58 protein-coding genes and 3 pseudogenes (2 of these 61 only partly in view) are annotated in these 57,071 nt (G+C 55.6%); 22 read left to right on the top strand and 39 right to left on the bottom strand.

The features are described from left to right. From RBB80_RS22900 to RBB80_RS22870, 7 genes are all read right to left on the bottom strand, one after another. A protein-coding gene (locus RBB80_RS22900) for a hypothetical protein (RefSeq protein ID WP_433964651.1) crosses the window boundary here: on the bottom strand, window positions 1-476 show its 5' portion. 244 nt of this gene lie to the left of the window's left edge; only the first 476 of its 720 coding nucleotides appear in the window; it begins with the start codon at window positions 474-476; its stop codon lies off the left edge, out of view. Between the two features lie 442 nt (window positions 477-918). Next, on the bottom strand, window positions 919-1,329 hold the full coding sequence (locus RBB80_RS22895; protein ID WP_433964650.1) for a hypothetical protein: 411 nt from the start codon (window positions 1,327-1,329) through the stop codon (window positions 919-921). Between the two features lie 7 nt (window positions 1,330-1,336). Continuing rightward, window positions 1,337-1,681 (bottom strand): hypothetical protein, encoded by a 345-nt coding sequence (locus RBB80_RS22890; protein WP_433964649.1) that lies wholly within the window; start codon window positions 1,679-1,681, stop codon window positions 1,337-1,339. Between the two features lie 1,012 nt (window positions 1,682-2,693). After that, window positions 2,694-3,116, bottom strand: coding sequence for an RNA polymerase sigma factor (locus tag RBB80_RS22885; RefSeq protein ID WP_433964648.1), 423 nt, complete (start codon window positions 3,114-3,116; stop codon window positions 2,694-2,696). Next, on the bottom strand, window positions 3,026-3,694 hold the full coding sequence (locus tag RBB80_RS22880; RefSeq protein ID WP_433964647.1) for an alcohol dehydrogenase catalytic domain-containing protein: 669 nt from the start codon (window positions 3,692-3,694) through the stop codon (window positions 3,026-3,028). Before RBB80_RS22880 ends, RBB80_RS22885 begins: the two co-directional genes overlap by 91 nt. Next, on the bottom strand, window positions 3,691-4,188 hold the full coding sequence (locus tag RBB80_RS22875; RefSeq protein ID WP_433964646.1) for an acetoacetate decarboxylase family protein: 498 nt from the start codon (window positions 4,186-4,188) through the stop codon (window positions 3,691-3,693). Before RBB80_RS22875 ends, RBB80_RS22880 begins: the two co-directional genes overlap by 4 nt. An 854-nt stretch (window positions 4,189-5,042) precedes the next feature. Next, entirely contained in the window at window positions 5,043-5,297 is a 255-nt protein-coding gene (locus RBB80_RS22870; protein ID WP_433964645.1) for a hypothetical protein, read from the bottom strand. Between RBB80_RS22870 and RBB80_RS22865 the strand changes: the two genes are divergently transcribed. Together RBB80_RS22865 and RBB80_RS22860 are read left to right on the top strand one after the other, a co-directional pair. Then, complete coding sequence (locus RBB80_RS22865) at window positions 5,298-5,558, top strand: hypothetical protein (protein WP_433964644.1); 261 nt, start codon at window positions 5,298-5,300, stop codon at window positions 5,556-5,558. It begins immediately after the preceding gene. Window positions 5,559-5,585: 27 nt separating this feature from the next. Beyond that, window positions 5,586-5,816 (top strand): Npt1/Npt2 family nucleotide transporter, encoded by a 231-nt coding sequence (locus RBB80_RS22860; protein WP_433964643.1) that lies wholly within the window; start codon window positions 5,586-5,588, stop codon window positions 5,814-5,816. Window positions 5,817-6,564: 748 nt separating this feature from the next. Here RBB80_RS22860 and RBB80_RS22855 read toward each other — a convergent pair. The 4 genes from RBB80_RS22855 to RBB80_RS22840 are packed head-to-tail and all read right to left on the bottom strand — an operon-like array spanning window position 6,565 to window position 10,015. Beyond that, the gene (locus tag RBB80_RS22855; protein WP_433964642.1) at window positions 6,565-7,929 is read right to left on the bottom strand and encodes an MlaD family protein; all 1,365 of its coding nucleotides are present in this window, start codon (window positions 7,927-7,929) and stop codon (window positions 6,565-6,567) included. 4 nt (window positions 7,930-7,933) lie between these two features. Continuing rightward, the gene (locus RBB80_RS22850) at window positions 7,934-8,674 is read right to left on the bottom strand and encodes an ABC transporter ATP-binding protein (protein WP_433964641.1); all 741 of its coding nucleotides are present in this window, start codon (window positions 8,672-8,674) and stop codon (window positions 7,934-7,936) included. Then, window positions 8,671-9,441 (bottom strand): MlaE family ABC transporter permease, encoded by a 771-nt coding sequence (locus tag RBB80_RS22845; protein ID WP_433964640.1) that lies wholly within the window; start codon window positions 9,439-9,441, stop codon window positions 8,671-8,673. The genes RBB80_RS22850 and RBB80_RS22845 overlap by 4 nt, the downstream gene beginning before the upstream one ends. Then, window positions 9,425-10,015: a cytochrome c oxidase assembly protein gene (locus RBB80_RS22840; RefSeq protein ID WP_433964639.1), complete on the bottom strand. Its 591-nt coding sequence runs from the start codon at window positions 10,013-10,015 to the stop codon at window positions 9,425-9,427. The genes RBB80_RS22845 and RBB80_RS22840 overlap by 17 nt, the downstream gene beginning before the upstream one ends. Before the next feature lie 239 nt (window positions 10,016-10,254). On the opposite strand from RBB80_RS22840, the pseudogene RBB80_RS22835 reads away from it, so the two are divergent. From RBB80_RS22835 to RBB80_RS22820, 4 genes and pseudogenes are all read left to right on the top strand, one after another. Further along, window positions 10,255-10,455: pseudogene (locus tag RBB80_RS22835) on the top strand (PAS domain S-box protein); the annotation flags it as partial. A gap of 72 nt (window positions 10,456-10,527) precedes the next feature. Beyond that, complete coding sequence (locus tag RBB80_RS22830; RefSeq protein ID WP_433969826.1) at window positions 10,528-11,697, top strand: PAS domain-containing protein; 1,170 nt, start codon at window positions 10,528-10,530, stop codon at window positions 11,695-11,697. Between the two features lie 647 nt (window positions 11,698-12,344). Beyond that, on the top strand, window positions 12,345-12,968 hold the full coding sequence (locus RBB80_RS22825) for a response regulator transcription factor (RefSeq protein ID WP_433964638.1): 624 nt from the start codon (window positions 12,345-12,347) through the stop codon (window positions 12,966-12,968). A gap of 49 nt (window positions 12,969-13,017) precedes the next feature. After that, window positions 13,018-13,428, top strand: coding sequence for a response regulator (locus tag RBB80_RS22820; protein ID WP_433964637.1), 411 nt, complete (start codon window positions 13,018-13,020; stop codon window positions 13,426-13,428). Here the strand turns inward: RBB80_RS22820 and RBB80_RS22815 are convergent. The 8 genes from RBB80_RS22815 to RBB80_RS22780 all read right to left on the bottom strand — a co-directional run bounded on the left by RBB80_RS22815 (window position 13,398) and on the right by RBB80_RS22780 (window position 20,409). Then, window positions 13,398-13,868 carry a hypothetical protein gene (locus tag RBB80_RS22815; protein ID WP_433964636.1) on the bottom strand — a complete coding sequence of 157 codons (471 nt, stop codon included), beginning with the start codon at window positions 13,866-13,868 and terminating at the stop codon, window positions 13,398-13,400. The genes RBB80_RS22820 and RBB80_RS22815 overlap by 31 nt on opposite strands. 42 nt (window positions 13,869-13,910) lie before the next feature. Then, window positions 13,911-14,123: a hypothetical protein gene (locus tag RBB80_RS22810; protein WP_433964635.1), complete on the bottom strand. Its 213-nt coding sequence runs from the start codon at window positions 14,121-14,123 to the stop codon at window positions 13,911-13,913. Between the two features lie 68 nt (window positions 14,124-14,191). Beyond that, window positions 14,192-14,863: a TolC family protein gene (locus RBB80_RS22805; RefSeq protein WP_433969825.1), complete on the bottom strand. Its 672-nt coding sequence runs from the start codon at window positions 14,861-14,863 to the stop codon at window positions 14,192-14,194. A gap of 32 nt (window positions 14,864-14,895) precedes the next feature. Next, the gene (locus tag RBB80_RS22800) at window positions 14,896-15,177 is read right to left on the bottom strand and encodes a hypothetical protein (protein ID WP_433964634.1); all 282 of its coding nucleotides are present in this window, start codon (window positions 15,175-15,177) and stop codon (window positions 14,896-14,898) included. A 472-nt stretch (window positions 15,178-15,649) separates the two neighbouring features. Beyond that, on the bottom strand, window positions 15,650-16,804 hold the full coding sequence (locus RBB80_RS22795) for an HlyD family secretion protein (protein WP_433964633.1): 1,155 nt from the start codon (window positions 16,802-16,804) through the stop codon (window positions 15,650-15,652). A gap of 66 nt (window positions 16,805-16,870) precedes the next feature. Further along, a complete protein-coding gene (locus RBB80_RS22790) occupies window positions 16,871-17,305 on the bottom strand; it encodes a universal stress protein (protein WP_433964632.1) in 435 nt (144 codons plus the stop codon). Window positions 17,306-17,761: 456 nt separating this feature from the next. After that, the gene (locus RBB80_RS22785; RefSeq protein ID WP_433964631.1) at window positions 17,762-19,372 is read right to left on the bottom strand and encodes an MFS transporter; all 1,611 of its coding nucleotides are present in this window, start codon (window positions 19,370-19,372) and stop codon (window positions 17,762-17,764) included. Between the two features lie 422 nt (window positions 19,373-19,794). Beyond that, window positions 19,795-20,409: a tyrosine-type recombinase/integrase gene (locus RBB80_RS22780; RefSeq protein ID WP_433969823.1), complete on the bottom strand. Its 615-nt coding sequence runs from the start codon at window positions 20,407-20,409 to the stop codon at window positions 19,795-19,797. 572 nt (window positions 20,410-20,981) lie between these two features. On the opposite strand from RBB80_RS22780, the gene RBB80_RS22775 reads away from it, so the two are divergent. Beyond that, complete coding sequence (locus RBB80_RS22775; protein WP_433969822.1) at window positions 20,982-21,203, top strand: hypothetical protein; 222 nt, start codon at window positions 20,982-20,984, stop codon at window positions 21,201-21,203. Between the two features lie 251 nt (window positions 21,204-21,454). Next, window positions 21,455-23,269 carry an FG-GAP repeat domain-containing protein gene (locus RBB80_RS22770; protein WP_433964630.1) on the top strand — a complete coding sequence of 605 codons (1,815 nt, stop codon included), beginning with the start codon at window positions 21,455-21,457 and terminating at the stop codon, window positions 23,267-23,269. Here the strand turns inward: RBB80_RS22770 and RBB80_RS22765 are convergent. The 6 genes and pseudogenes from RBB80_RS22765 to RBB80_RS22740 all read right to left on the bottom strand — a co-directional run bounded on the left by RBB80_RS22765 (window position 23,183) and on the right by RBB80_RS22740 (window position 26,572). After that, on the bottom strand, window positions 23,183-23,494 hold the full coding sequence (locus RBB80_RS22765; RefSeq protein WP_433964629.1) for a S8 family serine peptidase: 312 nt from the start codon (window positions 23,492-23,494) through the stop codon (window positions 23,183-23,185). The genes RBB80_RS22770 and RBB80_RS22765 overlap by 87 nt on opposite strands. Next, window positions 23,395-24,285 (bottom strand): hypothetical protein, encoded by an 891-nt coding sequence (locus tag RBB80_RS22760; RefSeq protein ID WP_433970092.1) that lies wholly within the window; start codon window positions 24,283-24,285, stop codon window positions 23,395-23,397. Before RBB80_RS22760 ends, RBB80_RS22765 begins: the two co-directional genes overlap by 100 nt. Before the next feature lie 41 nt (window positions 24,286-24,326). Further along, window positions 24,327-25,079: an AAA family ATPase gene (locus tag RBB80_RS22755; RefSeq protein WP_433964628.1), complete on the bottom strand. Its 753-nt coding sequence runs from the start codon at window positions 25,077-25,079 to the stop codon at window positions 24,327-24,329. A gap of 439 nt (window positions 25,080-25,518) precedes the next feature. Beyond that, window positions 25,519-25,749 carry a hypothetical protein gene (locus RBB80_RS22750; RefSeq protein ID WP_433964627.1) on the bottom strand — a complete coding sequence of 77 codons (231 nt, stop codon included), beginning with the start codon at window positions 25,747-25,749 and terminating at the stop codon, window positions 25,519-25,521. Between the two features lie 312 nt (window positions 25,750-26,061). After that, window positions 26,062-26,232 (bottom strand): annotated as a pseudogene (locus RBB80_RS22745) (integrase core domain-containing protein); the annotation flags it as partial. Further along, a complete protein-coding gene (locus tag RBB80_RS22740) occupies window positions 26,213-26,572 on the bottom strand; it encodes a transposase (protein ID WP_433964626.1) in 360 nt (119 codons plus the stop codon). The gene RBB80_RS22740 and the pseudogene RBB80_RS22745, both read right to left, overlap by 20 nt. A gap of 359 nt (window positions 26,573-26,931) precedes the next feature. Between RBB80_RS22740 and RBB80_RS22735 the strand changes: the two genes are divergently transcribed. Then, window positions 26,932-28,164 (top strand): IS110 family transposase, encoded by a 1,233-nt coding sequence (locus tag RBB80_RS22735; protein WP_433964625.1) that lies wholly within the window; start codon window positions 26,932-26,934, stop codon window positions 28,162-28,164. 199 nt (window positions 28,165-28,363) lie between these two features. Here RBB80_RS22735 and RBB80_RS22730 read toward each other — a convergent pair whose 3' ends face one another. The 8 genes from RBB80_RS22730 to RBB80_RS22695 form a co-directional block, all read right to left on the bottom strand. Continuing rightward, window positions 28,364-29,281 carry an ATP-grasp domain-containing protein gene (locus RBB80_RS22730; RefSeq protein ID WP_433964624.1) on the bottom strand — a complete coding sequence of 306 codons (918 nt, stop codon included), beginning with the start codon at window positions 29,279-29,281 and terminating at the stop codon, window positions 28,364-28,366. After that, window positions 29,278-29,985, bottom strand: coding sequence for a hypothetical protein (locus RBB80_RS22725; protein ID WP_433964623.1), 708 nt, complete (start codon window positions 29,983-29,985; stop codon window positions 29,278-29,280). The genes RBB80_RS22730 and RBB80_RS22725 overlap by 4 nt, the downstream gene beginning before the upstream one ends. 12 nt (window positions 29,986-29,997) lie before the next feature. Next, on the bottom strand, window positions 29,998-31,245 hold the full coding sequence (locus RBB80_RS22720) for a hypothetical protein (protein ID WP_433964622.1): 1,248 nt from the start codon (window positions 31,243-31,245) through the stop codon (window positions 29,998-30,000). After that, complete coding sequence (locus RBB80_RS22715; protein ID WP_433964621.1) at window positions 31,158-32,144, bottom strand: hypothetical protein; 987 nt, start codon at window positions 32,142-32,144, stop codon at window positions 31,158-31,160. The genes RBB80_RS22720 and RBB80_RS22715 overlap by 88 nt, the downstream gene beginning before the upstream one ends. Window positions 32,145-32,993: 849 nt before the next feature. After that, window positions 32,994-33,170: a peptidoglycan-binding domain-containing protein gene (locus RBB80_RS22710; protein WP_433964620.1), complete on the bottom strand. Its 177-nt coding sequence runs from the start codon at window positions 33,168-33,170 to the stop codon at window positions 32,994-32,996. A 2-nt stretch (window positions 33,171-33,172) separates the two neighbouring features. After that, window positions 33,173-33,955 carry a chitosanase gene (locus RBB80_RS22705; protein WP_433964619.1) on the bottom strand — a complete coding sequence of 261 codons (783 nt, stop codon included), beginning with the start codon at window positions 33,953-33,955 and terminating at the stop codon, window positions 33,173-33,175. Further along, window positions 33,906-36,233, bottom strand: a complete 2,328-nt coding sequence (locus tag RBB80_RS22700) for a hypothetical protein (RefSeq protein WP_433964618.1) — start codon at window positions 36,231-36,233, stop codon at window positions 33,906-33,908. Before RBB80_RS22700 ends, RBB80_RS22705 begins: the two co-directional genes overlap by 50 nt. A 317-nt stretch (window positions 36,234-36,550) precedes the next feature. Then, complete coding sequence (locus RBB80_RS22695) at window positions 36,551-38,002, bottom strand: hypothetical protein (protein WP_433964617.1); 1,452 nt, start codon at window positions 38,000-38,002, stop codon at window positions 36,551-36,553. Here RBB80_RS22695 and RBB80_RS22690 point away from each other — a divergent pair. After that, window positions 37,984-38,232, top strand: coding sequence for a hypothetical protein (locus RBB80_RS22690; protein WP_433964616.1), 249 nt, complete (start codon window positions 37,984-37,986; stop codon window positions 38,230-38,232). The two genes, RBB80_RS22695 and RBB80_RS22690, sit on opposite strands and share 19 nt — an antisense overlap. Window positions 38,233-38,444: 212 nt before the next feature. Here RBB80_RS22690 and RBB80_RS22685 read toward each other — a convergent pair whose 3' ends face one another. Continuing rightward, a complete protein-coding gene (locus RBB80_RS22685; RefSeq protein ID WP_433964615.1) occupies window positions 38,445-39,668 on the bottom strand; it encodes an alkaline phosphatase family protein in 1,224 nt (407 codons plus the stop codon). Between the two features lie 997 nt (window positions 39,669-40,665). Further along, complete coding sequence (locus RBB80_RS22680) at window positions 40,666-44,589, bottom strand: hypothetical protein (protein WP_433964614.1); 3,924 nt, start codon at window positions 44,587-44,589, stop codon at window positions 40,666-40,668. Window positions 44,590-45,049: 460 nt separating this feature from the next. On the opposite strand from RBB80_RS22680, the gene RBB80_RS22675 reads away from it, so the two are divergent. The 5 genes from RBB80_RS22675 to RBB80_RS22655 all read left to right on the top strand — a co-directional run bounded on the left by RBB80_RS22675 (window position 45,050) and on the right by RBB80_RS22655 (window position 47,619). Continuing rightward, complete coding sequence (locus RBB80_RS22675) at window positions 45,050-45,478, top strand: hypothetical protein (protein ID WP_433964613.1); 429 nt, start codon at window positions 45,050-45,052, stop codon at window positions 45,476-45,478. An 86-nt stretch (window positions 45,479-45,564) separates the two neighbouring features. Next, window positions 45,565-46,566, top strand: a complete 1,002-nt coding sequence (locus RBB80_RS22670; protein WP_433964612.1) for a T6SS phospholipase effector Tle1-like catalytic domain-containing protein — start codon at window positions 45,565-45,567, stop codon at window positions 46,564-46,566. A gap of 2 nt (window positions 46,567-46,568) precedes the next feature. Continuing rightward, a complete protein-coding gene (locus tag RBB80_RS22665) occupies window positions 46,569-46,988 on the top strand; it encodes a hypothetical protein (protein WP_433964611.1) in 420 nt (139 codons plus the stop codon). Between the two features lie 93 nt (window positions 46,989-47,081). Beyond that, window positions 47,082-47,360, top strand: coding sequence for a hypothetical protein (locus RBB80_RS22660; protein ID WP_433964610.1), 279 nt, complete (start codon window positions 47,082-47,084; stop codon window positions 47,358-47,360). Continuing rightward, window positions 47,347-47,619: a protein NO VEIN domain-containing protein gene (locus tag RBB80_RS22655; protein WP_433969820.1), complete on the top strand. Its 273-nt coding sequence runs from the start codon at window positions 47,347-47,349 to the stop codon at window positions 47,617-47,619. The genes RBB80_RS22660 and RBB80_RS22655 overlap by 14 nt, the downstream gene beginning before the upstream one ends. 104 nt (window positions 47,620-47,723) lie before the next feature. On the opposite strand, the gene RBB80_RS22650 is transcribed toward RBB80_RS22655, so the two are convergent. From RBB80_RS22650 to RBB80_RS22640, 3 genes are all read right to left on the bottom strand, one after another. After that, window positions 47,724-48,029, bottom strand: coding sequence for a hypothetical protein (locus RBB80_RS22650; protein WP_433964609.1), 306 nt, complete (start codon window positions 48,027-48,029; stop codon window positions 47,724-47,726). Between the two features lie 736 nt (window positions 48,030-48,765). Further along, a complete protein-coding gene (locus RBB80_RS22645; RefSeq protein WP_433964608.1) occupies window positions 48,766-49,941 on the bottom strand; it encodes a hypothetical protein in 1,176 nt (391 codons plus the stop codon). Beyond that, window positions 49,896-50,588 carry a hypothetical protein gene (locus tag RBB80_RS22640; RefSeq protein WP_433964607.1) on the bottom strand — a complete coding sequence of 231 codons (693 nt, stop codon included), beginning with the start codon at window positions 50,586-50,588 and terminating at the stop codon, window positions 49,896-49,898. Before RBB80_RS22640 ends, RBB80_RS22645 begins: the two co-directional genes overlap by 46 nt. Window positions 50,589-51,116: 528 nt before the next feature. On the opposite strand from RBB80_RS22640, the pseudogene RBB80_RS22635 reads away from it, so the two are divergent. The 5 genes and pseudogenes from RBB80_RS22635 to RBB80_RS22615 all read left to right on the top strand — a co-directional run. Next, window positions 51,117-51,260, top strand: a pseudogene (locus RBB80_RS22635) (transposase); the annotation flags it as partial. 44 nt (window positions 51,261-51,304) lie between these two features. Then, entirely contained in the window at window positions 51,305-51,439 is a 135-nt protein-coding gene (locus RBB80_RS22630) for a hypothetical protein (RefSeq protein ID WP_433970090.1), read from the top strand. A gap of 274 nt (window positions 51,440-51,713) precedes the next feature. Beyond that, entirely contained in the window at window positions 51,714-51,851 is a 138-nt protein-coding gene (locus RBB80_RS22625; protein ID WP_433964606.1) for a hypothetical protein, read from the top strand. Window positions 51,852-51,860: 9 nt separating this feature from the next. Further along, window positions 51,861-52,256: an IS110 family transposase gene (locus tag RBB80_RS22620; RefSeq protein ID WP_433964605.1), complete on the top strand. Its 396-nt coding sequence runs from the start codon at window positions 51,861-51,863 to the stop codon at window positions 52,254-52,256. Window positions 52,257-52,312: 56 nt separating this feature from the next. After that, window positions 52,313-52,777: a transposase gene (locus RBB80_RS22615; protein ID WP_433964604.1), complete on the top strand. Its 465-nt coding sequence runs from the start codon at window positions 52,313-52,315 to the stop codon at window positions 52,775-52,777. A 1,796-nt stretch (window positions 52,778-54,573) separates the two neighbouring features. Here RBB80_RS22615 and RBB80_RS22610 read toward each other — a convergent pair. Then, the gene (locus RBB80_RS22610) at window positions 54,574-55,320 is read right to left on the bottom strand and encodes a lipase family protein (protein WP_433964603.1); all 747 of its coding nucleotides are present in this window, start codon (window positions 55,318-55,320) and stop codon (window positions 54,574-54,576) included. A gap of 435 nt (window positions 55,321-55,755) precedes the next feature. On the opposite strand from RBB80_RS22610, the gene RBB80_RS22605 reads away from it, so the two are divergent. After that, window positions 55,756-56,670, top strand: a complete 915-nt coding sequence (locus tag RBB80_RS22605; RefSeq protein ID WP_433964602.1) for a bifunctional DNA primase/polymerase — start codon at window positions 55,756-55,758, stop codon at window positions 56,668-56,670. Between the two features lie 203 nt (window positions 56,671-56,873). Beyond that, window positions 56,874-57,071, top strand: the 5' portion of a protein-coding gene (locus RBB80_RS22600; protein WP_433964601.1) for a hypothetical protein. It continues 27 nt past the right edge of the window; 198 of the gene's 225 nt are visible here — the first part of the coding sequence; its start codon is at window positions 56,874-56,876; the stop codon falls past the right edge of the window.

Below are 57,071 nucleotides of genomic sequence, written 5' to 3'. Positions count from 1 at the left end.
TCCGCTTTATCGATATGGAAGATTCCTGATATCGCATTGAGCCACAAATCTCCCTCGGGTGTTTCCACAATCCCAGAGATGCCGCGCAGCCATTGGTCATCCACAGCGGCGATCCTGTGGAAGCGTCCTTCGTCAAACTGCTCCAGCCCAAATTCGCCCCCAATCCAAATCTTTGGTCCTCGCCCATAAATCGCCGTGACGTTGCCCACCTGAAGACCATCGCCCGGACCGAATACGCGGGCCCGATCGCCATCCAAAACCGCCAGTGGGCTCTTCGAATAGCCGAACCACACGCGGCCAAGGCTGTCGGTGAATGCAAACATCATGATCCCTGTTTTTGGGAGGTCGTCGCGGCCGCCGTAAGGTGTCCAACTGCCATTGGCTAACCGGTATAAACCGTGGCGGCCGAAGGAGACCCATACTCCTCCTTGTTGGTCCTCTGTAATCGTCTGCAGTAATTCAAATTGGTTTGCCATCCGGGGGAAGGTTCACGCGAAGGAAATCGTCTCCAACAAGATGCCAGAGACAACGTTCCCCAGAGAACCAGAACGTCTTGTCGGGTGCGCGGTAGACGAATGAAGTTGTCACCTGCGGGAGACGGCGCTCGCCTTTGCCGTACAGAACATGATAAAGGTCGGCTTTTGTGCCAGCGCCGCCACTTGTGAAACTGGTCCATACCGCCCCTTTGTCATCAGCAACCAAGGCGAAATCCCCACTCTCCGATGTTTCTTTCGGGAACTCCTGTCTGATCAACGGGGTGTAAAAGAATCGATGTATACCCCTGGTGTCTCCAAACCAGATATTTCCTTCACGATCCACCAACTGTGCCATCTGAAAAAGGGTTCACGTTATATGTTTCAGAAATAGCTGTGGACGCTTTGTTCTGGACACCACGTAGGCTGTCTTTTGGAAGACGCATCACAATGGGCTTATCCTAGGGTGACATCCAAACACCGTTGTCTCGATCAACAAGTTGAAGGTTTTTTTGGTGACCGGGAGAGCAGACAGCCTCTCATCAGGACCTTCGCGGGAGCCGGACACACGTGAGGCCGAGGGCGCGATCAGGATGGTTCGATCCGGCTCCCACGTGAACGCCTCGGCTGATAAATTGCTGCCAGCTGTTTTGAACTGTCCGGTCCCCGGTATTAGGTAGATGAGGTCTTTCGTGGTTTCAAGACCACCCACCAAAGCCCAAAGTGTCCCCTCTGAATCAAATCCAACCTGCGTAACGCGTCCGGCCGGGAGCGTTCCACTCAACCCCGATATGCTGCCACCCCGAATGATCGAATCTCCAAAGACCACTGGATGTGCCTGCCCATACAATTTCATTTCGATCCTAGGCAAAACCGTAAACACTTCCAATCTCGCTCGCATAGTTGGTCACGCGGCCCTTATCCAGGAAACTGAAGCCTCCTAACGTATAGCCTATCCAGAGGCCATCAAACGGCGGCGCGAACAAGGAGTACAAGTTGTTCGACGGGAGCCGATCGCCAAACGGCGAGGCGAATGGTTCGAATCGCGTTCCATCAAAGCGGAATAATCCGTTGGGGCCGCCCAGCCACAGGAACCCGTCATTGGTCTGTGCTGAACACGTGACGTCTGCGGGCGCTCCCTGTTGGAAGGTCCAGGAGTCGTGACCCACCCGCAGGTTCGCCGATTCCGGCGGTTGCCCGAGCGACAACGGACACCGAAAACAGGTAACGATCATTAAGACAACGAGCCAGCATAGCTGTGAGGCTGTGACACGGATTGAGTGTGCTGAGCGGTCGCAATCTTCGACTGGAACAAAAGACCGCGCTCGTTGGTGTATTTCCCATAAAGGACCCATATGTACTTATAACCCCAATACAATGAACACGATATAACACGGGAGAACAAAACCTACGCCAGGTTTGCAAGTTAGTGGGAGTTGGCCCTCAATCGCAAAATCCGGAACGCTTACGTCACGACGCGGATCCGCAATCTGCGTTTCGGTGTCCGAGATGGAGCTTGCGAAGTAGGAGGCATCAAATGCATTCATACCTCCCGATCACTGTGGCAATGATGGTCACTGCCAACCGTTGGCCGCCTTCGTTACGCTCAATTGAACCGTTACGGCAAACGGGCAGAAGCAAGAAGGAATGCCGATTACGATCTGCGTCGATGGCGCGAGATGGCTGACTCGTGAGAAGCCATTCGCCTGGCCCTCGGTGCTCGCCAGTGAGCGTTAGCTTTAAGTTCCCGGCAACTTGCCCGCTCGATGGACAACGCGATCGAAAAATTCGTGGAACATCTCGCGCAAGAGTTGCTTCCTGATCCACAGTTTTGATCTAGGCATGATGACGCGAGTGTCCTCGTGACGTCCTACTAAATTAGCGATCAAGGTTCAATTGACGTCGTCTGATTTGGCGCTTCCAACGTGTCCGCCCATTGCTTTTGCCCTGGCTGTGTAGATTACCTTCTCTATCGACGTAGGAAGCTCCCTTGATTGGTAGTACAACTTAACTGCCCGACCGCTGGGGGATGATTAGCCGAGCACCACGCTTACCACTCCGATAGGTCCATACGAAACGTCAAGCCAGAGAGCAGCAATCGCATCACGCCGAAACATCACATATTCCTGTAATACGGCGGGGAAATACCTATATGGATTGCTATCCCATGAGGATAAAAGGGGTGAGACTTTGGATGGCACTCGGCCCCATTGCAGCTCATTAGACGTGTGAGTCAAGAAGGCCCTTTCGTTCAAGAGACAACCTTAAGCTGCGCCGTCCACGCAAGATGCGAGACTTAGCTGCTGCGACCGAAATTCCTAACGCGTCAGCAGCTTCCTGCAAGGAATAATCATGGCCATAATAGCTGGTCACTGCTTCCTGCATTTTTGGTGAGAGGCCATGAAGTTCCTTCCGTAGGAGGAGAGTAATCTGTGCCTTCGCTACCCGGCACTCAGGATCTGGCGCTTGGTCGGCGATGTCCCAGGCTGGTTCGTCAGGGCTATACCGTTCGATATCTGATTCTCGCCGAGACTTCTTCTTTCGAATCACTGTCAACGCAGCATTGATCCCGATAGCTGTGATCCACGTGGAGAACTTGCAGGACTGACGAAATCTGCCCAGATTCGCATATGCACTGAGCAAGGTCTCCTGCAGAGCGTCTTCGGCATCTTCTCGATGACGAACGATGGAGAGAATCTTTTTCCGGCAACCTGAGCGTGCCGCCGGCAGAGCTCAGCAAAGGCTTCGTGGTCTCCTGATTGAGCCGCCTGGACCAGATCATTATCCGTGCGCAGGACGCGGATCGCTGGATTCTCAGGACCCATCCCGAGTGAGACTGTTTCGAATCGCCGGGATTCGTTGCGAGTACGCATTCCGGTTCTCTTTATCTCCATGTCAGCAGGAACCCGCATAATCCTGTCCACCGGGATTACAGCCCGCTGTGCGTAGCTGCCAAGAGGAGCAAGCCATGCCACAGCATCACCCACCTCGAATGCCGAGACATCTTCTCCGACTGCTGCGATGTATCCCGACCCCTCGGCACCAGGAATCAGAGGCCGAGGAGCCTTGCAATGACCATTACGGAAACACCCGTCAATGAAGTTGACGTCCGAGGTGTGGACGAGGACGAGGACTTCGCCGCGGCTCGGAACTAGATCGGGTCCTGTACGATACTCAAGAACCTCGGGACCGTCAGTCGATGTGACTTGAATCGCATTCATGGAGCACTATCCTTTCGCCCGTGACTGGGACTATGGTCACTCGCAGTGAGTGAGCCGGCGAACTTCGATCCTGGTGCCAGCGCCGGGCCGGCCTTACCCGTTGCAGCATGGTACCGAGTATGAAAGACCTGGCCGGGGCGCTTCGGGTAACCCTGAGTCCATCCGCGAGCGATGGCTGCGTCATTGTCGACGAGGATGTATGGGAAATATGCCACCGGCTTGCCTTCAAAGAGGGCGTCGACCAGAAAGAACTCACGATACTGGTAGCGAGCCGAGTCCAGATAATCCTCATTGGCTCCCGTGAACTGCCAGCCATAGAAGAACGCATTCCCGTGTCCTTCAGCCTTCGGATCCGGAGACAGTACAGCAGCGGCCGCGGCAGGATCAGACTGAAACTCAATGTTGAGGAAATCGGCAGAATAGTACCAGTGTGGCGATGGGCTAAGTGTCGGCTTTCCTTTCGGTGTAAGCGGATAGTTAAAACCCTTGAGCATCGATCTTCTCCTTTGCACCGGGATTGATTCAGGGTTTGATCACGATCGCTATGAGATTCAGTGAGGTTCCCTTAGGAGTACCACCGAAGGACATTGTGCGGACCTGATACCTCGCACAGCGCAAATACTATCGCCGGCATGTTTTCCGGTAAATTACATGTTCCTAGTACCATCAACGTCTCATTCTCTTAAGCTTCTCCCGCAAGAGAATCGTCTCGGAGGTGCCAGGCTACTAGGAAGATGTAATGGGAATCAGGCAATGACGTCGTTACGATGCATCAATACGTGAGATCACGATGCTGCATGAATGTTGATGGGAGCGTTCGATATAAAGCCTGACCTGGTTGAATTCGCCGCGTCGGCTACGAATGCGGCATCAATTCCAGCTGATTTGCAACCCGGGAAGAACCTTTTGGATCCTTATTGATCGACCTCTTCACGCTGCTCGGGGCGTATTACCTTCTGAAGACTGTCAGAGAGTCGCTCATACTCGCCGAAGGTGGAGCAGAGGTCAAAGCGTACTCGTCCGCAGCACAGGCGATCATTTTGCTCGGATTCGTGCCTCTATATGGGTGGATCGCAACTCACCTAAATCGTAATCGGCTCTTGCGTTGGACAACGCTGTTCTTCGCGTCTTACTTCGTTGGCCAGGCCGGTACTTGAATCGGTATCGTGTACTACATCTGGGTTGGGATCTTCAATGTCTTCACCGTGGCTCAACTTTGGGCTTTTGCGACCGACCTCTTTTCTCTGGAGCAAGGCAAAAGGCTCTTCCCGTTACTCGGCTCTGGAGCGTCGTCTGGAGCAGTCGCAGGGGCCTGGATTGCAGGACGACTGATCAAACCACTTGGCACTTACAAGACCATGCTCATCGCGTTGCGTTGTGCATTTGCGCCGCTCTGACGCGGTTGGCGGGCTATATCATTACGAGGCGTGGCGCAGAGATCGAGAAGAAGAAAGGCGATCCTCAGCAGTGAAGGCGGTTTTTCAACTTCTGATGCGCGATCGCTAACAGATGCTGATCGCGATTTCTCACAGTTCTGCTCAATATCGTGTGCCTTTCCGGTGATTTCATCTTCGGCAAACTGCTCGTGGACCAGACGAACCACGTGGTCGGCACCGCGGCCACACTGATGAAGGCACGCAAGGCTTACATCGGGTTTTACTATGCCTCCTACTACGAGTGGACGAACGCTGTGAGCTTAATCATCCAGACATTCCTTGTCTCCCGCATCTACAAGAGGTTTGGCGTGCGAGGGTCGATGTTTGTCCTTCCGGTAATCTCACTTGCTACCTTCGTGACGGTTCTCGCAAACCCCACTCTGCAGGTCGTGCGTGTCCTGAAGATCGCTGAAAACTCCACCAACTAGTCACTTCAGAACACTGTTCGGGCGGCCATGTTGCTCCCGACATCAAGAGAAGCGAAATACAAAGCGAAAGCGGCGATTGAGACTTTCTGCGTCCGCTTGGGCGATGTGCTGCAGGCAGGGGTCATCTTTATCGGAACCTCACTCCACTTCGGAGTACAGGCATTTGCGGGAACGACATTAGTGATCACACTGTTGTGGATCTTCGTGGCATTGAGGCTTTACCACGAGCATAAGCGAAGGGTGCCGGAGTTCCACTAATCACTGCACAAGCCTACTTGTGATCAAGAATTTCACAAGTCGTCTCAGCGACAGCTCGTTTCCTATTCTTGTCCTGTCCTACTCGATCCTCATGATGCGCTGCGTCTTCAGTAGAGCATTCAGGGACTCATTGATGGGATCTCGACTGCCGGGGTCTGAGCTCCCGCTCTTACGTTCATAGGTACATTTCTCGCAATCACCCTGCGCCTGATCTGTTCATTGTTCCTGCGATCAAATGCCTGTATTCATGTGATTCGGGTCTTCTACCTGATAACGCTGTTGCTGAAACCATCATCGCGTTCCAGTACCAAACACGCAGTTGGATGCTGAGGGCATACTACATTGCAATGTCTGCCTCAACGGCAATAGGTTTGTCGTTGATCTGGGTACTAATTGGGGATTGGACTTTGTCTCGGAGCATTACTGTCGCAGTTTGCGGTCAAGCGACTTAGGGCAGATCCATGGGCGAACCGCTGTCTCAGTGTTTACCCCGGCATCCTGACTGCGACTGCACTCGCTTGCGCAGCTGCACCTATTTTTCGGGTGATTGAGTATCTCCGCATCGGTGAATATTCACTGCGGAACTCAGCATCGCGCTGCGGCATGGAAATCGTCTATGCGGCGGCGTTGCCTGAAAAATTCGAGTGAGGTATGTCCACTCGTGGATATGGTCGGTGGAATTGTCCTTTACGAGTCCAGAAAGCCGGTCGACATTATGGAACGCTCGCAATTCGCGCAGTCTAACGGACTACTTCTTCTTAGCGACCAGAATGCATATACCGGACCAACGATCATGCTCCAATCCCGGCGGGGGAGTCGCGCTCAGTGGCATAACGCCCACATTCTTTGTGGTGAATGGGTACCTCGCCTCGAGGTAATTTCGAACGAGCTGTGCGCGTGCGTAGGACCAGGAAAGAGCATCGGCTGAGGTCGCGGCGTCTGAATATCCCTCGATCACAATAGGATGCGTGAAGATCACATCTCCGAATGACACAACAGCGGCATCGATCGCATGCTTCCCGTCCGGGCTCAATTCCTCCGCGCCGTGCGGCCCGTGCTGAAATAGTGTGTCAGCCTGCAGCCAGGCGCGTGGGCTCGGTGTACTACCGAAGAGCTTACTGTGTCTATATTCTTCTGGGGATAGACTGCCAAGTGTGTAGTAGCCGCGATGATTGAAGTAGCCCTTAAAGAAGAAGTTGTGTTTGAGCGCCTCGGTATCCTCTGCCATGTTCCCTGTCGCAACGTTGACATTGCTCAGCGCTTCACTGACGTTCTGACCTGCAGTGACACCATTTGCATCGGGCCCTAAAGCCTGGGTCACGTTTTGCTGGACTTGTCGGATGGTCGCATCGGCCCGAGTTGATGCGGAACGAATCTGTGTCATTGTGTCGTCAAGCTTCTGAGGTAGCTGACGCTGCTGAACATCTGCAACAAGAATGTTCACTCGGCCCGAGGCCTGCTTGAGGTTCGAGGTTGTCGACTGTACGTTCGACATGGTCTCTCGAATCTGGCCTGCCATCTTCTCATCTCGGAGAAGCATCCCGGCAGGTCCGTGGCCCTCTTTCAGACCTACGAGCAGATCATTGGCGTTACCCACGGCTCCGTTCACGCCGTCAAGTGCAACGTTGATTTTTCCTCCCACCTGCTTTATCGTTGCGTCCGCGTCATTCATGATCCCGAGACCATGGCTGAGCAGGTCGGACATGGTTACGGGAGGTTTGCTTTGCAGTACCGAGTCGGCTTGCGCGATCGCCGCATTCGGGGAACCAGAATGGATCGTCAGGAACGTGTCACCTACCACGCCTTCTGTATCGATCGTTACGAAGGAGTCGGTTCGCACCAGGCCATGAAGCTGCTCGTCGACCTTCATCTGGATGCGAAAATGACCACTGGGCGAACGAGGTACTTCGATACCGGTCACCTGGCCCGCGTCCATGCCTGCAACCTGCACTTTCGAGCCTTTGGTGACGCCATCAAGATCGGCGAACTCGGTATACAGCAGCACGTGGCGCGAGAAGGCCTCATGACGACTCCCAACGAAGAAGATCCCGAGAGCGAATAATGTCACGCCGGCTATGATGAAGATTCCTACAGCAAGATATCGTCTAGACATTCCTTCACTCCGTAATGAGTTTGCGAGCGACTTCGTTTTCGCTCTGGCTTACCTCGTCTACCGAGCCGAAGGCGACAAGATTTCCTTTATCAAGCACGCCGACCCGGTCAGCTATCCTGCGGGCCCCGTGCACATCATGTGTCACGATGATCAGAGCTGTCCCGCGTTCGGTCTTGTACCGCATGAGAAGCTCGTCGATCTCAGAGGCGGTGATACGATCCAGCCCGCTGCTCGGCTCATCAGCTAGTAGAATCTTCGGTTCAAGCACCAACGCTCTGGCGAGGCCGGCCCTCTTCTTCATACCTCCCGAGAGTGCGGATGGATATTTCGCATCATCTGCACCCAGGCCGACATCGGTAAGAACACGGTGGACCACGTCGTCAATCTCGTCCTTGGATTTACTGGTAAGTCTGCTGAGTGGTAATGCAAGGTTTTCGTAGAGGGTTAGGGAGTCAAAGAGAGCTGCATCCTGAAAGAGGTATCCCATCTTTTTGCGAACGAGAGACAGTCGTTTCTCGCCCATACCGACAACGTTGTCCTGATCAACCCAGACCTCTCCCGAGTCGGGGCGCATGAGGGCCATGATCAGTTTGAGGGTAACGCTCTTACCAGTACCGCTGCGACCGAGCAGACACAGGGCCTGACCTTGATCGATATGAAAAGACACGTCATTCAGTACGTGTTTTGTACTGAACGACTTCATCACACGCTTAAACTCCACCGCGATGGTCTGGGGCCCGCTCATATGGCTGTTTCCGGGAAGAGGAAGAAGATGCACTTGATTAGCAATACGTCAGCAACAATGATCAGTAGAGAAGACAGAACAACACTGTTGGTAGCAGCTTCGCCGACGCCCTGCGCGCCCTTGTCCGTCGTATAGCCAAAATAGGAGGAGACGGAGCCGATAATGAAACCGAATACGGCGGTTTTCAGAGTAGGCGCGATGAAGTTCGCCCACTGAAGATAGTCAAAGGCGCGATTGATGTAGAGTGTCGGCGCTATGTGAGAGGAGAGCTCTTCTGAGAGGAAGCCTCCCAGCAGGCCTGCGAAATCCATGAAAAGTGTCAGGAAGGGAAGAGCGATCACACAGGCCAGAACTCGAGGCACGACCAGGTATTTGAAAGAGTCAATCGATAGCGACTCGATAGCGTCAATCTGCTCAGAGGCCCTCATGTTTGCAAGGACCGCACCGATTCCTGAGCCGACTCTACCAGCAAGCAGCAGTCCCGCTACCAATGGCCCAATTTCGACGAAGAAGGATACTGCCTGCACGGCCGGTATCATCGCCGTGGCGCCAAACAGCACCAGGGTGCTTCTTGTGTGGAGAGTCATGACGGCTCCCAGGGCGAAGCCGGACACGACGATGAGAACGAGTGATTTGTTTCCCACTTCGGCGAGCTGACGGAAAAATTGGGCAAATTCGAACGGAGGTCTGAGAGAATCAACGACGACCCGCAGGCTAAATAACCCCACCTTTCCGACGAACTCAAATAATTTACTGAGCCAGCGCACGTGCCCTCTCCAGTCCCGTCTTCTCGCTCACGAGTCGGCCGTTCGCCAAGATTCGAGTAGTCGGGTAGATGGCGGGAACAAGAAACACCAAAGACCCGAATACCCAGATGAAGGCACCTGCAGCGATCTGGTCCTCTAAGGCGTCGATGCCAAAGGGCCGTTCGACAACTCCATTGCTCGGATAAAGCAACCACCCTGAAAAACACGGGAATGCTGACAAACCGGTGTTTACAAAATCCCATGTCAACAGGTATGGAATGATCATCCAGGAATTCAATTGACGTCGTGTCGGCCAGGGCTGCACGATGGGCCACCAAAAGATGAGGCTCGTCGCGAAGAAGCAGAAATGTTCGAAGTTGTGCCAACTTTCCGGTTGCGAAGGTTCATAAAAAACTTTACCGGCTTGGACCGACTGAAGCTGGGCGACGGACCGAATTCGGTCTATCTGCTCCGGATTCAAATTGGGATCATCTCGCATCGTACCCGCTCCTTTACCTTGTGCGCGAGGAGAAACAAAAATTTCGACCGCAGAGCGCAGGGTCTGTGAAGTGTAGAGACATGCATGCGAATGCAACTTTTCATTGGTGCTTATCTGCGAGTTGCATCGCCTGCCAACAGTACGATACCCAAAGGGCTCCAAACCACGCCATTACATCTTTATGTGGATTGTCGGCGTGCTCAAAGTAGAACTCCGTCCGTTACCATAAACATGTACTGCCCTTTTGTTCCAATCAGTAATACGCTCAACAGAACGACAAAAACGGCTAATCCATTTGCAAACCTTCCTGTGGATTAGCCCGACGCGTGGCGAAAATGATGGATACGACTGTTCTGGCTGCCTTCCTTGAGTACTCTCCGAATCCCACTTGGTTGGCAGATTCCGACGGCCGGTGTATCTACGCAAATCAAGAGTTGAGAGAAATCACAGCCCTGGGCGCGGCTCGGCTTGGGGACTGGAATTGGCTGGAACTTGTAGCGGAAGAAGACAGACAGATGTCTTCCACTCTATGGCAGGAAGCGCGGATTCATCATCAGTGCTATCGCGCTCGTTTCTTTCTCGGTGCCAAGGATCCTGGAAGAGGAAGTGTGGTAGATGCTGTCGGAACGGGGCATATTGCCCCAGACGGCTCTGAAGCGTGGCTCTTTACCGCTGTCGCCTCAACACCGTCGGGCAAAGCGCTTCCGCCTGCCGAGGCGAATCTTCAGGTGACCCTTAACGCTCTTCCGGCTCAGGCGTGGTATGCCCGAGCGTCGGGGGCTCTGGCGTTCGTCAATAGGGCTAAGGCGGATTACCTAGGCCTTTCACCAGATCACCCGCTTCGGTTTGCTACAGATTTCGAAGCTCCATGGGACGCCCATTTGGTCTTCCTGCATCCCGAGGACCGGCCCACCTCGAGCAGGAAGTGGGCAGAGCAAATTCAAACGGGGCGCACGAGAGATGACGAGTTCCGCGTATTGGGAGCCGATGGAAAATATCGTTGGTTTCTCTCGCGAGCAGAGCCTCTCGGGTATTCAGATGGTCAAGCTAGGTATTGGGTTGGCGTGAACATCGATATCGATGACAAGAAACGAGCCAGCGAGGCTCTCGACGCAGCGCGGGAGCGAATTGGCCGTGCTACACAGTCCGCAGCGATTGCCGAACTCTCTGCGTCCCTCTCAGACAGGATTGTGCAGCCATTAGCGGCTGTCGTAGCCAACGCCCGAGCAGCGCTCAACTGGCTTTCCTCTGACAACCTCAACATCTCACGGGCAAATGCGGCACTCGAAGGAGTGGTTCGAGATGGAATGTCTGCTGGCAATATCGTTCACGAGATGCGCCAACTCTTCGGTCGTCGTCGTCCCAATCCACGGGCAATAGACCTGAATACCCTGATTGAGCAGGTGATAAGCCTTCAGGCCCGAGACGTTCGTGACATGGGAGTCGCAATCGATTGCGAACTGAATCCGCACCTGCCGCTCGCATTCGCTGATAAAGCCCAGATTCAACAAGTGCTTTTTAATTTGATGGTGGATGCATCCGAGGCCATCTTTCGATCTGAGGAACTGAAGAAGCTAACGCTGAGAACCGACTTCACCGACGATCACGTTAGCCTCGAAGTCGAGAACAGCGGTGGTTGTGTCATCAGTGTGGAGCACATGCTTGAAGCGATCGTCGCAGACGAATCAGGGGGACCGGTCGTGCCCCTGGCAATCAGTCGTTCCATCATCGCGGCGCAAGGGGCACGCTCGAAGCTATTCGACGAGAAGGAGGAGTGACATGTATTCGCATCGAGCTACCTCGCTTCAACTCAGCGTAAGCCGCAGTCCCATGACCGGTCAGATTTTCGTAGTCAGGCTACTGCAGCATTATGTAATACCTAGACCAATACATAAATTTGTAACGGCATTCTGAACGCTACCATGCCTATGATGGCCAGATCGTTTGAGCTCGGGAGCAGACACACAATCTCGAGTAACTAGAGCTTCCCGGTACGCTGATCTCGGGCCGCTTCCTGCATCCGGTCTAGAATACGCGGAAATAGGAGGAGTCCATGATTTGGTTTGATGTTGCGGTGATCCGCTCGGGCTCTGGTCTCTAAGCTTCGACTCCGAGCGTTGCTCCAGGCAACGGGAAGGACATCTTTGCCCTTGACAACATCTTCGCCCTTATTGACGAATACATTTGCGCAGACTTTCTTCATCCACCAACTTTTCCCTTGCAGTCAGACGGCGGACCATACATTTGGCAATTACATATTCATGTAATGCATGATTTGAAAGGGCCTCGAGACTTCGCAATGTCTTCCCGATATAATCGCTCACTAGGGTGCGCTTCGGTATACGAGAAACGGTGCGCCGCGCTTTTCCGAGGCTTGTAGACAGTGACGCGCCCAGCTATCCGTAGCTCACTCCGGGAGGGGATAATGCCCTCAAACGAAATGGTTTACATCGTCGACGATGATGCCAGTGTTGCAGACGCTCTCTCGTCGCTCCTGCGCGTCAACGGCAAGCAAGTTAAAATGTTCACTTCCGGACAAGAATTCCTCGACTACCCGCGTCGGGATTCATGTGCGTGTCTGATTCTCGATTTGAGAATGCCGGGATTGAATGGACTGCAAGTGCAAGAGTCGATAGCCGCCCAAACGACAATCCCAGTCATTTTCATTACTGGCCGCGGCGATGTTCCATCCACTGTCACAGCGATGAAAGGCGGGGCGGTGGACTTCCTCACCAAGCCCATTGACGAATCTGCGCTCCTTGCCTCTATAGATAGGGCACTCGAGCAGAATCGGAAGCTTCAATTGGCGGCATTTGAAAAAGAGAGACTGCTCGCCCGCTACCGATCATTGACTCCAAGGGAACAACAGGTGTTACCGCTATTGGCAAGTGGTCTTTTGAACAAGCAGGCGGCCTGGGAATTAGGAATCACGGAGTATACCGTGCAGATACACCGGGGGCATATCATGCGGAAAATGGAAGCCGATTCTTTCGCAACTCTGGTTAAGCTCAGCAGCAAACTAAATCTTGAGTCTTCCGAAGCATCCTAGGTTGCACGGAATGATTTCTAAGGATCGTACCAGAGGAGCGGAGGTTTCAATGGGCATGCAGGCCCGTACGATCGCAGTCATTGATGATGATCTCCGAGTTCTCGAGTCGTTGATCAACTTACTGGCCTCCTGCGGTTACAAAGCTGAAGGCTATTCTTCGGCGGAGGAGTTTCTCGACTCAGGCGGTCTGCAAAAGAGCTCTTGCGTCATCACTGATGTGGAGATGCGGCAGATGAGTGGCCTTGGCTTGCTTCACCACATTAACAATACCGCTAGAGCATTGCCAGTTGTTATCATCACCGGAAAGCCTTCCGAGAAGTCGGAATCGTTCTACCTTGAAAAGGGAGCAGTCGGCTTCTTCCGTAAACCGGTTGACGGCGATGCTCTGGTGGACCTTCTAAAGGGGTTTGTAAAGGATGAACCTCGGGTTTATCCGCGACGCCAAGTCGCTCGTTCGTAGACCTCGCGAAGCTCCGCCCTGCACTTTAGCGCGAAATCGTTCAGGGGATCTGCATGCTGCTCCAGAGCCACTGATTTGATTTGGTCGAGGCTCATGTTCTTCTCACCGTATCTCTCCACGAGTTTCGTCACAAACGCTTCCGCTGCCTCGAGGACGCTGACAGATGCGAATAGTCTGATCCGATTCACCAGGGCATACATCACAACAATTTCGTCAATGTTTTCCAGATTTTGCGAAAGCGCCTTTGCGTAGCAAGTCGTTCCCTGACGTATGAACTCGGAGTACAGTTCTTCACGCTGAGCTATTTCTCGATTGGTCAGCTCTCGCTGCGTCAGGCTTCGCTGGAGAACGAAATTGCTAAAGACCGGAGTCGTAGCTCCGATCACTGAACCGCCGAGTGCAGCCAAAACACTGGTTAGAGTGCTATCCATATAGTTCATCCCTCCTTTCGTGTAGGAACCATCTTGCGTATGAAATTCTTTCTATTGCGGCATCTGGCCGATCGCCCTCTTCAAGTCTGCCTCCGCCAATGAGAGGCCACAACTTGCTTCCAGCAGGGATGCGGTTGCGCTCGCCAAGTTAGCGTGACTCTGACTGCGGGCGGAGTCGAGCGCAGCAGACTGCTCGAACTGTCGATCGGCGAGCCTGGCCGCTTCAGCTCGGACCTTCGAAACCTGCTCGGCAACATCAACCATCTGCCTGAGCTCGTCGACTCTGTCGAAAATGCCTTGCACTTGAACTTCAATCTCAGACCGGAGCTTGTTCACAGCCACTTCTGCAGAGTACACTTCGCTCCGGGCCCCCGAATTTTCGCTTCTCGCCGGCCGCCGTCAAAGAGATCGTAGCTGAACGCAAACCCGAATGTTCCGAAATTGTGAACGAGAAACGGCACACCACTCTGATAACTGTAACGGGAGAGCGCCGTCACATCGGGGATGTAGGCGTCCTTGGCTGCGGCCAGGCCTGCTTGGGCCTTAACAAGAGTTTGTCGAGCCGCTTTGAGGTCTTGGTTTTGATCGAGAGCGATCCGGACTGCGTCAAGTCGCGACGGAATGTCAATCGCAACAGCAGCCGCTCCGGGATCGAGATCAATTGCTGTCTCAACAGGAAGTCCAAGAATATCCGCGAGCTGACGCCGCAGATCGTTTCCTTGCAGACGTAAGGTCAAACTGTCCTGGCGCGCCTGCAGGATGGCTGCTTTACTTTCAAGAGCAGATATTTCAAGCGCATTGCCCCTTGCTACGTCGTTCCGGCTCTCTTCATCCTTGATCTGGGCTGCGGCCAACTGATCCTGGGATGCCTTCAGCTTTTGTTGGTTGATCAATATGTTGTAGTAGAGCTCGCGGACTTGCAGCGCAATAGCATTCTGGGTTTGGTCAAGCTGTGTTTTCGCAACGAGAACATCCTCCTTTGCCGCAACATTCGCCTGGTGGATGCGGAACAGCTGAGTGACAGGCTGCTCTAAGCCTACTCCCCTGTATACCAGGTAGCAGAGCCTTGATCGATGGAGAGCGGCTTCGATGGTACAGGCCCGGTTGATGGATAGCTCCCAAATGCGCCTGCTGGTATTGCGACGCCTTCTAATTCGGTCACGTGGAGAACACTGCCACTCGTCTTGATTTGAGGCAAGAAGTTGGATCTTGCTTCATCTTTCTTGCTTTGCATCTGCTCGACGGAAAGACTACGGAGGTGAACAGAATGATTTTGCTTCAGGGCAAGATTGATCGCCTGATCGAGCGTCAATTGCATCGGATTCGCAGAGGATTGTTGTGCCGCTGAAGTCGCAACGATTGTCGACCCCAGGAAGGCCAAGGGCAAGCAAAGCCTAATTGCTGCTCGAAGTTCTCGCCGCGCTGCGGAGGCTGATGTGATCATCGGTCTAAGGCTAGCAATGACAAACAGAGCGATTGCCGCTTCGAGGGAATGGCAGAAAGGAATCAAAAAGCTTGCGACGGTGAAGATCCATGCGCAGGGCAAAAGTAGTCGCCTGGGGCCTCCCAGGTATACGGAAAAGGTCCGGATAAACATCGTGGAGGCATTGAACGCGGTGTTGATCCAAGATCCCTCATCGACTCCGAGATGCAACGCACCTCGGATATCTACCAGACCCACGCACATCAAGCGGCCCGTGCATGTTGCAATGAGTGCGCCAAGGAGCGCGCCAGCAACCCCCAACAGTGGATATGTTGTCACTACCGGGCGAGTATCCTGCGTGTTGGCATCAGGACCTGTCATTGATCACCGTCCGAGCGTCCTCCAGCCTTGCCGGTATGAACGGTGACGACTGCCGAGAATCCCGGCCGCAGCCGATCGAGATAGGGCTGTCCCGAAAAAAGACAATCTTGACGGGCACTCGTTGAACGACCTTGGTGAAGTTGCCAGTAGCATTGTCAGGCGGCAAAAGGGCGAACTGAGAACCGCTCGCGGGAGAGAGTTGCTCGACCTTCCCGTGAAACACCCGGTTTGGGAAGGTATCGATCCGAACATCTGCTGTGTCGCCGACTCGCATATTGGTTAGTTGAGTCTCTTTGAAGTTCGCCTGCACCCAGACTTCGTCCTGAACTAGATCGATCACTTGCGTTCCAGGAGTGACCAATTGGCCGGGGAGGGTATGGCGCTCCCCGACCGTCCCATCGGTCGGTGCCGCGATTCGCGTATAGGCCAGGTTCACCTGGGCGACGACAATAGAAGCCTTCTTCGCCTCTATATCAGCTTTGTAAACATCATCTTTTGTGTTCAATGCCTCCCGTTGGCGCTTCGCAGCCTCGAGTTGACTCTGGCTAGTGGCCAGGGCACCCTCGGTGCGCGCGAGATCCGCTTTCCGCGCGTCTACCACCCCGCTGAGCTGGCTCTGCTGAGCGGTGGCCACTTCCAATTGCTGGTGAGTTGCCGCCTTCGAGTCGAATAGGGCCTGCTGACGATGCAACTCAGTCAAAGCGCGCTCAAGTTCGGGTGAGGTCGAAGCTACGCCTGCTTTGGCGGCGTTGATAGTGGCCTCTGCCTGGAGGATCCCCGCCTTCGCCGCGTCGATTTGAGCATCTTGTATTCTCTTCGCCGCCTGATTGTCCGCAAGCGAGGCTTCAGATGAGGCCACGGCGGCCCGAGCCTGATTCAACGCCGCTCGATAGTCGTCATTGTCAAGCTCTATAAGGGTCTGCCCCGCCTTGACGCTCTGGTAGTCATTGACGTTCACCTTGCGAACTGTTCCGGAGATTCGAGTGCTTAGAGGCGTCATGTCCGCTCTCAAATAGGCGTCATCCGTCACTTGGTCGGGTCGGTTTCCTTGCCACCCAGTCAGATGTCCGGCAATGCCGAAGAGAAGGCCCGCAGCAGCGAGCAAGAGAATCAGCGGTATGATCAACGGTTTTATACTCATGCCGCAAAATCCTCCTAGGTTAAACCCATTTCGACTGAAACATCTCGCTGATTCTGACCAGCGTGCTCAATGCACGCCGAGCACGCTGCAGGGAGCTTCCTGCGCGAGATCATAAACCGAATTCCACAGTCGAGATAAATAGAAGTCGTGCTGGTGAAGCCCAATTACAAGCAGATCTGCACGTTGCTCTTTAAGAAAGTGAAGCATCGCCTGTATCTCTCGGCCTTCGATGACCGAGCCGGTTGCCAGAACTCCATGCTCCTTCGCCAATATTGACGCCTTCTCATGCAGTTCACCATGAGCCCGACGCTGGTCCTCCCTAATCACGTTGGGAATTTCTGGATCGACGACGATGGCAAAGGAGGTGTAGGCGGGAAGATCGCTCAGAATGGACACTGTGGCGAACTCCGCCTTGCAGGCACGCGCGAGTTCAATTCCCGCCCGAAGGGCACGCTGTGACTCAGGTAAATCATTCAAAGCTACGACGATCTTGGAGAACATAAAGCGGCTCGAGTGAACTGACTCTGGCTCTATCGTATGAGTTCAACTCGGCCAGTCGCTATTACATGTTTCTGGTAGCGATCGTGTGACCCGCTTGTGTTTGCATCATGGCGCATGATGGAACGATGATGTATGCGAACAAGGTCGCCTAGATGGCGCTCGGTAAACCCGTAGAAGACATCCGTGGAAATTAGTGGATGCAGCACATCCATCCGGAATAATAAACCAAGGTTATAAGAGCTGGATGTGTTGTGTGGCAACCGCCCAGACCAAGCGCTTCCACGCTTCCAGCATCTTCCAGAGATCGTTCGTACACCATGCCACCAGGTGGATGAACCTTGGTGAGCTGCCCGGAGTCTTGTCGAAGGGCCTGAGCGTTCGCAGCTACACAGTTTTGGTAAGGGGCAGCGCGTTCTGGTCATCGAGGGAGCGCCAACGCAGACCGAACAACTCGATTCATTGCATCTTTCTAAGGTCGTTGAAGGTGATCTTGCCTGGCCTTAGAAGCAGCATGATGAGGAGATAAACAATCACTACCCACACGATGAGGACGAATCCATCTGACGTCGCCAGTGTGTACGCCTGCGCCCGCACTTGCAGGCCAAGAATAGTGGCAGCGCGTTGCTGTGCCTCTTGCCCATCACTGGACCGCAGCAGTACTCCGCCCGCTAGCACCCGCACTCGGTGATCGGTAAGCCAGCTGCCGCTTTGTACATACAGCCCCAGCATGTTGGAGTGAAACTGCTCCCGCACGGCGATGAAGCGAGTCATCGCAACTACCCCGATCTGGCCGCCGAAGATTCGCATCAGGTGCATGAATCCGGAGAATGTGGCGACGTTAGAGGCGCTTGTCAGGGCGCCCGATTCGAGCGCTTCCAAGACAATGCTGCTCACCAAACCGATGTATGCACCTGCCAATCCGAGAGACAGCAGAAGCTCCACTATTTCGAAGCTATTCCCTGACCACGAAGTATCCACGTGTGCCCAACGCAAACAGCATATCGCTCCCACGGTAAGTCCAAGCGCCAGGACCAGCCGCGAGTTCGTGTAGATGATGATTGTGGCCACCAGCCACACCATCGCGAACATCGGCAGGGCCACCCAGGCAAGCGTGTGTCCGGTCTCCAGCGCCCGGTAATGTTGGATGTTGCCGAGGAAGCCTGGTACGAGCACAATCGTGGACAGGTGCATGAACTTGAACACGAAGATGGATGTGGCGAGGATGATGATGTTCCGAGTGTTTAGAAACTTGAGGTTCACGATTGGATTGGGCTGGACGATGCGTCTCACGATGGTCGCCCCAAGCAGAAAGAGTCCCGCGACGAGCATCCCGACGATAGTACCGGAGTTCAGCCAGTCCAGCCGCTGTCCTTGATCCAGAGCCCCGTATAAAAGAGCAAGGCTCAAACTGAAGTAAGTGAACCCGCGCCAACTCGGCCTGGGTTCTGCGTTGGTCCGGCGCGGAATTCCGAAATGGATACAGACCATCATCAGTGGGGTGAATAGTGCGGCATTCCAGAAGATCCAACGCCAGGAAAGATGGTCGATGTACCATCCCTCCAGCAAATTCGCGATGTTACTGACGAAGACGATGTCCGCCGCATACGCGGCGATCCCGAAGATGATCAGCCGCTTCGGAAGGTTGGTCAACACGAAGGTCATCGTGAGAGAGTAGAAGGTGCCTGACGCGAGACCTGCGACGATCACCAGCGCTAACATCACCTGGTAGTTCAGCGCAAACGGCAGCAGGAAAGATGCGGCCGCGAAGATCGCGGCAGCCGGCAGCAGAATTCTGCGCGGACCCCAAAAGGCGTTCAGAAAAACGATAAATACGCCACTGAACATCGTCGCCATGTTGAACGCGGTTGGAAGCCAGGATGCGTCATCGAAACTAACGCCGAGGGCGCCTCGCAGATCGGGGAGGCCGACGCTAAGTAATCGACTGCTCAGCGTAGCAAGCCCCGCGCCCAAGAAGACCGCCAAAATTCCCACGTATGGGTTGGTGGTGAATTGGGGCTGAACGGATTTTGAGGGGGAAGATTGACCTGTGGTCTCTGAGGTCGTCATTTAGGAAGTTCCGTCACGGATCAACTCCATTTTACAGACATTTACGATCCTTATATCCAGAATGCCATCGTTCCGTCCCTTAGATTGATCATCCGGCTGGGTCATCTGTCTTTGCTTGTCGTGATGCTAAATACACCGCGCAACGGCGCCAATTATATAAAGCTGGTATCGCACTCACCGCATGATGTCTATACGGCGCTTGGCGGACGCTTACGGTTCGTCTACTAGAAAATGTAATTCATCAAGGTCTGACAGTTGCTAATCACGCTGTTCATCTGCTGGAATATTTCATTCCGGCTGCGTGCAACTCGACATATTTGGCGACGCACGCCGCGCGATGCGGTGGTAGTTGACTGTCGCGCGAACTGCAAAGGAGCTCACCGTGCCATATTGCATCGTAAATCCAGCTACTGGAGAAGCCCTTACAGGGGTAGCTTGATAAATCTCAATTCGCTTGAGAAGCGTTGACAACTCTTTAGCATCGATTCGGGCGTAGTTGGTTTTGGGTACAGCTTGAAGTACGACGCTCGTCTTAAATTGTTTGGCAAGGGTTGTACTCTGCGTACCCGTGAGCGATTTCCATAGCCGAATATCTGACCAACGGTCTCAAGGGCACGTTTTGCAATATCCCTTGCACCCCGCGTTTGAATAGCCTTGACCATTTCCACTACTTCGGGTGCTTTAATTTCGGCTATGGGACGTGTTCCCAAGCGTGGCAGGATATCCGCGTTCATTCGTCGCGTTACCTGTAGAACGTGACGAGAGTTTTTCCCGACTGACCAGTGTTTCCACCACAGAGCGGCAACGTTAGCGAAAGAGTTCTCGCTGGCGGTGCGTTCAAACGTCTTGTCAGCCTTTCGCTGCGCCATAGGGTCAATCTTTGAGGCCAGCAGCTTCCGTGCTTCCTTATGACGATCTCTTGCTTGGGCCAACGACACGTCGGGGTATTTCCCGAAGGACATGAGCTTTTCTTTGCTCTCAAATCGGTATCCCCAACGCCAAAGCTTTCCACCTGACGGAGTGACCCAAAGGTACAGGCCCTCTCCGTCGCTTATGCTGTAGGCCTTCTCCGTTGCCTTTGCTTTCTGATCGCCGTATCTGACAGTGCCATAAGCCTCCAGATCCCGCTTTCTGAAAATCCCCCGCTGCGGAATCAGAATACCCCCTCTGGAAACGTGGCTTCAGACGGACGCCTTGAAACGTCTCTGGACAACAAATTGGCTAAACTCAGCATTTACTTGGGTTTTAGCGACTTCGTTGGATTTACTTGGATGTCTTTGGATCTTTTATGGCGGAGAGACAGGGATTCGAAAGATCCACCATCGATAAAAGCAACAGATTCAATCACATAATCGCAAATATCCAATAACGACGCGGGCATGAGCGATGTTGAATTTTATCGAACGATGCGGTTTCATATCGTTCGATGTGAGTAAAACATACTACAACTGGTAGCAAACTGGTAACAAACTGGTACAACGGGGAAGGGAAATCTCGACCGTCTCGCAGAGCGGCGATTTGAATCCCTCTTTCGCATCCCTTATCCGATCCCTATCACTTGCTCGTCTTCAATCTGTTGCTCAAGACTGGGCTGAGGGAGCAGGAAGCCATGTATCTCGAATGGCCGGATATTTCATTCACCACGAAGACGCTCACGATCCATTCAAAACCTGCCCTTGGGTTTCGTATCAAAGGCAAAGAGGAACGGTCTATGCCTGTCCCTGATGATCTTCTGAAGAGGCTCAAGAAGTACAAAAGGGACAATCCAGAGAAGAGCTTGTCATTGGAAACGCGAAGAACAGACCCGAAATTCATCTGCTGCGGTTGCTGAAAAAACTTGTGAAGGATGCGGGGTGGAATTGTGGCCACTGCGAGATATGCAAGGGCAGGGAAGAGTGTGAACGTTGGTTCCTGCACAAGTTCCGTGCCACCTATTGCACCCAACTGCTCCAATTTCCATCCTCACCTTCACCGCCTGTGCATCCCCATTCACACGAACAAATGACAATTCAATGACGCCAAAGCGACAACCATAGCCTGCAAGCCTGTTAAATTTCATGTTGCCCCTGAAGGACTCCTCGAATGATTGCGTACCCTTGGTTGAAACCTCGGTCCATCCTGTACTTCATTCTCATTTTTCTTCTGAGCGCGTCACCCCAGATTCCAGCCATCGCCCAAAGTCAACCGCCTCTCTTCCCCATCGCCAACTCTCTCCCCATCGGCACCGTATCGACTCCCGCAATCGGCGACTTCAACGGCGATGGACAACCCGACCTCATCTACTCCCCGCCACCCACACCCACACCAAGCCAGCAATTCGCCACGTTGACCGTTCTCCTCAACCAGGGCGCCAACACAAACCCCAAGCCAGTCGTCACCGGCTCCCTCAACTGCACCTCGGTCACCTCACTCATGGTGGCGGACATGAATAAGGATCAAAAACAGGACGTCGTGCTCACCTGTGCCGAGGGTTTCGTCGCCGTTCTCTTTGGCAACGGCGATGGCACCTTCCAGAAACCCGTCTACTACGCTGTCCCCGCCACATCCGTTCTCATTCCCTTACCCGATCTCAACGCCGATGGCTTCCCTGACGTAGTCATCTCCAACCCATCCTCCGTCATCGTTCTTCTCAACCAGGGCAACAACTCCCCCGGCACGCTCACATCTCCCACAAGTTACTCCGTCCCTTCAATACAGTTCCGCCTCATCGGCTCCGGAGACTTTAACGGCGACGGCAAACCCGACCTGCTCGGCACGGCAAACGCAGACAGTGGCAACCTCGGCTTCCAGTTCGTCACCTACACCGGTAACGGGGACGGCACCCTTCAGCCTCCCCAACCTCAACAAACCATCTCCGCTGGCGCAGCCGTCATCGCTGATGTCAATCGCGACGGCATCTCCGACATCGTCTACATCGCCAAGCCACCCTTTGCCGGCGAACCTCAAACCATCCAGGTCCTCCTCGGCAACTCCAGCGGAAAGCTTACTCCCGGCTCCAGCCTGTCCCTTGATCCCTCGATAAACTACACCTCCCTCGCCCCCGCAAGGGCCTCCGACAATGGCAGCAACATCGATCTAGCCCTGGGCGGCCCCGCCACCACCATTCTGCTCGACGATGGCAACGGAGGATTCGGTTTCGGCCAGACCTACGCCATCGCCGGAAGTCCTCTCCAGGAAACCAGCAGCAACGGCAACACTAACCTCGTCTTCTTTACACCGAGCGGCGTAACGCTACTCCCCGGCAACGGCGACGGTACGTTTCAGGGCCTGCCCAATCTCCCCGCCGGCCCCACCGGCTTCGTCACCGCCGACTTCAACCGAGACGGCCTCACAGACATCGCCTTCATCGGCGACAACGGCAACCTCACCACAGCGGTAGGCCGCGGCGACGGAACACTCGCCGTTACCAGTCAGATCTCCGCCACTGCCGGTGAATTTCTGTTAGCCGCAGACTTCAATGGCGACGGCCGCCCCGATGTCGTCGCCATTCTTCCCGGCGTCTCAATGCAGGAAATCGTTCCTGACTCCCAGCTCTTCTTCTACAAAGGGAACGGTGACGGCAGCTTCCAGCCCGCCTCCGCCGCTGTCGACCTCCACATTACCGGAGCCGTCCACGCCGCAACCGGAGACTTCAACGGCGACGGCCATCTCGACATCGTCGTCTCCGCATCGGCAACCAGCCAAATCAAGGCGAATCCAACCAGGCCATCATCGCCTTTCCCGGCAACGGTGACGGCACCTTTGGAACACCCGTTCTCCTCGCAACGCAATCGTCCTTCAACCCCGCGAGTTCGCTTCTCGCCGCCGACCTCAACAACGACAAACGAAGCCAGGCGGAGGTATAAACTTCATCGACTCCAGCACGAAATCGAGCTGCACTTGTCGCTGGTCGGCTAAAGGATACGTGAGATCGCTATAGAGAATAGTGCCAGCCATGCTCGTACCATGGCCGAAGGGGTCATGATCATCAACACCCCACGCCGGATCGACTGATAAACAGTCGTTTTCGCTGATTCCGAGACTTAGCAGAGGATGTGCACGCGCAACGCCATTGTCGAGCAGGCAGACGGCAGGAGCTTCAGCCTTCGGGGGAAAACTCTCGCTACAAGGTCCTCGACCCAAAGCGGCTGCTCCCGCTTGGCTGTGCGTGTGAAGAAGGCCGGAGAGTCAGAGGCATAGCGAACTTGCTCTACAGAACCGCTAAGAGCTAATAACCTTTGGAAATTTGATGTGTTTGCATATACGGGCAGCAACGTCACCTCAGGAAAGATCAGATGGCGATCGCTGACTCTGATTTCCAATCGTTGTGCAGCAGCATGAAAGCGCTTTTCGCCTCCCCTCCAAACCCAACACTCCCACCAGACCAATTCGTCAAAATCAACGGGGAGCGCTCTGAGATCAGTCCAAAGAGTTTGTAGCGTAGCCTCCGATATCGTTTGAATGTTAGCGACCTTCGCCTCATTCGCTGGCCGACGCTCACCCTCAACGGCTCTGCCATAGGCGGTCAGCTTTTCCTCAAGAAAGGCGCTCGCTTGATTTGGTACCAAGAGGGCAGCGGATTGAACGCCCGCCTGGTTCTGCTTGAGAGCTCCAATGCGGATGCCCTTCTGTTCCCACTGAAAGTCGGAGATATCTGCGTTCTGCGCAGAATGCAATTCGAGATAAACCCCAGGCGCTTCGATATCGGCGGCATCTCTTGCGTCCGTTCGCATTGCTGCGATCTCTGACTTGGCGCGAGCGTAGGCGGCAGACAGCTGCCCGCTTAGTGCGTGACCATGGCTTACGTTGTTCCTGCGAAGGCCTTCTGCCGAGATGCTTCGGGGAGGGGGGCTGTAACGCCCTTCTCTGATGAAGGTTTCGATTCGAATGTGGTCGAGATTATGTGCCGGTACTTCTCTACGGTCGTTCGACATGCTCCATCCAAGGAAGTGGCTTTCTAAAGAAATGCTACAAATTACGTCGTCTGTTCCGACAGATGAAGCAGTGTCTCACGCAGCGCACGCCGCCGATGCAAGGATGTAGTCAGATCCTCTAGTGATATTTTTTGTCTACCGCTAAGGATCGATTGCTTGATCGAGTCCTCCGAGGCGCGGGTGAGTTCTGCCTGACTAAGGCCTTCTGTGAACTTCGAAATGTGCGCCCATACGAGGTCTTCGAATCCGAACTGTCCCAGCCGCAAGCCGAGAATCTGCCTTATCAGGTCTTCATCGGGCATGCCATATTCCACGATCTCATCGAACCGGCGAAAAAGAGCCCGGTCGAGCAGATCGGGGTGATTTGTCGCAGCGATGACCACGCTGTCAGTGGAATTTGGCTCTTCCAAAAACTGCAAGAAAGAGTTGAGGACTCGACGCATTTCACCAACGTCATTGTCAGCAGTACGTTTTCCGCCAAGAGCGTCAAATTCGTCGAACAGGTACACGCCTCGGATCGACCGGATCTGATCAAAAATCAGTCGCAGTTTGGTAGCAGTCTCGCCCATGAATCGAGTGATCACTGTGTCCAGTCGAACGCTAAAGAGCGGCAGGTGTAGATCCCCCGCAATCGCAGAAGCAGTCATCGTCTTCCCTGATCCGGGAGGCCCCACTAACAGGAGTTTCGAGCTCGGTTTCAAACCAAAAGCTCTTAGCTTGTCGCGCTTTTTCTGCTGAGACGTCAGCGACGTCAACCGACTCCTAATCTCCGAATTAAGCACCAGATCATCCAAATCAACCCTCGATTCGACTGTCTGGAGGAGATTCTGCAATTCTCCGCGAGGCTTGGTGATAGGGACGACTACGTCTTGCCTCTGCCCCAAGGTCAGGTTGGAACGTCGCCTGTCACGCGCGAGTTCCACAAGACCGCGCAGTTCTTCAGCGACATTCTGACGACCGCGCTTCGCCTCTGCAGCGGCAACCTGTAGAGCGATCGCAAGAAACTGCTCTTGTCTCCTTGGTTGTGGCTACTCAGTAGTGCTACGATTTGCCGCGCGGTGGCCATAATGTCATTCTAAGGGATCCGAGACTCTAGACCTTCCTTGGTGGACAGGGTAGCACGGGGTTATCAAACTACTCCAGAAAAGCTCATGCCTGAAGTGGGAAGCTGGTCGCTTATTGCCTTTCCCGGTTCTTGAATTTGCAGGGAATTCGGAGCACATCGAAGACTCTTCAGGCGTGACATGCGCTTGATGTGCCGGGCGGCCACGATCTCTCGTGAAGGTTGGCGCTGTGTTTGGCGACCTTCGGACCAAGCGTCCAAACCATCGTCCCGATCGCGATTCCGCTTTTCGCCGCAACGTTCCCGCCAAACTTTACGGCAGTGGGACCGTGCTTCAGCGTAAGTCTTCCAGCGTGATACCCGCCAGTCAGGACGGCTTTCCCCGCTGCCTTCCCGGGCATCCCCCGAAACTAACGGCAGAAGAGCCATGGTCGACGATCTTGTCCGGATTGCGGAAGTAGTGACCGCCGATGTGTCGAACGAGCCTGTACGAGTGTCGGGCCGTGGTGTATTCCTCGAAAGACATAGTGAATCATGTGGGTATGTTCTGCAGCAGTGTGCCACTGACCTGCCCCCGGGAAACTCTACCAGTTGAGACTGGAGTCTTCTCGTAATGACCTGCACCGGAAAACTGAGCCAAATTTCGTTGGAGATTTCGGCCTGCGCGGTTCGGTTTGTGCCGGGTTGACCGGCAGAATTGCGGTGAGGGTAGCTCAAGTGAGGACCTCAAGCAACAGGGTTGAGGAATTGTTGTTCTTTGCTAAGATTCCACCGCTGCACGTGGCGGCGAACTCTGCCGGGGTTCGGTCATCCAGCGCGGAGTGCGGACGGTGATGGTTGTAATCCAGCCGCCAAAGATGCAGCTTACGCCGAGCGTCGGCCAGCCTTGCCGCCCGCCGCTGGCTCAAGGCATGGACAGCTTGCGCCCACTCCGCCAGCTCGCGTCGCGCACGAGGCCTTACAGTTTTTTGCGATAATCTCCTGAAGGATATGCCGGTCCAGGCTCAGATCCGCCACCAGGCGCTTCAGCTTCGCGTTCTCCTCGCGCAACTGTCGCAGCTCGCGCAGCTCCTGCAATCCCAACCCCGCATACTTCTTCTTCCACAGATAAAACGTCTGCTGACTGATCCCATGCTTGCGGCAGACCTCGACCACCGTGTCCCCAGACTCCGCCTCCCGCAACACTCGCAGAATCTCCTCTTCGCCGTGTCCTCGCTTCGCCATCTCCAGGCTCTCCTCTCTCGTTCCAGAGAACCACGGCAGGCGGCGATCTCTCAACTTCACAGCGGCTTAGTTTTTGGGTTTTGGGTCAACGTCGCGACTGCGAACGATGCATGATAATCATCGATGGCCGCAGTGCGGCCGCACCTGAGGATGAGAAGGGTTTACGTTGACGTAAAGCCTCGGTGGGGTGGAGACTTCAGGTGCGAACAGGTAAAGGGTCGCGGACTTATTGGTGGTTCGACCCCGAATGATAATCTGACCCGCCGGTGGCTCACGTACACCTGACTGGCGCCTCTTCTGAGCCCGTAGAACAATATGCCCAACCCGCCGCCGGCTGCTTGTCCGCACTGGAGGAGTAGATGATCGAAGCGATTATCGAGCGATGTGCCGGCATCGATGTTGGTAAGAAGTTCGTCGTGGTCTGCGTCATGACCGGCGGCGCAAAAGATGAACCCCGCACGCAGATCAAGAAGTTTGGCACGATTGTGAGCGAGCTTCAGCGGCTCGCCGAATGGCTGGTCGCTGAAGGTTGCACCCACGCCGTGATGGAGAGCACCGGAAGCTACTGGAAGCCGGTATTCAATCTGCTTGAGGCCTGCGTCCACGTGATCCTGGCGAACGCCGCGGACGTGCAAAATAGGCGTGGACACAAGACCGATCCTAACGATAGCCGATGGTTGGCCCATCTGCTTCGTCATGGCATGATCCGGCCAAGCTTCATCCCGCCGCTCGCAATTCGTGAACTGCGAGACCTTACGCGTCGGCGGAGGCAGCTGATCGGGGAGAACTCAAGGGAGCGGAACCGGGTTCAGAAGGTGCTTGAAGATGCGAACGTCAAACTTGGTGACGTGTTGTCAGACGTCTTCTGTGTGTCAGGCAAACTGATGCTCGCAGCGCTTCTCGATGGTCAAATGACCGCAGAGCAGATTGCCAATCTGGCCAAGAAGAAGGCCCGAGAGAAGATTCCGCAAATAGTGGCTTCTGTTGCCGATCATCGGTTGAGCGGCCATCAGCGGTTCCTCATTCGGCATGCGCTCCGTCATCTTGAGTTCCTGGACCAGGAGGTTGAGGCGCTCAATCAGGAGATCCGACGGCGCATGGAAGCCCCAGCACTAGCCGAAGCGTTCCATCTGCTCCAGAGCATTCCAGGTATCAAGGAAGAATCCGCCGCCAGCATACTAGCCGAGATAGGCGCTGACATGGAACAGTTCCCTACAGCAGCGCAACTCAGCTCCTGGTCCGGGCTATGTCCGGCGAACCACGAGAGTGCGGGCGTCAAGAAGAGCGTTCGTACGAACCGGGGAAACGTCTGGCTCAAAACAACGCTGACGCAGAGCGCATGGGCCGCCACCAACCGAAGGGGATCGCGGCTGCAGTCACGCTACCACGCCTTGAGAACCCGCTGCGGAAACAAGCGGGCCATCGTGGCACTCGGACACACGCTCCTCAAGACCATCCACGCAGTTCTCTCAGCAAAGATGCCCTACCGAGAAGATCCTGCCATCACGCGGGACGACCGGAATGTCGAACGTGCTCAGCACCATATACGTTGCCTGAAGAAGCTCGGATACAACACGTTTGCCGTCGAGTAGAGCTGCCTATTCTCAGAACAATGTCCTTTATCATTCACTACCTGAGTTGGCAAGCGGCAAGGGGAGATCCGAGCTTCGTACGATTAGCCCGTCACTCGCCCTGAGATGCCTACCGGACTTCCCAACCAAAGCATGCGCGGCGAACTGCTGGTTGAAAGGGACTTCGCCACAGGCGCCGCGTTGCTGCCGTGGTTTCCGATCATGCGTCAGCCAGCAGGCTTGCTACCGATTCCGCAATCTTCTGACCAGTGGCCTCCTGGTAGAAAGTGAAACCAGGGGATGGGTTGACCTCGAAACAATACCAGCGACCCTCTGGAGAACGGCGCAGATCGACGCCCGCGAAGAACAAACCCAACTCAGCCGCCAGTCGGCGGCATCGCTCACTTAATTCCGGTTCGAGCGTACATGCACGGATTTCGGTCCTACCTCCGGAGCGGCCGGCGTAGCGGTAATCGTCGGCGTCCGAGACTATCTGCGCGGCGAAGACTCTGTCGCCAACAACGTGCACACGGTAGTCGGCGCCGGGGATGTATTGCTGAAACTGCGTGGGACAGTTGCCGATGTCCATGAGACGCTCTTTATGCTCTGGCCCGAGCCGCGAGACGATACTGCGCACCCCGCTCGTTGACTTGTAGATGACCGATCCATGGTATTCGTGAAAGGCCATCGCGGCCTTGGCGTCGGTGGTGACTAGCGTGTCCGGGAGGTCTAGGCCGGCGGCGCGGATTAGCTCGGCCTGGTAGGGCTTCGAGCTATTGGAGGCCATCATGGAGGGCCGGTTGACCACAAGCGCCGGGGTGACCTCGACCCAGGCCTGCATTCCGTCGTCGAGCGCCATGCCGTGATGCCAGAGCGGTGACAATGGGCCCGCTTCGCTCAACATGGGCAGCCGCCGGACATCGTAGGGGCGGGCATAGATGGCGGTGACGGCTTCGAGTGCTAGCGCATTGCCATCCCATTGCAGGGTTCCGTGGACAGTCGCGCCTACGTTCAGATCCAGGGTTGCGGAGGCGATGGAGTGCTGATCAAAGAGACACACGGGCGCATTGCGGCTTTTGAGAGCGGAATACACCGCGCGCAACGGCCCGTCGCGGGGCAGGCCCCAGAGAAGGATCATGGCCGCTGCTCCTTGGAGTCGGCTAGCAGAAATTCGCGTGCGGCGTCGATTTTCTCGTGGGAATTCAAGTCGGGCATTGGATTGGCGCTGGCGAGCGCCAAGCCGCTGCCGTATAGTGCAAAACCTAGAGTCAGCATGCCGACCCCGGCGGCCTGGGCGAGTGAATGCGCCCATGCGGCCAGTGAAGGTTCGACTCCGCCTAGGATGCGATCGCCGATCACGGTGACCTCGGCCGCAATCTCCGATTCAGGTGCCGATAGCGCGCTCAGCCGAACGCTGCGATGGATTGGCCGCACTGGGATTCCGGCCTTCGCGGCAGTGCGAGTCCACTGCTCGGGCCGCCAGGCGGGGCCAAGTAGCGAGCCCGCAGTGGGCCGATTGAGCAGCCTGCACGGCAACGACGAGAGGAAGGCAATCAGGAACGCGGTCATCTCGCTCGCGACGTAATCGCGATCGGCGGCGTGGATATGCGGCAACATATCCGCGTGAATTGCTGGCAATCGGGTGAGTACACCAGTGATCGTCGATACCGGGACAATCTGGCCGGCGACGACCGCTGCTCCCTCATCGGGCTTGCCGGCCGAGTAGCGCCAGCCGGACGTCGAGAGGTCGGCGGGTGTGCACAGCGCGGCGCCCCAGGGCGCCCATGCCTCGACCACGGACCGGGCAGTCGAATCATGGGCGCTGGATAGTATTACGAGCATTCCGAGCCGCGATCAGCGCTTCTTCGTCCCGCCCGGCCCTCGCCGGCCCTGGCCGGATTCGTGCTTTGCGGCTGGATTTTCGGGCGCTCTGGGCGCTGGTTCCGCGCTCCGGGCTTCGGCGCCGTGACGCTCCTCTTCGCGACGGCGGCGCTCTTCCTCTTGAAGCCGCTGCTGCTCCATCCGGCGATGCTCTTCGGCATGCAAGCGGCGCTCTTCCTCGTGTTGTTCATGCTCATGCCGCTCGGACTCTTCGTGGTGCAGGGCGCGCTCCCCAACGCTGGGCCGCTCCTCGCCGCGAATGAACGGCCGGCGGTGCAGCTCGCCTTCAATGTGTTCGAGGCGCTCGGCGATGCGGCCGACCTGGTGCATCAGTTCGCCCAGCTCGTGCCGTTTTTCGTGATGCGCATAGTGCATGTGCTCGTGGCACTCCTTTTCCTTGCAACCCTTGTGTTCGCATTCCTTGTGATCCTTCTCTTTGCAGGGCTTTTCCTCGCATTCCTTGCAGTCCTTGTCTTTATCCTTGAACTCCTTGGTGTCCTTCTCTTTAACATCCTTGAAGTCCTTCTCCTTCTCCTTGGCCTCCTTGGCGTCCTTGTCCTTGTACTTTGATTCCTCGTGGTCGAACTCGACGATCTCCTCGTCATGATCATGATCGTGATCGTGGCTGTGATGCCAGCGGCGCTCGACGCGGACGTCGACTGGATGCGAGGAGATGCCGTTGGCAATGACGGTGAGGCGATACTCGCCGGGCGGCAGATGATCCGGCACGGCGAAGTGCGTGTGATGAATCGTCTGGCCGGTGGCGACGCCCATGGTCGAGTGGTCGAAGGTGCGGCAATAGACGGCGCCGACATGATTGGGACCCCAGAGGCGCAACAGAGGATAGTTGGTCGCCATCTGCTGATCGTCGCCATAGGCGCAGGCTTGCGACAGGCCGTTGAGCTGGCGCCCGTGCAGGCGATAGGTTTGGCCTGGATGCAAGCGGTGCGGCACATGTGTGATTTCTGGGCGCCACGCGTTACGCGGGCCGCCAGAGGGCGTATAGATCGCCATGTCGAAGCTGGCACCGCCGTCGGAACACGCCGAGAGAAGCGCCTGCCCGGTCGGCAGGATCAGCAGTCGGCAGTTATACGTCGGGCTGATCCCGGCGATCGCTGGCGCCGGGGCTGGAATTAGGGTTCCGCTGATCGGGTCAAATTCGTAGAACTCTGCCGGCGTGGAGAAGCCGGCATCGCCGCCCGAGAGGGCGATCGCCCCCACGCAGCACAAGACGTTGCCATTGGGCAGCAAGCAGGCCGGCGCGTCGAGCGCGGCTTTGAGATTGCCGTGCGAATCGACGGGGAAATCAGGGCCGGCGGCCCAGGTCCCAGGATCGGTCGGCGTCGTCGTGGGGGCGTGTAGAGTCCGGTATGACCGGTGGCCCCGATGGCGAAGACGCGCCCGTCCGGCAGCAAAATTTGCGGTCCCATCTCCGGCACAAAGCCGGCTCCGGGAGCCTGCGGCAGGGTAACGGGGATCACGCCGGCGCTGACCCAACTGTTGGTTGCGATCACATATTTCTGCGCGTCGGGGATGCTGCTGCATTGAACCGCCAGCACGGTGCCGTCTGGAAGCAGCGTCCAGCCCTCCTCGGAATCGGAATCGAGACCGTCGCCGCCGGCCGACCAACGGCCCGATTCCGGGTCCCAGATCGCCGTCGCGTTGGCGTCGAAGTTGGTATTGGCGCAACCCAGGAGCAGGCGCCCATCCGGCAGCACGCAGGAGGCGCCGTCGCCAATGTTGGTCCACTTCGGCGGCGTCGCGATCGGTGTCCAGGTGTCGTCCGTCGGGTCATAGATCTCGGCGGCCAACAGATCGACGCCATTATAGACACCGTTGTCCTCGCCGCCGGCGCAAAACACGGTCCCGTCGCGCAGAACAGCGGACGCGAAATACAACGGCGCATTGGCGGGTCCGTTCTGGCTTACCGGCGCATTGTTCGGCATGGGGCTGAGCGGAGTCCAAGTTCCGTTCGCATAGTCCGAGCGGTCGTCTGGCGCCAGCCGGAACCAGTTCGAGGTCAGGTATTCGTGACACAGGACGGCGCCGTCGGTCAGAAGCAGCGTCGCGTCGATGTTGACATTCGGCTTGTTCTTCAGAGGTTGCCAGGCACCGGGCATTGTTAGTTCTCCTTCATAGGGATAGTGATCCCAACAAGTGAATCGTTTCACGGTCCGGCTATTTCCCAGGCCCAGGTAAACGGTGCTGAATCGAGCAGATATGCCATGGTCCGGACGGGAACGATTGGAACGGAGGAGGGCGGAAATGGCCTTTCTGAGTGGACGCTTCGTGCGGCAGACAATAGTGGATGCATTTCGGCCGGACGCTCTTTTCGCAACTGCTCGAACACGTGCTGGCACAAGGCTTTCAAAGTGTGTCACGCGACACAGAGACGATTTCAAATCTCGCCCTCAAACAATGCGGCCCACCAAGTTAATGGGGGTGCCGCGTGATAATCCGGTTTATCACGTAGGGTATGGAGCACGGGGGCATGGGACAGAAGCCCCTGTGTATTAGCATTCTGGGTGAAGATCATTTCCTTGCCCGATTGTGGATCCTTTCGGAATCATCTCCGCGCGAGAAATCCCTTTAAAACTTCTGAAGCCAGTTCTGACGATCCTGCTCGGTGATGTGGCATCATCGCCCGCCAATTCTGGCGGCGATTGTGGTTGGGTTGCGGCGGAGCAAGGGCTGTCATTCTTGGCTGCAGATCCATTCGGAGAACTATAGGGCGATTGCCGTGGCCATCAGAAAAATCTTGTACGAGCCCAAGTCATCTTGGCCTTGTAGGCACCTAAGCTTCTCACGCATCAATCAGGCTCTAAATCGCGTGATTCTCAGCTTCATCACAGCCTCCTCGAAGGGAATTCGTAATCTCGCGAAGACGTACTCAAAAGATGTGGGGAACTGTACTTCGAGAAAGTTCGAGGGTGGCCCGGATGTTGAAATCTTGAGACCGTGCATCAAGCTTAGACTGCAGCGGCGGGCTGGTTCGTCTTCAGGGCGGCCCAGGTCTGCGGGCCTACGATGGCGTCGGGCTTGAGTGCCATGCGTTTCTGAAAGGCGCTGACGAGGGTTTGCGTGAAGGGCCCGTAGATCTGATCTTCGGAGTTCTTCATGCCTACGTTATTGAGGAGCTTCTGCACGCTTAGGACATCCGGTCCGCGCATATACGGAACGAGGGGGCGAAGCAGCGGAAGGCTGTCGACCTCCGGATCGGGGATGGGGGAAGTGGGATGCTCGGCTCGGGTGCGGGTGTGCCGAAGCTTTGCGCCGTGATGGTGATGCCGCGTAGAGCGATGGGAAGGTCGAGCGTCCACGTTCCTGCGGATACCAGTTTGCCAAAGGCCTCGGGCCGATAGGTCGTCTGGGGAGCGTGCCGCTTGAGATACTCGGTTCTTACTTCAAGGTAACGCGTGATCCAAGTCTCTTCCGGGATGTTTGCCCCGATGGGGCCGACAGCTGCATTCACGGCCATGGAACACGCCTGCCATCCGCCTTGGATGTGCGTGTCGTAGGCAATGGTTTGGGAGAGCGGCTGCTGTAGATTAGCGTGCTGAGCAGCGGCGAGCGCAGGCTGAAAGAAGTTACGGTCGAAGTAGTCATCCTGGATACGCTTCATGGCGGGATCGTTGCCGGCCTGCCGCAGGATGTTTCTTATGGTGAGATCCTGATCGAGGGTGATGTCCTTGTTGCCGAGTCGTCCGAGGAAGGGGCTGAGTTCCTGGGCGAACTGGGCGTCGGGCGCTTCGCAGTAGGCCTTGATGAGGAGGAAGAGATTGCCGCTCATGAGAGAGACCTGACTCCTGCCATAGGAGAGGTGTCCCTTGTCGTTCTTGAGCCCACCGACGGCGCCGTAGTTGCCGGTGAGTGAGCCGCTCTCAAAGATGTTCACGATGGCGATGCAGGTTTGTTTCTGCAAGGGATTCATGCCGCTGCTCCTGAGTTGCTGGTACTGCGGGTCTGCTTTTCTCCTGGCGGAAAGGTGAGGGTCGTCTGCGACTGCTGCCCGTCCGGGTTGGTGATAGTGAACTTGAGTGAGGACGCGCCCGGGTTGAACCAGCTTTCATAGGACTTCTTGTCTGTGTCGTCGAGCGACGCTGGATAGATGGAGAGGCGTAGTTCGCGTGCAAGCGTCGGCTGATTGGCGTCGTCTTCGGGGGCGACGATCTTCGGCGCGCGGGATTCTCCAACTTTGGTGAGCATGCGGAAGGGAAGATCTTCCCCGTTGATCTCGAAGGTTGCATTGACCGAGAGATTGCGTCCACGAAGTTCGATGACACGCATGGCGGGAGCGGTGGGGCCCGGGTCCGGCTGGGGGCAGGGGCCTGAGCGACCGCGGTTGCGAGTGAGACTCCGGTCGCGAGATCCTGGGCCGCAGCCGCTGCGAGTTGCGCCTGCTCTGCGAGGACGCGCAGAGTCTCGAGACGTGGATCGGAGTCCGACACGGCGAAAACCTGCGCGAACTCCGCAGCAGCCGATTGCGATGCGGCATCGGCGGCGGATGCGCTGTCGGCGAGGATAGAAAGCATGCCAAGGCCACCGGTGGTGGCTGCGGTGATGCCTGTCCGGAGGGCCTGGAGCGCGGTCTGCGCGGCCGTGAAGGCTGCGGGCGCCGACGCGGCGGTGATGGGCGAGATGGCGAGCTGAATGTAGCGATTCGCCTGCTGCGCTGCGGTGATGGGCTGGGCGAGAGAGGCCAGAGCGGGCGCCGAGGCGGAAGGTCGAGCACCGGCGGTTGGAGCGGTCGCGCCTTCCGGAGGGATCGGTCCGGGTGAGGCGGGGGAGACGGAGATTTCACTGATCACTGGACCAGGCTTCCGGGCGAGTTTTCCGCCGAGATAGCCGGCGGAACTGATGCCCATCAGGTACATCAGGCCTTCTTGAATACGAGGTAGCTCTGAAATCTGCCAGGGCGGCGAGTGCAGGGTGACCAGGCAAAAGGCAAGCACGCCGAGATTGGTCCAGACGAACATTTGCACGCGCTCGGGCGCGGCGACTCCCCCACTGGTGACGAAGTCTCCGAGGCTCGGTAGCTCCTGCCCGCTGCCCTTGGGCCCTCGGACTGCGGTGACCACTTGGGAGCCGATGGCAGTGCCGGCTGCAATCGCGATGATTCCCGGCAGTGAGCTGGGAACGTCCGGAAGGGAACCATTCTGGATCAGGACGCGGCTCAGGGCAAAGTAGGTGTAAGAGAAGAGCGCGGCCAGGGTCCAGAGATAGAACTGGTATTTCGACAGGCTGTATGTGTTCGTCTCGGGATCGAGAAACAGGATGGTGAACATCCCGTAGGAGGTCTTGTGAACCTTGTAGGCCGGAAGAAACGAGGCGAGAAAGACGACCAAGGCGACGGCGGCGATTGGGACAAAGAAGCTGAACCCAAAGACGGAAGAGTCCGCCCAAGCGACGACGCGCAGCTTGATGACGTTGCTGACAAGCTCGCCCTGCCGGATCAGCAGGTTCGTTTCAATCTCAGAGGGCAGCTTCACACCGCAAAGGTCGATTTCTTCCGAAGATTTCACCTGCCCGTGAAGACCTTCGATCTGGTCAGTCCCGTTGGTCGCGCTCGTTGGACATCCATCCCACTTGACCGAGATTGGATTGGCGCCGACGGGAACGGAAGGGCCGCCGACCTGGACTGGACTGCCACCCACGAGGATCGTATTGTCCTCCGCCGGATCGATGATGAAGTTGCTGCCCAGGATCGTTAGAACTTCCTTTCCCGGCTCGTGCGAGATCTGCTCAGGTTGAACTTCGCGCAGAATCGGAGGCTGCTGGTCTGTCTTAACGACGTTGATCGGATCTCTCACGGTAAACCACTGTCCGTTATACGAGACGCTAAAGTTGTATGTGCCGAGGGGAATTGGATCTTTGGGCGGGTTCTTGTGAGCGTCACAGGGTGTTGGCTTCGGGTGAGCCTTATCTGGAGGCGAGTCGGGGACGACCACATCGTACGTGCCGTGACCATCTCCTTTCTGCGCCGCGATCAACTGTCCAGCGAGGCAGACGGAGACCTGCGGATCGCCGGGTGGGGGGACGGTAAAAGTGATTCTGAAGGATTTTCCGCGCGGCACACGCGCCGGACTGAAGTTCACGGCTTGTTCTGCAGGACCCTGCGAGGCGGCGGGAGCGGCCTGCCCTGTTAGTGGTGCGGCCGAAAGAAGAAAATCAATGGTGAGCAACGCGGCGGCGAGGAAACAACGGCGCATCAAGAACCCCCTGTGCAAATCAACTCCAACCCACTCGCGTTCTAGGGCACGAGGGCATCCAGTAGTGACCGAGCTACAGAAGTCGTTACGCGATCTCTCAACGGAACGAAGCAGAGTTGTGGGTCTTCGAGGTAGATAGAGATCGGGTGAACAACAGACTTAGATTCGAGATGAAGTACAGCGGTATCTGACCCGTTAACAAACAGAACAGCTTCTAGGAGGCGCTCGGTCCAAGCTGATGCTAGGGGAATGAGTCCTGCACGTCAATAATTTCGTTTGAGGCCGGGGTGGTTTACCGTCGTACGGTTCGAAATCGCTTACCACTTGCTAAAAGAGAGATGGCCTCGCCGAGTCTCCCAGGAGAGTAGGACTGATGGTGGCGGTAGTGTGACTCCCTTCGTTGCCACCCCACGCGAAGAGGAGATAGAAGACCGGCAGACCCCGGCGCGGACGGTCAGGCCGGCACCGAAGCTGTGGCGAAGGTGATCGAGGCTGATGTCGTCGCGGCGCAGGGCGATCTTTCCTTCATCGACGGAGAAGAATCCGCCGATGGGAAGTTTTCCAATGGAGTGTTCGAAGGTGCCGCGGAAGAGCAGAAGGTCGGGTCCGCGGAAGCGGTAGTCGGGATAGCTGGCCAGCATCGCGTTGCCATTGATGTCGGAGCCGCCGATGGTGGGCGAGAAGTAGAAGGGCACGACACTTCCACGGTCTGCAATCGACTCGGAGAGGAAGGCGCGCAGAGTGATCGATCCTTCGAGTTTCTCGGCGGTGGAGACGATCGGGCATGGGACAGCTGGATCGGGTTTGGCGGCTGCGGCTCGTGTCACCGAGATGTTTCGATTCGCATTCGACCCGCTGCAGTCGTCGGGGCCGTTGTAGACAAGCGCGCCGGCACGATTCTGATAGTACTTCTGTCCAAGTTTCTTCGGTAAGAAGGCATAGAGCGGAATCTCGTGGTTGAAATCGCCGTTCCAGCGGCGGAAGGAGTACTGGCTGTTGTTGGGTGCGACATACTCCTGGAGCTGGAGCACGTAGTCGAGGCGGAGGCGATCCTTGAACAGTCCCGGGCCAAAGTGGAGACCCTGGGATGCCTGGAAGTAGGAAGGCTGGTGAGTCAGACCGGGAGCGGTCGATTCATTGAAGAACACTCCGATCGATGGAATGGAGGAGTCGGTTCCGGGGCGGACTGAGGGGAAGCGTCCGTTGAGCTCGGCTGTCACGGCAAGCCTTGTCTTGCTGAGTGCTCCGGTGAAGGGAATGGCGGCGCTTGCTCCCGTGATGTTTTCGGAGAAGCCGTAGGTTGTGTGGGTCAGCGGCGTGGTGTCCGGGCCGAGGCCGTAGTAGTCGACGCGAGTGAGCGAGATGCTTTGCGAGTAGAAGTTGAAGAGTGGGGCGACGCTGTAGTGCAGTCCGCCGGGAAGCCGGTAGGCCTTCATGTATCCGCCGGCACGCCATGAGCCGTTGAGAGTAGCCTGGCCATCGATGTCGTACGTGGTCCTCAACTCGTTGGCGAAGTTCTTGTGTTCGACGAACGCGAGACCGAAGGCTTGACCGTCTTGTGGAGCGAGGCCGCCCACCGTGATATGCATCGGTTGGCCCATGACGAGAGTCTGGCCGCAGTCGATGAGACTGCCGAAGTTGAACTTGCCGCAGGCCTTCAGGGATTCGCCTTCGACGCGGAAGTCGCGCTGGACGCGGTTCTCGTTTTGCGCAAAGACTGGAAGCGCAGCAAGAAACAACAGAGACGAGAGTGCAGGGGAGAGCTTCATTTTTTTCTTTTGGAGAGGACTTTTTGGCTTTTGCTTTGACTGATGGTGATTTTTTTGCCTTGACCGTTTCTTTCTTTGGAACAGATTTTTTCTTTGCCGCAGATTTCTTCAGGGTCGGAGCCGCGGCAGCTGCAAGAGCAAGAGATTTACCGGTGCGGACCGGGGCAGGGGGTTTGATCGCAACGACTTTCTTCGCCACCGGTTTGGGCCGCGGCCGCGAGAGAAGATAGCTGGTTATCGGTGCGATATAGCGGGCGGCATCGGCTTCGGTTACGATCTCATCTTGAGGAAGCTTCGCGCGAACATCCGCGGGAAGCTTCTCTTCGATGTGCTTGAAGTGCTCGACCTGTTTGCGGACGAGATCGGAGATGCGGCGGTTTTTGTTGAATGCCTCGCTGGGTACGCTGGGTATAGGAATCGGTTCCATCGAATGTCTCCAAAGCTATTTTTTGAACGTCGGGCAGTCGGCGTCTGCGCGCATTGTGGGCTGATTGAGGTATCCAAGGAAGGTATTGGATGCAATCTCACGAGGGGAGCGATTCTCGTAGGCGCCGATGAAGAAATCGGTAAGTGTGCCGGGGATTGAAGCGTGTTCAAAGACTTCGCTAATGACCGTGCCGGGCGCAATCCATGGCGAGATAAGGACGGCGGGCACGCGGATGCCAAGACGGTCGAAGTGGAAGGGGTCGGGTGTGCCGGTTGCGGCAGGCTGCGCGACGAAGCCATCGGGCATGCAGGATGGCGGAGGAACGTGATCGTATATGCCGCCGTGCTCGTCGTAGACGATGAGGATTGCAGTGTTCGGCCAGAGCTTTGGATTGCTGCGAATTGCGCTGTAGACGGTGGCGATGAACTGTTCTCCGGCGCGGACGTCGTGGTCCGGATGCTGGTCGCAGGCGATGAGTTCGCCGGTGCCGTCGGGGGCGTCGTGATCGGTGTAGTTCGGCTCAATGAAGCTGTACTGGGGAAGATTGTTGCGGCTGCATGCATCCTCGAAGTCCTGGAACGTGCCGAAGAGCTCCGGCTGGTTCTGGAGAAGGTTGACTACCTCGAGCGATGAGCTGGCCTGGTCGTAGTAGTAAAGCCTGGTTGAATAGCCTGCAGCTGCAAGGCGTTCGTAGACGCTCTTGTATTGCTTGTTCCAATAGAAGACATCCATGCTTACCTGGCCGAACGAGGTGCCGTAGTGAGCGAAGGCGCGATTGCAGAGTGTTGGGCCGGGGATGGAAGAGAACCAGCGGTTGAAGACGGCGTATTGCTTCGCCAGCGTGGAGAGCACAGGAAGCTTCTCGGCGGTGAAGTAGTTCATGATCTCGTGAGAGTGGCCGACGTTATGCTGCTGGTTGAAGTAGCTCTGCACGAAGCCCTGCATATTTGGCTGCCGGTTGGGATTCTGAGCTGTGGTGACTCCGCCGAATATCTGCAGGTCGACGGCCGGGAAGTGATGATCGGGGTCGGGATCGAGCTGGCTCTGGAACTCAGCGTCGGGCGCGGCTTTGACCGGTTCGCCGGTCGTGTCGAGGTTGAACTCGTTACCGGTGAGGCCGTCGATGGCAGGGTTATCGCTGTGAAGGGCTCCGAGCATATGGTCGAAGGAGCGGTTCTCCATCATGAGGACGACGACGTGCTGTAGCTGCTTAATTCCGGGAAGTGTTCTGTTCAGCATGAATCAGCCCTCCACAGGCAAGTAGGATCGACACAGCTACGGACATACTCGCATTTGATTTCTAATGATATGGCCCACAGCGCTGGGAGTGTAATTTGCGCTAAATTTAATAATGACGAAAGTCGAACCTTTTGCTACCAGCCAAGTCTTACCGCAAATCAACACAAAGTCGAGAGTCGGTGCGAGCAAATTCGATTCAGCGTCAAAATTGAGAAACTGACTCACGAATAATCTACCGCAGAACGGGTTATGCTTTAGATGGATTGATTAATATTTGTTTCTTCGAGTCTTTCGATCCTTCCACATCGATCTTTTCCCTTGGTTCGATCGTCGATCGTACTACCTTGAATTGGTTCAAGGTGTCGAACCAGAACGGCGCACTGAGAGTCGTTGCAACTGCTGTAAGCGTCCAACCAAGCAGTGAAAAGATCCACCCTACCAAAAACATGGATCTCCGGCTACCTTATGCCACTCCGCAGCAGTCTCTTTAGGCCAGCTCATTGGCAGATTTAGAGACTTCATTTGCCCTAAATCCTTCGACAGATCGGTTACGGATGAGGAATCACTTCCCGCTTAATTCGGCGTCACATCGCCCTTCACTCCGGCACGTTTTTCCGCTGCTGATGTTGAGGGTCGCGTACTCCCCCGCCACACTCCCGCTCGCACCCCGTGGAGGAGTTGGATTTAGGTGAAGGAGGATTGGGTCTTGGAGGAATCGCCTGCGACGGACTAGCGGGACTCACCGCCTGATTCGCGGGTTGGGCCATGTTGTTGGCCTTAGAGGCCTTTCAACGTTCAGTCAAAACTCATTGTTCGATTAGGGCTTAGGGTTAGAGCGGCTGTCCTGCTTACTATGAGCGGGGAGCCGGGTCGGTCCTCAGATCTTCCTGCGATGTCGTTCGTGACTAGATGGGGTGTATCCTTCGAGGCACCCGACGCACCTACTGTCAGCCACGGTCAGGCTGTCCATCGTGTGAAAGGGAGCCAACCAGTCTAACTACTTCATCACCTGGAGGCCGGGTTGGAAGATTCTGAACAGACTTCCTCCTATCTCCGGGAACTGGTAGGCAAGCCAGGTAAGTACGGGGACGGCGCCAAAAGTGATGATGCGGACGTAGAAAGCAGCACCTAGTTCATTGGGTGCGGTGTCGGTGATTCGACTGAGGATGGGGTTACGGTGCATTTGAGCGAAGATGGCGATGAACCCGAAGGTGATTAGCGCCAGCAAGACCGTGAAGCACCAGTCGATAAAGGCCCGGGGCTGGAAGGGGTAGGAGTTCCAAGCGACCAGGGCCAACACAAAGGATGCGGAGACGAACAAGAGCAAGTAGCGGATGTTGACAAGAACGGCGCGGATGAGGGCTATGTAGCGGGTGACAATCAGTTCCTCGGCGAGATGAATGAAGTCCGGTTTTTCAGTTGCGGATCCGGTCTTTGAAGCGGCGGCGGATTCAACTTCCTCGACGAAACCGGTTCGCATGCTATCCCAGTGGGGAGCGAGGATGAAGCGAATGACATCTTGGCAGAACTTGGCGTAGCGCCTCTCGATGGAGTAGATGAGAAAGATGTCGCCGCCGTCCGGAGGAATATCCCAATGGCCTCTCGGGTGCATAAATAGGTTCAAGGACGGTCGTGGCGGCGGCGATGGCGGGTTGTTTGTTGAGGGCTGTTGGACGTGGCCCTGGCGTAGCCGCTGATACAGGGTGCTGATCCGATGATTAAGTTTAACGTAATCGGATGACAGCATAGGCCGCACCTTGGGATATTTCACTCGAAGATCGCGGTGGTTGAGAAGTTGGCGAATGGACTCCGTGGTCCGGCTCATGTCGCGCCAGCGGATGAAGAGCCCACTTTCATTGAGCATGCTGACCCAGCTGCCGCCTTTGTGGCGGCAGAAAGCAAATCGGATGGGATAACGTTCAAGGGGCTCAAGCAGATGCCTGTTGAGAGCGCCCCAGATGAGAATGGCTCGGAGCCAGCAGGAAAGCGCGATCATAATGAGCGGGAAGAAAAGAGCGGTAATGAGAAATTCGTAGGGCGTGGGAGTGGGCAAGGAGAAGAGGAATTTGCCAAACCGCGAAGGGAGCGGATTGAAGAGAAAGCGGTCCACGCTATAGACGTGACTGACCAGAACGCACATGGAGAAGAGGGCGAGATACAAGATCAGAAGGATGGAGTTCAGCCATATCGGGGGCACCTTCCTTAGGAAGCGACGAAGGATCTCACGGGTGATGAACATGCACGTAATGTTTTGAAAGAGACAGGCGTCGGTTGGCAACGAGCATTCAGCAAGCGTGTCGTCGGCGATAAAGAGTGGAAATGGAGTGTGAGCTTGGTTGGACGGTCCAAAACTGGGAAGCCGAAGTCTGCTCAGGGCGGAAGAGCGGCGGGTTGTCTTGAGTGGAAAGGGAGTGTCGGCATGCTTATCCGGCACAAAGCTGCCAGGGAGCCGAGGCCTGCTCAAGGTGGAGAAGCGGAGGCGTGCTGTCTTGCAGATGGCCCAAAGGTACCAGCTAAAGAGAAGCAGGAGGATTGGGACCATGGGGCAGACACCGTTGAGGGGATTGAGGCAGCGGTAACTGAAGAAGAGGCCAGCATAGGAATGAGAGCCTGCCGGAGAATCGTTGATGCAGATGTGTCTCCAGCCCACGACGATGACGGTTAGTGAGAGTGCAGCAATCGTGTTGAACAGAACGTATTCATAACGTTTCCTCTGAAAGAGGTAGGGGCCGGTTCTGAAGAGAGTAACGACGAGAGCGAATACGGCGCCAAGACCGGTCAAGCATATCTCCCACCTGAAACCAAAGGCGCGGGGGTAATACTGTCCGATGCGGAAGACAGGGTAGGCCATAACGTATGCCATGGCAACAAGAACGGCAGCGCCGATGTTGAGAGAGACCGCCCGCCGGAAAGGCTCGTCGTTCTGTCGTATCGCGAGATCGCGGGTGAGGGGCGACCAGTATTCTGCGGAGAGGAGGAGAACGCCATGCACGCAGCAGAGGATGATGATGAATCCATCGAGAAGCATCCAAGTGAGGGTCGGAGAGATACCGGAGTTCCTGCCGATGGATGCAGGGACGTGGTTCCACGGCGCGACCACGCAAGCTTTCGCTGATCCGAAAGACGGCAAGATATTTTCATTGTCGCTCGCACGCCAATCTAGAATACCCATCGGGTAATAGCCATCGGTGCCGAGGACCGTGGACCAAAGGGGAATGCTCAGGGCTCGGGATTTCCATTGATTCGGATAGGATTCATATCCCATGAGCTTCGGCAAGGCGGCCTTTTCCTTGTCGTCTTTCATGGACCAGAAGGTGTAGCTAGCCGCGTTGTAGAGTCCCTCCGAGCGGTGGTCGGGGTGGAGTCGTTGATCATCCCCGGTCATTCGCAGCGAAGTTAGGAGATAGGGAGTGACGGTAATGGAGCCAACGTAGGGGGCGTTGTCCACGTCGCGCTCAAAGAGCAAATCGTCGCCACTGAAGAAGACCAGCCTGGCGTCGGGGCAGGCGCGATGCAGAAACTGAGCGAGGAAGATGTCGTCCAGGACACTGGTCGCCGAGATGAAGACGAACTGCGAGCGTGCCCGCTGCAACTGATGGGCGATGGCCATGAGCTGCGCCTCCAAGGAGAGCGGGCTCTGGCTGAGGGAGAAGTCCGGAACGGTGTCATCGCCCTCGGCGTCCTTGAGGGAGAGATTGAGGTAAGGGCTCGGAGGAGAAGATGGTGCGGAGGATGGGCTGGTCTGGCTCGTCTGGGCGTTTCGGAGCACCGACAAGTCACGGGAAAAGCGTAGACGAAGGATGTTTTTCCACTTATGATTTCCGTCCGAATTGTCGCTCACCGATCGTTCGACGGCACCAGCAAAGACTGTGTTCTCTTCGGAAAGAATGGCAATCCGGGCAGGATCGTAGCCTGACTGCATGAGCGACTGCAGTAAACGCCTTGACTCATACCCGGTGTTCTCACCAAAGGAACGGTAAACCGCATCCTGCCCGAGCTCCCTTGAAGCTATATCGGTACCTGTGATGCCGGATATGTCAACCTTGGCTAGTTGTGACTGGACCTTGCCTGTCTCGATACCGCGATGCAATGAGGCGGCCGAACCGGAGAACAGGGGACCGATGATAGACGTACCGTGCTGCAATGGCTTGCATGAATACGGGGGTTTACTGCACAGGTCCTGCAGCTTCTTCACGTATTGGAATGCATTCTGAAGCTGGTCACCGTTAATACCGAGAGCCGGCGTCTCGCCGACGAGAAAAAGATAGATGACGCGATAGTAGCCGGATTGTGGAAGTTCGGACTCGCTATCGTTAGCTGCGGGTTCGTAACGCAGGATGATGAGGCCTGGCTGCTTCTCGCGTTTATTGTTGTCCTCCGTGGTCGCTGAACCCGTTGGCTCCGTGGTGGAAGAGGGGTTGCGATTTCGCCAAGGCAGCCAATAGTAACTGTTGAGGTATTGATTGTCTGCTGCGGCAAGCAGAATTGCGTCGACCGCGCGATCGAAGTCGAGGGCGAGGTGGGTGTGGACGGGATCGGGGACGGTGGCGATGATGAAACGGATATCGGGAGCGACGCCGGGTCGCAAACCGGGCAGGCCCCAGCCGGTGGGATCGCCCGTGCAAGCACTCGCAGGTGCATCCGCTGATCCGGTGGCGTATGACTTGATCGTGGAACCAGTGATGTCCAGCTTCAGATGAAAATCGGGGGATTTCTCCCGGTCAGACGGCTTTATTGTCCGGGCTGCGGCCCAGTATTGGCAGGAGGCGATCCAGGGACCTTCGCCGGTTACCGCCTTTGCCTCGGACTGCGAGGAGGTGGTATGCAGCTGGCTGGTAGGCGGAGTACTGCCGGGCTTGGACTGGAACAGAAACCCAGCCAGGAGCATCGCGCTGAAGGTGGCACCTAGTCCTTTGTTCATCTCAGTCAACCCGCTCGTATCCCAATGTGCCTGCGAAGAATATCTTGTACGAGACCCAAATGGTTGCGAGACCTGAGGGTAAAGACAGCAAGATCTTTATGAGAATCGTTTTATCACTTGGTGCAGCAGAGCTTAGCCGAGTGGCTCTGCATCATGAGAACAACAACGTGGTCGAGATTTTCTAAGCCTGTAGGCTTGGAACCTCGTCGCCTTCATGCGCGGATTCACGATATATGGTGTCAGAGATTCGTATACCGTTTCTATGTTTTTGTAAGGGGCGGATCAGTAGGTTCGTTACACGGCATCCGCGAGATACACCCCGAGGACTTCCAATACTGCGGTTGCACGTCGTTGATGCTGGCCGGTCGGCTTTCTTGGTAAAGTCATTGATCTCGCCGGTAGTGAGTCGTAGAGGCAGGAGCACAGAGTTATCGAGTCGCTATCGTGTCGAACTGGAAGAATGAACGCATACATTCGCTGCGGACACCTGCTCCTGCTTCAGTCCGAGAACCTTCGCCATTTCGACCTTGCTTATCTGGCGGGCCTTGCGCAGCTCGCGCAAGGTCATCTCCTCGGCAATCAGCAAATGGGTGCATTGATTGAATGCCACGCGACGGATGCTAGGTTGCACAACTCTTACGAGATCTTCAGCGAAGCATCCATCAGTATCACTTTTACCGACGCACGATCTTCTTTGTCGTATGCTTCTTTCCTTGTGCCGTGGCGAGTTCCTCTCATTCCAGTTTGTCTCATCTCAACTGATACAGAAGTGGCCGGGCATTCCAGTGGAGAAATATCGGGTTTAGCACTGAATTCGGATTCGATCCGTGGAGCTCTTCCTGTAACTACAATGAAACTCCTAACTATCTCCGTCTCCTTCTTTGCCTAGTTTTGAGTCTCGATCATTGCGGCAACGCCTTGCCGGTTTCAAAGTAGACACCAAGTGAAACGCTTCGTGCGTTTTCGGCACTACCATTGACACCACACCAGACCGCCGGCGTTACGCTGGCTGACATCGATATCCGGAGGCATTATGGAGCAACTCCCCCCGCGAAATCTCCCAAAAACATCGTTCTATGCTGCGACGGCACTGGCAACAAATATGGGGACGACAACTCCAACGTAGTCAAGCTCTACACATGCCTAAAAGATAACGCCGCGCAGCGGTGCTACTACCATCCCGGTGTGGGGACTATGGGCGACCCACGCCACACAAGCTGGCTAGGCAGAAAAGCCTCCATGGTAGGCGGCCTAGCCTTCGGCATGGGCTTCACCGACAACATGGCTGACGCTTACCGGTTCCTGATGGACCACCATGCCGACGGTGACCACATCTATCTGTTCGGCTTCTCGCGCGGAGCCTACACCGTCCGCGCCCTCGCCGGCGCTTTACGCGTCTATGGCCTGCTCTGCAAAGGCAACGAGGGCCACCTGCCTTACCTGCTCGACATGTACTCCGCACGGAGCCGCGACGCCTTCAACAAGGATGACCGGAAGCAGATCAAGACAGACGCCATATCGGATGGCTTTCGCGAGACCTTCTCCCGCACCGTCCCCATTCACTTCATGGGCATCTGGGACACCGTCTCCTCCGTCGGCGGCCTCTACGACCCTGTGAAGCTCCTTTACGACGGCCAGAACTCCATTGTGCGCAAGGCGCGTCACGCAGTCTCGGTCGACGAGCGCCGCTGCTTTTTCCAGGCCAATCTGCTCGGCGATCCGCTCAGCCCGCCCTCTACCCCGGTACTCGTTGAGAACTATGCGGACCCAGAAGACCACCACCAGAACATCGTTCAGGCCTGGTTTGCCGGCGTCCACTCCGACGTCGGGGGAGTTACAAGCAGACCCAATCTTACCCCGCCATGGACGCCCTCAAATGGATCCTCGGCGATGCTGAAGACGACGGCCTCCAGATCAATGACGAAAAGCGCGACGCCATCTTCGGCAATCCCTCACCTCACTATCCTGGGCTCGTAGAGATGAACAAGGCGCCCACAAGCCTAAACTGCCTGCATAGCTCACTCACCCTCAAGTGGGCGCCACTCGAAGCTTTTCCTCATAAGTATTTCGACGAAACGGGCAAAAAAAGATGGCGCTTCACGCCGTGGCCGCATAGTCGCGAGATCCCAGACGGCTCGCTCATCCACCCCAGTCTGCGCCACCGTCTCGCCGCCAGCCCGGGCTACCAGCCTAAGAATCTCGAGCGCAACTGTGTCGAAGATTTCAGCGAATCGTCATTCCCGCAGCGCCACGCGAACATCTTCGAAAAGCTTAAAAGAAAACTACGGAGTCTACCGCCCGGGAACATCCGCCGCCAAGCCTCCGCCATTCTAGCCCTCGGTCTTACCGCCCTGTTCCTCACTGGCTGCGCTCGCTGGTGCGTCCACGCTCTAAAGTAAGAACATGAGCGCCGCAGCAAACCTCGAGTCTCGCAACGCGCCGCAAAGCATTCTTCGATACCGGACCTCTTTTTCACACTGCAGTAAAACTGAATGATTCGAACATGGCAGCAGGGGTTGCGACGTGCTGGAACCGGCAGAACAGGATGGTCCAAAAGGGTGCTTACGCCCAGCCACATCTACTACTGGACTCGGCTCAACCAGAATATTACGACTGACGACCTCACGTTTCGTGAAGCGTTGACGGCGACATACGAGCGGCCCCTCAATTCACGTCTTGGGGTCATAAGAGCCGATGCCGAACGACAATCTCCAGGAACCGAGCATCTGCCGCAGATTATCAGAGTGTCGATGAAATATCTGCGTTATTGACGGAACAGAGGTATTTGTAGAAGTAAAGGGTATGCAGGATTCGGGAAAAGCTATCTCACTCACTCCGCGCGAAGTGAAGCATGCACAGGACAACAAAAACAGCGCTCTGTTCATCGTTCACTCCGTGATTGTCAGGGGCAAGCGAAAACCTGTTATATCAGGTGGCAAGATGCGCTTTCTGCACCCCACCACCGGATTCTCAGCCCTACGAACCATCTCCTCTCCAAGCCAAGTTTTATTGCTTTTGGAAAGCTTCTAAGCCACGTTATCTTATCGGGTATGCGTTTTATTCAAATCGCGATCTTGGTTCTACTTGAACTAGGTTGCGCCCTATCCGTCGCAACGATGGTCCAATCTCGTCTGTTATGGCGCGACGCTGTACATCAACTGGCCGACACCGGAGGCTGCATGGATTTCAGCAACTGCTGTGAGTACACTCCTGGAGATGAATTCGCCGTTTTGATGCTGGCGAGCGATCCTGATGAGCAAGTACCGCACATTCCGAATGTCGGGGATTCGCGCGAGCCAGCGCGACGCGCTGTGATAAAGAATGCCGCAGGCCACATCGCTGACGGTCGCCTCGGAATGGGAAGACGATTCCAACTTCATGGTGTCCTTCAGCCAATCGAGCAGAGCTGCGATCGCTGTATCAGGATCGCGTTCTAGCACATTCTTGACGGCCAGTCGGAAAGTCGTGATGTTCAGTCGGAAGTCCTCGTTCCAGAAATCGGGCTCTGAAAGAGCCTCCCAATCCGCAGCCGCTGGCTTCTCCAGCCGGACACTTCAGCACACGGCTTCGATACCCGCTCTCCGTGGATTGGATTTGAATATCGAAATCCAGGTAAATGATGGAACGCATGTTCCCTCATTTACTCTGGCCGCTCTAATGCGCGCCCGTCTCCACTTGAGCGTCACTTCTAGTCCACTTCGACTTCGGCCAAAGCGAGAATGGCGCCGGCAGCCGCATCAAAAAATCAGGACCAAAGTTTACCTCAACCTAATCGCCGCAATCAGACGCTCTCGGCCGCCTTCCCGGAATGTTCCGCCCCGCAGATTCCCCCGAAGCCGGGTGCCCCGTTCATGACGCGCAGCGTCATGGGTGGGGTCCTTCGCAGGATATTCAGACCCAAGCCTCGAAGTCGGGTGTGCCCATATCTCACGCAGTGTCATCGCGTCAGATGTGGGAAACGAATCCTTCATCCCCCCACCAGCTCACTTTTCTTTCTGCCATTCCCGAAGGGAATCTGCTTTCTGCGCAGAGTGTATGTTCTTTCACCCTTTGGAAGCCACTGTTGCTGGAAATCCTTCCACGAGCCGGACGCGGACAGTGGGATAACCGGCCAAATGGTTGTTCTCTCGCAATGTGCCGCTGGGCACGACTGGCGCCGCAAGACGAGAGAGTTACCTATGCCTTCGTGGCATCAATACATTTCGTTGGGCGAACAATCCTCATGCTGCATTTGCTGTTCCATGCGTAATTACTGACGACTTGTGGCGCGATGTCAACCGCGAGGTAGACCGGTTGGTATTGGATAGGATTCGTCCGATATCGGTCCCCCAGGGCGTTCAGCGTCAGGGCTACATCCGGCAGATGCTCTTGTGGACTTGCCTTGGCCAGCTCGCGGCACATCTGCAGCGTCGCGAGCAGGCTCTTTAGGTCTGCTGCATCCACGAAACTGTATAACAGTGCCTGCACTTCGGACTTATGCGCATTTGCCTGCACTTCGGACTTATTCGGATTCTCGAGAACTGGTTTTAAGTGGCCTTCGAGATCCTTTTCTTGTTCTGCATTCCTCCCGGTCTCCTTCATTGCATGTTCGAGACTCACTATATATGCCGCGTGCGCGGCGGTAGATTCTGGCTGCAATAACGTGATGGTCCTCGATAGGGTTACCGCTTCCTCAGTTCGATTAGATTCGAGCAGCGCATACACTACCGCCCATAATGGAGAAAGGTTCGTAGGTTGCAATTCAAGAGCCTTGGTGAACTCAAGGATCTCAGCATTCCGCACATTTTGTATAAATTGTGGTGCTTTTCCTTCCTTTTGCGCGATTGTCACCAGGTGCTGCATTAAGATGCCGTTTTGTTCATGCAGCCCGCCATTGTTCGGCATCGTTTGAGCCACTTCTCCGAGAAGATGAACGGCTTCTTGTTGATGCTTATAGGCCTCGCCAGAAAAACTTAGGCTCGCCTCAAGCGCTGCCTCTTGGTCCAGAGCCTTCGCGTGTTGAATTTTGTAAGTCGGATCCTTAGGGTTGCGACTGGAAAGACCCTTAAACTTCTCTGCGGCATTCTGCACTGTCTTCAATGTTTTTAATTTCTCGGGTTTAGATAAAGTGTCGATTCTCAAAGCGTCTCGTGTTTCCCACACTGTCTGTGTAACTTCAGCCAGGCCCGATACAGTCGCGGGGTCGATGAGGCCTCTGTTCAAAGGTTCGTCATCTTTTGCATTCCGCGGATCTTTCATGATGTTCTCGGACCACCGTGCGAGATTGCTCGCTTCCTGTTCTTCCCCAGCATAGTCATAGGCTAGGCTTAGATAGTAAAAAGGTTTCCAGTCCGGGGAGAACGGAGCGCCCATTGCTGGAACACTTGCGCTGCGTTCGTATACTGACGTTGCTTCTCCGTATACTGACGCTGCTTCAAATATGCTCTTCCTAATAGCTCAGGGTTTTCTTCGGCAAGCATCAAAGCAGTCGCATTCTCCACCAGTTTAGAAGCGATGGGGTGCGGAACGGGATCTGTTTGCCATGATTTCGCTGACCCGTCGCGATCAAGCCGGATCTTCGCAATGACGCCATCCGGAGAAGAAACAATATCACCGCTAATGATCCATTGCTGATACCTGATTCGGTCGTACAACTTACGAAGATTATCCAACGAGATCCCGTTTACTTCGATTCCATAAGAATTCTCGACGGGAATCTTGATCGTCCCTTTCAGCGCAACAGGCTGGGTACCGTGACGATCGTATAAGTAATAATCCGATCCTTCGAAGCTTGAGCCATCGGTCCCAGTTCTATTTAAGAAATCAATGACCATATCAGAAGCTCCCTTGCCAGTAATCGAGAGTGTGCTTGAAACGGCGGGAGAAATTTCAAATTGTTGAACTGTGACGATGTACTCGGGGAAACTACGCGCGTAACGGCCCCGAGCAGGCCAAACATCATACAGAGGGTTAGGAAAATAACGGACGATTTTTTTAGAAAACCACCTATTCTTTGCCACAAAGAAGATGACCCTGCTTTATTACCCAATTCAGGCGGATTCTGGAGAGGACGCGAACCGTAAAGGCCAGCTGTGGATCGACGTGGTTTCTGTGGAGTGCGATGTGTATGGACCGGCATGTGACTCTCCTCCCTTGCAGTGGAGCCCGAACTGCCTTTGGTCGCTGCCTGCGATGCCCCTTGATAACGCATGCGAGGTGCCAAACAGTGGCCCCGCTCGAAAAGATTCCGGGGCTCGACTTCGTTCCTGTATTTACAATCGGATACGAGTCAGCGATCGCGCCCCCGATCTGGCTGCTGCGCGTCCTGCCCCCGCGCGGTATCCAAACAGATACCCGTGAGTAACCGTTCGGACTCGGCAACTATTCATTCGGTAGGGATTGATCTTGGTAAGACGACCTTTCACCTGGTGGCGCTGGGCGATAACGGCAAGGTGCTGCTGAAGAAGAAGTTCACCCAGAGGCAGCTGATTATTTTCACAGCGAACCTGCAGGCCGTGCTGATCGGCCTGGAGGCATGTTCCGGAGCTGCGTTCCACAAGGGGCGAGAGTTCGCCGCCTGGATGAGACTGGTGCCGAAGCAGTACTCGACCCGCGGCAAGGCAAAGCTCTACGGCATCAGTAAGCGAGGCAATCGCTACTTACGCAGATCCTCATTCATGGAGCACGCGCCATGGTCTTACGCTGCAAGCGAGACCGAGTTCCCATGGGGTCATGGATGACGGCTCTTGAAGCCAGAGCCCCACGCAACGTGCTCATCGTCGCGGCAGCCAACAAGCTGGCACGGATCGCATGGGCGGTGCTGTCGAGTGGCCAAGACTATCGGGCAGTCCAAGAGCCAGTTGCTGCGTAGGCAAGCGTAACGATCAACATCAAGTTCTCCCACCGACGTCTGCACCGGACAAGTAAGGATGAAAGAACAGTCAAAACGGCGCACCTGAAGCCTGTTTGCTCAAATGGCCCTTACACTGCCGAGGGGTTTCGAAGGACAGGTACGTGCGTATCTCATCATGGCCAGGAGACACCTCTCCACAAAACAGGCTGATTAGATAAGGGCGAAGACTCAAGCCGCTCCCGGTAGACTGTGTTTGGTTTAGAGACCATGGTCAGCGGGAGGAGGAGGTCCGATGATCATAGTAGGTTGTGATTTTCATCCTAGCTTTCAACAAATCGCCATGCTCGATACCGAGACTGGAGCAACCGAAGAACACAAGCTGATGCACACGAGCGGAGAAGCCGAAGGCTTCTATCGGAAGCTGGCTTAGCCCGCGATTGTGGGCATTGAAACCGTAGGAAATGATCAGTGGTTCGTGCAGCTGTTGCAGAAGTTGGGTCACGAGGTCTGTGTCGGGGACGCGGCGCAAATTCGTGCCAGCTACGTGCGGAAGCAGAAAACGGATCGTCGAGATGCAAAACACATACTGCAGCTGCTGGTGGAAGGAAGGTTTCCACGGATCTGGATACCAGACGCCGAGATGCGGGATCATCGCCAATTGCTGATACACCGTCACAAACTGGTGCAGATACGTACTCGGGTCAAGAACGAATTGCAGCACCTCATGCTGAATCAGGGAATGCAGAAAAAGCAGAAGCTGTGGAGCACGGAGGGCCGGGCGGCGCTCGCGTACCGCTGGAGCCATGGAAAGATCGACGCAGGAAGGACTTACTAAACTTACTGGCGATGTTGGATGCTCAACTCGATAGCCTCAACGAGGCAGTGACGCGAGTGGCCAAAGGCTATCCAGGTGTGCCTCTCCTGATGAGTCAGCCAGGAGTAGGTGCAGTAACAGCCCTTGCCTTTGTGCTGACCCTGGGAGATGTCCATCGCTTTCCACGTGGCAAGCAGGTCGCCAGCTACCTGGGATTGGCCCCTCGAGAGCATTCATCCAGAGCAAAGCAGCGGATGGGTGGGATCAGCAAACAAGGCAACCGGCTCTTGCGATTTCTTCTGGTGGAAGCGGCCAACATCGCGGTACGGTTTGATCCTGAATTGCGAAAAGAATATCTGCACCGTTGCCATCAGAAGCACTTCACCGTCGCCAAGGTGGCGACGGCTCGTAAGCTCGCGATAATTGTCAAGGAGGCGATCATAGAAGAGGTGTCACGATCAGTAAGAAGGACAAAGCTCCTATGCCGAGGTTCCGACAGTCGTCTGCTATGTTGGGGGCACATCTTCCATAAAGAGGTTTGATGGCCTATCGATTCAATCTCCCGTTACTTGGCTTTGAGCAACTCCCCGAGCGTGGGCAGTTGAGCATTTGAAAGCCAGGTTACCTGCGTGTGTTCTGACCATACCAAGCGCAGTGTTTCCGTCGCTGCATATTCGATCTGGCGCAAGAATTCTGATATTTCCATTGTTATTAGGTCTCGTTTGGTTTGATTCTCGGTGCCCGCGCCATGCGACAGGCGCACGGAGGCGCGAGGCAATCTATTTCAGCGTCCGCTTCTCGAAACGGTTATAGATGGCGAGCAATTCCGCCGCAAAATCGTCCTCGATATCGCTACATGGCAGGGAAATGAAACGCTACCGTTCACTTGCCGGTTTACCGAGCGGATACCCGCGTTATCTAAACGCGATAATGTATTTTATCGAGGGGCGCAGATCTTAGGTGTTTTTCCCTAAGGAATTGAAATGACTGAAAACCCTGGCTTCGGCACGGGAGCTGGCGTGACTGTGTGTGAGCCCGAGAGCACCGGAGGCAATGCCGGTAGCATTTCTGGCCCAGGGATCGTCAAACTATCCGACATCGCCCCCGCCCTGTTTGTAATAGTTAATGTGTTTGATAACAGAATTTATCAGACACATCAATCCGAAAGAGCAGAGGCTAGAGGCAACGCCACCATAGCAGGCATAAAGCCGAACCGGCGAATCCAGCGACCAAGCGGCGCGACTATACCGCCTCGGTGTATGCTCATTACGCAAACCGGGGGCGCAACATGATAGAGGGCGGCCTGGTGATATCACCAAGAGCACGGGGCGATTCCGGGGAGTCTCTCAAGTGCCCGTATTCAACGCCAGACCTTTGTCTCCGTCATTTTGAGAGTTTTGCGGGCCAGATTCGGGGCTGACCAAATCGAAAACGGGAGGGTATACAGTGAGCGAGCCATCAGCCAACAAAGAAGTACTGCCGAGGAAAAGGCCGCTGACCAACTCAGCAGACCTGCTTAATATGACGGCACACGCCAATGAGACAGCGACGCCAATTCTGCAGGAAGCTTATAAGAAGCACGCTACCGAGCTAGCGAACATTGAGGACAGACAATACAAACTCACTCTCCTCATGCTGGGAATCTTCAGTGCGGGCGCGACACTGATTGCTAGCGGACATATCGACTTGTCGTGTCACTCAAAATGGGCGCTTACGATTTTGTCAATCGCTATCGTTGGTCCCAGTTTTCACTACAACCGCGAACTTCATGACCTTCGCGGTGTGACGCGAGCTTTTAGTTCGCTGCGAGATTGCACTCGGATTCCATCAGAAGGATCGCTTTCTCAAGGGCGAGAAACTCTATGTCGCGGGCGACATCGGCTATGGCAATAAGGGGCAATGGTTGCGCAACTCGTACTTTTGGACTGTCGGGTTTGTCTGTATAGCTTTTATCGTGGTCGTCTGGTTAGCGAAAACGACTTCAACCACAGCACCCGTTGGTAAATGATAAAAGCACATAAAGGACCATTTTCCAAAAGCATAGGGGCCAGCGGCTAGGAATTGCACACCCTTGTTCACGTTTTCTAAACGCGATAATGGATTTTATCGAGTTACGAAAATCAAGGCAGGAGTCAGCATGACAATCCATTTGCCTATGGGGCCTCGTGCTATTGCGGAGCCTCGCCTAGAGACTCTTATGAACGAATGGCCACACGTCCGGCGGGTTAAGTTCAAAACTCAATAAAGCAAAAGCAATCCTGAAGTGTAAGCGCCGATCTATCAACACACAACGCAAAGAATACCGACATTTATCTGTGAAGATGACAGGCAAATGCAGCTACACTTTCGCTGCCTGACCGATCCATTGACAATAGCGGACCGGCGAGTGGTCCGCAAGAGGCTCAGGAAGAGGATCTGGGAGATTTTCTAACCAGTGCGTGGTAACGAATCGGGGCAGTAGCTTGAGCACGTCGAGCCAGTCGTCGGGCGGATGCGGCGGGTTTGCGATCAGTTCATGTTTGTCACTTAGCCAAAGCAGAGCGATTCCGGGTTGTTCGTAGAAGAGCTGAGGGGGCACGTGGGTGACTATATCCAGGTCATCGACAACCCGATTGCACTTTTGATTTCGCGCGGCATTTTCGATCTGTTTGCAGTACTCGCGGTTGCCTACTCGAGGGCAGCCGAATGTGATCAGGCTTGTATTCGGATCCTTCAATCGCGTAAACGCGAGGCTTGCAAGCGCGGCTCCCAGGCTGTGACCGGTAATGGTGATGGGCGCATCTGGATGGCCCTCGCGCCAATCGCCGACCCACTGACTCACGTCCGGCCAGACTGCATCGAGGTATCGCTTGAATCCCTGATGCACATGAGCCCCGTTCTCGGGGACCATGGCGGCGTCAAGATCGGTGAGCTTATCGTTCGCATTGTCTTCTTCGGTACCACGAAAGGCCAGCAGGCCATGTTGGTCATTCGCGGCGAAGAATCCGCGCGCGGTGTTGGCATTGTCCACAAAACAGTCGCCGATGGGTTTGATGAGCAGGTTGCCGGCCCTGTCCAGGATGGCTTTCAAGTCGTCAATCTTCATTCGCTGCCTTACGAATCGTGCATAAGCGAGCATGGCCGCGTCTGCCGCGCGAGCCACCTCACGAAGGTATGGCTCATTTGGCGTGTAGCCCGGCATTTCAAAGTAGTTGTATCCGTCCTTTGCAGGCGGAAAAAAAGATTATCCGCAGCTGGGGCGAGGTATTGAGCCTCCTTGCCCGGTACGATCATATTTCCTCTCTCCTCTCGCAACGCTGCAAATCAGCCTGTAGAACCTCGTCCTCCCCTCACGGTCATTCAAATCAGATCGTAGCCGTCAAAGGGGATCGATCCTTCTTCTTCGAACAATCGGCTCAGCCGCTTCCATCTGCTCCTCGCACGCACAGCATCAAGCCATGCCTACAAAGAGCTTGCCGATGGAAAATGCGCTGTCGAGACGACCCAACGTCGACGCTTACTTTTTAGAGCCACTTCTACCTTGTGCCGCACAATTTTCGTCGCCCGTCGGGTCGGGGGTAATGGCTCTCTGGAAGCGGAACTCCGAATATACGGACTCTCCGCTTGGCAAAATAAACTGAACATATTGCATATCTGTCGTTGGCTGCTAATCGCGGGTGGAAGATATTTCCACTCGTGCATAGCAGCCGCTTTGCGGTGTCGCAGCCACTCTGGCACGACGCCACCTCCAAATGAGGCCAAAATCGAACATTGGGAGAATATACATCCCGAGTGCAACTGGGCGGTGGCGACCGGAGAGGAGTCGAGGGTATTCGCCATCAAGTTCCCTCTCGATACCGGTTTAGCAACTATGCGGGAGTTTGGCGAACGTGATCCTCGCATCTCGCGCACGTTGCAGGTCCGCGGCCCAAATGAGATTCTCACATTTCTGGAATGGCCAGCAGCCGGATTGCCGATATGCAAATGCGGCGTGATTGCGCCCGGCGCTTGCCTTCTGGGGGAGGAGAGTTATGTTCCCATCCCCGGTCCAGGTATGCACGTCCATCCTTACTGCGAGTACGTTGACAGGGAAGCCCCAGCCCTGCCTGCGTCCGAGTGGCTGATGGAACGCATTCACCAGGGCGGTAGCAGGCACGGTGGAGTCCAACTCCTTGCGTTTAGCCGACTGCCAAATGTTGCCCAGTGTGTACTGCTCCGCTTTGAGCGGAAGGGCGACCGTTGGTTTTGTGATTTTTACGAATCATCTGGAGTTGCAAGGATTCGAGAAACGCTCATCTACCCTTCCAGCGAGACGGTCGTTTCGCTAGCTATGCGCGGTGGAGCAATCATAAATTACGAAAACCGCGTCCGTCTTTACCGGGAAATGAGAATCGGTCACGGCAGCGTCTTGCTGAATCTCACCTCCGAACAGTACAACAAGCTGATCGCCGCGTAGGGATAGCCCCTCGTAACTTCTCAAATTTTCTCCGTCAAACTCGCATGTGAATGCGGAAGCCTGCACCGGGCCTCCTGTATTTGCGCATCCGAACGTCAACCAGCCGAACAGAAATCGCCGGTCCTGGCGACATCATGCAATGCACTTGTGCCACCCGTGCCTGACGCAGCACGGCACAAGTCCAACCTAACAAGGAGTCATCAATGCAAGACAACGTAGTGTGGACCTCTACCCTTGACGGCACGTACGAGGTGACCGTAACACGCACCGACGATTACCACGGAGAACTCACCCTCTCGGAAGGTAATCAGGTTCGCCATCGCGAATCCGTCGGGCTATCGTACGGCGCCATCTTCGGACCGGATGTAGCAGATGTGGCAGATTGGCGGCGGATCGCGGTC

It is taken from the genome of Tunturiibacter gelidiferens, assembly GCF_051013345.1.
Lineage (GTDB): Bacteria > Acidobacteriota > Terriglobia > Terriglobales > Acidobacteriaceae > Edaphobacter > Edaphobacter gelidiferens_A.
The sequence above is the reverse complement of the archived record's forward strand: the minus strand, read 5'-3'. Positions and strand labels throughout refer to the sequence as shown.

Excerpts from the sequence above, each read along its gene's own strand:
- RBB80_RS22685 (WP_433964615.1), bottom strand. The coding sequence starts at position 39,668 with ATGCTGAACAGAACACTTCCCGGAATTAAGCAGCTACAGCACGTCGTC.
- RBB80_RS22715 (WP_433964621.1), bottom strand. The coding sequence starts at position 32,144 with ATGCCCGGTGCCTGGCAACCTCTGAAGAACAAGCCGAATGTCAACATC.
- RBB80_RS22850 (WP_433964641.1), bottom strand. The coding sequence starts at position 8,674 with ATGAGCGGGCCCCAGACCATCGCGGTGGAGTTTAAGCGTGTGATGAAG.
- RBB80_RS22735 (WP_433964625.1), top strand. The coding sequence starts at position 26,932 with ATGATCGAAGCGATTATCGAGCGATGTGCCGGCATCGATGTTGGTAAG.
- RBB80_RS22750 (WP_433964627.1), bottom strand. The coding sequence starts at position 25,749 with ATGCCCGGGAAGGCAGCGGGGAAAGCCGTCCTGACTGGCGGGTATCAC.
- RBB80_RS22630 (WP_433970090.1), top strand. The coding sequence starts at position 51,305 with ATGACGGCTCTTGAAGCCAGAGCCCCACGCAACGTGCTCATCGTCGCG.
- RBB80_RS22625 (WP_433964606.1), top strand. The coding sequence starts at position 51,714 with ATGATCATAGTAGGTTGTGATTTTCATCCTAGCTTTCAACAAATCGCC.
- RBB80_RS22680 (WP_433964614.1), bottom strand. The coding sequence starts at position 44,589 with ATGAACAAAGGACTAGGTGCCACCTTCAGCGCGATGCTCCTGGCTGGG.
- RBB80_RS22790 (WP_433964632.1), bottom strand. The coding sequence starts at position 17,305 with ATGTTCTCCAAGATCGTCGTAGCTTTGAATGATTTACCTGAGTCACAG.
- RBB80_RS22815 (WP_433964636.1), bottom strand. The coding sequence starts at position 13,868 with ATGAACTATATGGATAGCACTCTAACCAGTGTTTTGGCTGCACTCGGC.
- RBB80_RS22800 (WP_433964634.1), bottom strand. The coding sequence starts at position 15,177 with ATGCAATTGACGCTCGATCAGGCGATCAATCTTGCCCTGAAGCAAAAT.
- RBB80_RS22785 (WP_433964631.1), bottom strand. The coding sequence starts at position 19,372 with ATGACGACCTCAGAGACCACAGGTCAATCTTCCCCCTCAAAATCCGTT.
- RBB80_RS22660 (WP_433964610.1), top strand. The coding sequence starts at position 47,082 with ATGATTCGAACATGGCAGCAGGGGTTGCGACGTGCTGGAACCGGCAGA.
- RBB80_RS22810 (WP_433964635.1), bottom strand. The coding sequence starts at position 14,123 with ATGGTTGATGTTGCCGAGCAGGTTTCGAAGGTCCGAGCTGAAGCGGCC.
- RBB80_RS22665 (WP_433964611.1), top strand. The coding sequence starts at position 46,569 with ATGAACAAGGCGCCCACAAGCCTAAACTGCCTGCATAGCTCACTCACC.
- RBB80_RS22740 (WP_433964626.1), bottom strand. The coding sequence starts at position 26,572 with ATGGCGAAGCGAGGACACGGCGAAGAGGAGATTCTGCGAGTGTTGCGG.
- RBB80_RS22675 (WP_433964613.1), top strand. The coding sequence starts at position 45,050 with ATGAACGCATACATTCGCTGCGGACACCTGCTCCTGCTTCAGTCCGAG.
- RBB80_RS22730 (WP_433964624.1), bottom strand. The coding sequence starts at position 29,281 with ATGATCCTTCTCTGGGGCCTGCCCCGCGACGGGCCGTTGCGCGCGGTG.
- RBB80_RS22770 (WP_433964630.1), top strand. The coding sequence starts at position 21,455 with ATGATTGCGTACCCTTGGTTGAAACCTCGGTCCATCCTGTACTTCATT.
- RBB80_RS22875 (WP_433964646.1), bottom strand. The coding sequence starts at position 4,188 with ATGCTCAAGGGTTTTAACTATCCGCTTACACCGAAAGGAAAGCCGACA.
- RBB80_RS22855 (WP_433964642.1), bottom strand. The coding sequence starts at position 7,929 with ATGTCTAGACGATATCTTGCTGTAGGAATCTTCATCATAGCCGGCGTG.
- RBB80_RS22820 (WP_433964637.1), top strand. The coding sequence starts at position 13,018 with ATGGGCATGCAGGCCCGTACGATCGCAGTCATTGATGATGATCTCCGA.
- RBB80_RS22725 (WP_433964623.1), bottom strand. The coding sequence starts at position 29,985 with ATGCTCGTAATACTATCCAGCGCCCATGATTCGACTGCCCGGTCCGTG.
- RBB80_RS22760 (WP_433970092.1), bottom strand. The coding sequence starts at position 24,285 with ATGTCGAACGACCGTAGAGAAGTACCGGCACATAATCTCGACCACATT.
- RBB80_RS22895 (WP_433964650.1), bottom strand. The coding sequence starts at position 1,329 with ATGAAATTGTATGGGCAGGCACATCCAGTGGTCTTTGGAGATTCGATC.
- RBB80_RS22610 (WP_433964603.1), bottom strand. The coding sequence starts at position 55,320 with ATGAAGATTGACGACTTGAAAGCCATCCTGGACAGGGCCGGCAACCTG.
- RBB80_RS22775 (WP_433969822.1), top strand. The coding sequence starts at position 20,982 with ATGTATCTCGAATGGCCGGATATTTCATTCACCACGAAGACGCTCACG.
- RBB80_RS22860 (WP_433964643.1), top strand. The coding sequence starts at position 5,586 with ATGTTGCTCCCGACATCAAGAGAAGCGAAATACAAAGCGAAAGCGGCG.
- RBB80_RS22700 (WP_433964618.1), bottom strand. The coding sequence starts at position 36,233 with ATGCGCCGTTGTTTCCTCGCCGCCGCGTTGCTCACCATTGATTTTCTT.
- RBB80_RS22880 (WP_433964647.1), bottom strand. The coding sequence starts at position 3,694 with ATGAATGCGATTCAAGTCACATCGACTGACGGTCCCGAGGTTCTTGAG.
- RBB80_RS22695 (WP_433964617.1), bottom strand. The coding sequence starts at position 38,002 with ATGAAGCTCTCCCCTGCACTCTCGTCTCTGTTGTTTCTTGCTGCGCTT.
- RBB80_RS22825 (WP_433964638.1), top strand. The coding sequence starts at position 12,345 with ATGCCCTCAAACGAAATGGTTTACATCGTCGACGATGATGCCAGTGTT.
- RBB80_RS22645 (WP_433964608.1), bottom strand. The coding sequence starts at position 49,941 with ATGGGCGCTCCGTTCTCCCCGGACTGGAAACCTTTTTACTATCTAAGC.
- RBB80_RS22795 (WP_433964633.1), bottom strand. The coding sequence starts at position 16,804 with ATGAGTATAAAACCGTTGATCATACCGCTGATTCTCTTGCTCGCTGCT.
- RBB80_RS22705 (WP_433964619.1), bottom strand. The coding sequence starts at position 33,955 with ATGAATCCCTTGCAGAAACAAACCTGCATCGCCATCGTGAACATCTTT.